The organism is Flavobacterium sp. MDT1-60 (assembly GCF_014844035.1).
Lineage (GTDB): Bacteria > Bacteroidota > Bacteroidia > Flavobacteriales > Flavobacteriaceae > Flavobacterium.
In genome coordinates this window covers 1,787,453-1,845,123 of sequence record NZ_CP062159.1, presented here as the reverse complement: position 1 = coordinate 1,845,123, position 57,671 = coordinate 1,787,453, and the positions used below count along the sequence as shown (strand labels likewise).

55 protein-coding genes (1 of these 55 cut by a window edge) are annotated in these 57,671 nt (G+C 32.3%); 28 read left to right on the top strand and 27 right to left on the bottom strand.

All coding sequences use genetic code 11. From position 1 onward, the window contains the following. The 14 genes from IHE43_RS07975 to IHE43_RS07910 form a co-directional block, all read right to left on the bottom strand. Positions 1-360: the 5' portion of an undecaprenyl-phosphate glucose phosphotransferase gene (locus IHE43_RS07975; protein ID WP_192187434.1), read on the bottom strand. 1,059 nt of this gene lie to the left of the window's left edge; the window shows 360 of its 1,419 coding nt (coding positions 1-360); its start codon is at positions 358-360; its stop codon lies beyond the left edge, outside the window. 1 nt (position 361) lies between these two features. Continuing rightward, positions 362-1,468 carry a DUF1972 domain-containing protein gene (locus IHE43_RS07970; protein WP_192187433.1) on the bottom strand — a complete coding sequence of 369 codons (1,107 nt, stop codon included), beginning with the start codon at positions 1,466-1,468 and terminating at the stop codon, positions 362-364. Further along, on the bottom strand, positions 1,465-2,160 hold the full coding sequence (locus IHE43_RS07965; protein WP_192187432.1) for a DapH/DapD/GlmU-related protein: 696 nt from the start codon (positions 2,158-2,160) through the stop codon (positions 1,465-1,467). Before IHE43_RS07965 ends, IHE43_RS07970 begins: the two co-directional genes overlap by 4 nt. Positions 2,161-2,162: 2 nt before the next feature. Further along, complete coding sequence (locus tag IHE43_RS07960; protein ID WP_192187431.1) at positions 2,163-3,269, bottom strand: glycosyltransferase family 1 protein; 1,107 nt, start codon at positions 3,267-3,269, stop codon at positions 2,163-2,165. Positions 3,270-3,376: 107 nt separating this feature from the next. Beyond that, positions 3,377-4,441, bottom strand: coding sequence for an acyltransferase (locus IHE43_RS07955; protein WP_192187430.1), 1,065 nt, complete (start codon positions 4,439-4,441; stop codon positions 3,377-3,379). Between the two features lie 10 nt (positions 4,442-4,451). Next, positions 4,452-5,321 (bottom strand): glycosyltransferase family A protein, encoded by an 870-nt coding sequence (locus IHE43_RS07950; RefSeq protein WP_225585440.1) that lies wholly within the window; start codon positions 5,319-5,321, stop codon positions 4,452-4,454. Then, a complete protein-coding gene (locus IHE43_RS07945; protein WP_192187428.1) occupies positions 5,314-6,465 on the bottom strand; it encodes an EpsG family protein in 1,152 nt (383 codons plus the stop codon). Before IHE43_RS07945 ends, IHE43_RS07950 begins: the two co-directional genes overlap by 8 nt. Positions 6,466-6,470: 5 nt before the next feature. Then, positions 6,471-7,340, bottom strand: a complete 870-nt coding sequence (locus IHE43_RS07940; protein WP_192187427.1) for a 6-hydroxymethylpterin diphosphokinase MptE-like protein — start codon at positions 7,338-7,340, stop codon at positions 6,471-6,473. Positions 7,341-7,346: 6 nt separating this feature from the next. After that, positions 7,347-8,780 (bottom strand): lipopolysaccharide biosynthesis protein, encoded by a 1,434-nt coding sequence (locus tag IHE43_RS07935; protein ID WP_192187426.1) that lies wholly within the window; start codon positions 8,778-8,780, stop codon positions 7,347-7,349. A 51-nt stretch (positions 8,781-8,831) separates the two neighbouring features. After that, complete coding sequence (locus IHE43_RS07930) at positions 8,832-9,221, bottom strand: sialidase family protein (protein WP_192188182.1); 390 nt, start codon at positions 9,219-9,221, stop codon at positions 8,832-8,834. After that, positions 9,182-10,087, bottom strand: a complete 906-nt coding sequence (locus IHE43_RS07925; protein WP_192187425.1) for a sialidase family protein — start codon at positions 10,085-10,087, stop codon at positions 9,182-9,184. The genes IHE43_RS07930 and IHE43_RS07925 overlap by 40 nt, the downstream gene beginning before the upstream one ends. Positions 10,088-10,129: 42 nt before the next feature. Continuing rightward, positions 10,130-10,753 carry an HAD family hydrolase gene (locus IHE43_RS07920; RefSeq protein WP_192187424.1) on the bottom strand — a complete coding sequence of 208 codons (624 nt, stop codon included), beginning with the start codon at positions 10,751-10,753 and terminating at the stop codon, positions 10,130-10,132. Then, the gene (locus IHE43_RS07915) at positions 10,746-11,471 is read right to left on the bottom strand and encodes a 3-deoxy-manno-octulosonate cytidylyltransferase (RefSeq protein WP_192187423.1); all 726 of its coding nucleotides are present in this window, start codon (positions 11,469-11,471) and stop codon (positions 10,746-10,748) included. Before IHE43_RS07915 ends, IHE43_RS07920 begins: the two co-directional genes overlap by 8 nt. Before the next feature lie 5 nt (positions 11,472-11,476). Beyond that, a complete protein-coding gene (locus IHE43_RS07910; RefSeq protein ID WP_192187422.1) occupies positions 11,477-13,012 on the bottom strand; it encodes an aldolase catalytic domain-containing protein in 1,536 nt (511 codons plus the stop codon). A gap of 617 nt (positions 13,013-13,629) precedes the next feature. On the opposite strand from IHE43_RS07910, the gene IHE43_RS07905 reads away from it, so the two are divergent. The 4 genes from IHE43_RS07905 to IHE43_RS07890 all read left to right on the top strand — a co-directional run bounded on the left by IHE43_RS07905 (position 13,630) and on the right by IHE43_RS07890 (position 17,937). Continuing rightward, positions 13,630-14,595, top strand: coding sequence for a T9SS C-terminal target domain-containing protein (locus tag IHE43_RS07905; protein ID WP_192187421.1), 966 nt, complete (start codon positions 13,630-13,632; stop codon positions 14,593-14,595). A 93-nt stretch (positions 14,596-14,688) separates the two neighbouring features. Continuing rightward, positions 14,689-16,551, top strand: a complete 1,863-nt coding sequence (locus IHE43_RS07900; protein ID WP_192187420.1) for an ABC-F family ATP-binding cassette domain-containing protein — start codon at positions 14,689-14,691, stop codon at positions 16,549-16,551. 145 nt (positions 16,552-16,696) lie between these two features. Continuing rightward, the gene (locus IHE43_RS07895; protein WP_192187419.1) at positions 16,697-17,161 is read left to right on the top strand and encodes an FKBP-type peptidyl-prolyl cis-trans isomerase; all 465 of its coding nucleotides are present in this window, start codon (positions 16,697-16,699) and stop codon (positions 17,159-17,161) included. 233 nt (positions 17,162-17,394) lie between these two features. Then, positions 17,395-17,937 (top strand): hypothetical protein, encoded by a 543-nt coding sequence (locus IHE43_RS07890; RefSeq protein ID WP_192187418.1) that lies wholly within the window; start codon positions 17,395-17,397, stop codon positions 17,935-17,937. 186 nt (positions 17,938-18,123) lie between these two features. Here IHE43_RS07890 and IHE43_RS07885 read toward each other — a convergent pair whose 3' ends face one another. Beyond that, entirely contained in the window at positions 18,124-19,677 is a 1,554-nt protein-coding gene (locus IHE43_RS07885) for an SDR family oxidoreductase (RefSeq protein WP_192188181.1), read from the bottom strand. Between the two features lie 146 nt (positions 19,678-19,823). On the opposite strand from IHE43_RS07885, the gene IHE43_RS07880 reads away from it, so the two are divergent. Further along, on the top strand, positions 19,824-20,603 hold the full coding sequence (locus IHE43_RS07880; protein WP_192187417.1) for an O-methyltransferase: 780 nt from the start codon (positions 19,824-19,826) through the stop codon (positions 20,601-20,603). Between the two features lie 52 nt (positions 20,604-20,655). Here IHE43_RS07880 and IHE43_RS07875 read toward each other — a convergent pair whose 3' ends face one another. Next, positions 20,656-21,315, bottom strand: a complete 660-nt coding sequence (locus IHE43_RS07875) for a hypothetical protein (RefSeq protein ID WP_192187416.1) — start codon at positions 21,313-21,315, stop codon at positions 20,656-20,658. Between the two features lie 291 nt (positions 21,316-21,606). Here IHE43_RS07875 and IHE43_RS07870 point away from each other — a divergent pair, with 291 nt between their 5' ends. The 7 genes from IHE43_RS07870 (at position 21,607) to IHE43_RS07840 (ending at position 31,430) form a co-directional block, all read left to right on the top strand. Beyond that, positions 21,607-22,293: an ABC transporter ATP-binding protein gene (locus IHE43_RS07870; protein ID WP_192187415.1), complete on the top strand. Its 687-nt coding sequence runs from the start codon at positions 21,607-21,609 to the stop codon at positions 22,291-22,293. 97 nt (positions 22,294-22,390) lie between these two features. Next, complete coding sequence (locus IHE43_RS07865; RefSeq protein ID WP_192187414.1) at positions 22,391-22,960, top strand: cob(I)yrinic acid a,c-diamide adenosyltransferase; 570 nt, start codon at positions 22,391-22,393, stop codon at positions 22,958-22,960. A 240-nt stretch (positions 22,961-23,200) separates the two neighbouring features. Beyond that, on the top strand, positions 23,201-23,422 hold the full coding sequence (locus IHE43_RS07860; protein ID WP_007138072.1) for a DUF2795 domain-containing protein: 222 nt from the start codon (positions 23,201-23,203) through the stop codon (positions 23,420-23,422). Positions 23,423-23,511: 89 nt separating this feature from the next. Continuing rightward, complete coding sequence (gene secA, locus IHE43_RS07855; protein ID WP_192187413.1) at positions 23,512-26,853, top strand: preprotein translocase subunit SecA; 3,342 nt, start codon at positions 23,512-23,514, stop codon at positions 26,851-26,853. Positions 26,854-27,056: 203 nt separating this feature from the next. Further along, positions 27,057-27,434, top strand: coding sequence for a hypothetical protein (locus IHE43_RS07850; protein WP_225585439.1), 378 nt, complete (start codon positions 27,057-27,059; stop codon positions 27,432-27,434). Between the two features lie 99 nt (positions 27,435-27,533). Then, positions 27,534-29,693 (top strand): TonB-dependent receptor, encoded by a 2,160-nt coding sequence (locus tag IHE43_RS07845; RefSeq protein ID WP_192187412.1) that lies wholly within the window; start codon positions 27,534-27,536, stop codon positions 29,691-29,693. A 141-nt stretch (positions 29,694-29,834) separates the two neighbouring features. Continuing rightward, positions 29,835-31,430, top strand: a complete 1,596-nt coding sequence (locus tag IHE43_RS07840; protein WP_192187411.1) for a PepSY-associated TM helix domain-containing protein — start codon at positions 29,835-29,837, stop codon at positions 31,428-31,430. 113 nt (positions 31,431-31,543) lie between these two features. Here IHE43_RS07840 and IHE43_RS07835 read toward each other — a convergent pair whose 3' ends face one another. The 4 genes from IHE43_RS07835 to cysC form a co-directional block, all read right to left on the bottom strand. Beyond that, a complete protein-coding gene (locus IHE43_RS07835) occupies positions 31,544-32,206 on the bottom strand; it encodes an RNA methyltransferase (RefSeq protein ID WP_192187410.1) in 663 nt (220 codons plus the stop codon). A gap of 64 nt (positions 32,207-32,270) precedes the next feature. Next, positions 32,271-33,239: a sulfotransferase family protein gene (locus IHE43_RS07830; RefSeq protein WP_192187409.1), complete on the bottom strand. Its 969-nt coding sequence runs from the start codon at positions 33,237-33,239 to the stop codon at positions 32,271-32,273. A gap of 9 nt (positions 33,240-33,248) precedes the next feature. Next, a complete protein-coding gene (locus IHE43_RS07825) occupies positions 33,249-33,932 on the bottom strand; it encodes an aspartyl/asparaginyl beta-hydroxylase domain-containing protein (RefSeq protein WP_192187408.1) in 684 nt (227 codons plus the stop codon). Between the two features lie 14 nt (positions 33,933-33,946). After that, entirely contained in the window at positions 33,947-34,471 is a 525-nt protein-coding gene (gene cysC, locus IHE43_RS07820) for an adenylyl-sulfate kinase (protein WP_192187407.1), read from the bottom strand. Positions 34,472-34,647: 176 nt separating this feature from the next. Between cysC and IHE43_RS07815 the strand changes: the two genes are divergently transcribed. From IHE43_RS07815 to IHE43_RS07805, 3 genes are all read left to right on the top strand, one after another. Next, complete coding sequence (locus IHE43_RS07815) at positions 34,648-35,340, top strand: NAD-dependent deacylase (protein WP_192187406.1); 693 nt, start codon at positions 34,648-34,650, stop codon at positions 35,338-35,340. Positions 35,341-35,520: 180 nt separating this feature from the next. Beyond that, positions 35,521-36,867 (top strand): adenylosuccinate lyase, encoded by a 1,347-nt coding sequence (purB, locus tag IHE43_RS07810; RefSeq protein ID WP_192187405.1) that lies wholly within the window; start codon positions 35,521-35,523, stop codon positions 36,865-36,867. 286 nt (positions 36,868-37,153) lie between these two features. Beyond that, the gene (locus IHE43_RS07805; protein ID WP_192187404.1) at positions 37,154-39,391 is read left to right on the top strand and encodes a cation:proton antiporter; all 2,238 of its coding nucleotides are present in this window, start codon (positions 37,154-37,156) and stop codon (positions 39,389-39,391) included. A 90-nt stretch (positions 39,392-39,481) separates the two neighbouring features. Here the strand turns inward: IHE43_RS07805 and IHE43_RS07800 are convergent, their stop codons facing one another. Further along, entirely contained in the window at positions 39,482-40,120 is a 639-nt protein-coding gene (locus IHE43_RS07800; RefSeq protein ID WP_192187403.1) for a peroxiredoxin, read from the bottom strand. A gap of 110 nt (positions 40,121-40,230) precedes the next feature. Next, a complete protein-coding gene (locus IHE43_RS07795; RefSeq protein ID WP_192187402.1) occupies positions 40,231-41,142 on the bottom strand; it encodes an AEC family transporter in 912 nt (303 codons plus the stop codon). Positions 41,143-41,383: 241 nt separating this feature from the next. Here IHE43_RS07795 and IHE43_RS07790 point away from each other — a divergent pair, with 241 nt between their 5' ends. The 3 genes from IHE43_RS07790 to meaB all read left to right on the top strand — a co-directional run bounded on the left by IHE43_RS07790 (position 41,384) and on the right by meaB (position 43,736). Beyond that, entirely contained in the window at positions 41,384-41,791 is a 408-nt protein-coding gene (locus tag IHE43_RS07790; protein WP_192187401.1) for an Rrf2 family transcriptional regulator, read from the top strand. Positions 41,792-41,846: 55 nt separating this feature from the next. Beyond that, positions 41,847-42,488 carry an NAD(P)-dependent oxidoreductase gene (locus IHE43_RS07785; RefSeq protein ID WP_192187400.1) on the top strand — a complete coding sequence of 214 codons (642 nt, stop codon included), beginning with the start codon at positions 41,847-41,849 and terminating at the stop codon, positions 42,486-42,488. Between the two features lie 150 nt (positions 42,489-42,638). Continuing rightward, positions 42,639-43,736: a methylmalonyl Co-A mutase-associated GTPase MeaB gene (gene meaB, locus IHE43_RS07780; protein ID WP_192187399.1), complete on the top strand. Its 1,098-nt coding sequence runs from the start codon at positions 42,639-42,641 to the stop codon at positions 43,734-43,736. Positions 43,737-43,794: 58 nt separating this feature from the next. Here the strand turns inward: meaB and IHE43_RS07775 are convergent, their stop codons facing one another. The 3 genes from IHE43_RS07775 to IHE43_RS07765 are packed head-to-tail and all read right to left on the bottom strand — an operon-like array spanning position 43,795 to position 47,432. Next, the gene (locus IHE43_RS07775) at positions 43,795-45,732 is read right to left on the bottom strand and encodes an LTA synthase family protein (protein ID WP_192187398.1); all 1,938 of its coding nucleotides are present in this window, start codon (positions 45,730-45,732) and stop codon (positions 43,795-43,797) included. Positions 45,733-45,791: 59 nt separating this feature from the next. Beyond that, entirely contained in the window at positions 45,792-46,019 is a 228-nt protein-coding gene (locus IHE43_RS07770; protein ID WP_056196313.1) for a hypothetical protein, read from the bottom strand. Positions 46,020-46,046: 27 nt separating this feature from the next. Next, positions 46,047-47,432, bottom strand: coding sequence for an MATE family efflux transporter (locus tag IHE43_RS07765; RefSeq protein ID WP_192187397.1), 1,386 nt, complete (start codon positions 47,430-47,432; stop codon positions 46,047-46,049). 239 nt (positions 47,433-47,671) lie between these two features. On the opposite strand from IHE43_RS07765, the gene IHE43_RS07760 reads away from it, so the two are divergent. After that, positions 47,672-48,217, top strand: coding sequence for a hypothetical protein (locus IHE43_RS07760; RefSeq protein ID WP_192187396.1), 546 nt, complete (start codon positions 47,672-47,674; stop codon positions 48,215-48,217). Positions 48,218-48,406: 189 nt separating this feature from the next. On the opposite strand, the gene IHE43_RS07755 is transcribed toward IHE43_RS07760, so the two are convergent. Next, on the bottom strand, positions 48,407-49,282 hold the full coding sequence (locus IHE43_RS07755; RefSeq protein ID WP_192187395.1) for a PPK2 family polyphosphate kinase: 876 nt from the start codon (positions 49,280-49,282) through the stop codon (positions 48,407-48,409). Between the two features lie 206 nt (positions 49,283-49,488). Here IHE43_RS07755 and IHE43_RS07750 point away from each other — a divergent pair, with 206 nt between their 5' ends. The 9 genes from IHE43_RS07750 (at position 49,489) to IHE43_RS07710 (ending at position 55,855) form a co-directional block, all read left to right on the top strand. Then, on the top strand, positions 49,489-50,325 hold the full coding sequence (locus IHE43_RS07750) for a hypothetical protein (protein WP_192187394.1): 837 nt from the start codon (positions 49,489-49,491) through the stop codon (positions 50,323-50,325). A 10-nt stretch (positions 50,326-50,335) separates the two neighbouring features. Then, positions 50,336-50,851 (top strand): hypothetical protein, encoded by a 516-nt coding sequence (locus IHE43_RS07745; RefSeq protein ID WP_192187393.1) that lies wholly within the window; start codon positions 50,336-50,338, stop codon positions 50,849-50,851. Between the two features lie 337 nt (positions 50,852-51,188). Further along, complete coding sequence (locus tag IHE43_RS07740; RefSeq protein WP_192187392.1) at positions 51,189-51,689, top strand: RNA polymerase sigma factor; 501 nt, start codon at positions 51,189-51,191, stop codon at positions 51,687-51,689. A 2-nt stretch (positions 51,690-51,691) separates the two neighbouring features. Then, positions 51,692-52,621 carry a hypothetical protein gene (locus tag IHE43_RS07735; protein ID WP_225585438.1) on the top strand — a complete coding sequence of 310 codons (930 nt, stop codon included), beginning with the start codon at positions 51,692-51,694 and terminating at the stop codon, positions 52,619-52,621. Between the two features lie 112 nt (positions 52,622-52,733). Beyond that, positions 52,734-53,075 carry a TonB-dependent receptor plug domain-containing protein gene (locus IHE43_RS07730; RefSeq protein ID WP_192187391.1) on the top strand — a complete coding sequence of 114 codons (342 nt, stop codon included), beginning with the start codon at positions 52,734-52,736 and terminating at the stop codon, positions 53,073-53,075. Between the two features lie 118 nt (positions 53,076-53,193). Continuing rightward, entirely contained in the window at positions 53,194-53,781 is a 588-nt protein-coding gene (locus tag IHE43_RS07725) for a phospholipid scramblase-related protein (protein WP_192187390.1), read from the top strand. 111 nt (positions 53,782-53,892) lie between these two features. Beyond that, a complete protein-coding gene (locus IHE43_RS07720; protein WP_192187389.1) occupies positions 53,893-54,609 on the top strand; it encodes a 3-ketoacyl-ACP reductase in 717 nt (238 codons plus the stop codon). Between the two features lie 116 nt (positions 54,610-54,725). After that, on the top strand, positions 54,726-55,235 hold the full coding sequence (locus tag IHE43_RS07715) for a hypothetical protein (protein ID WP_192188179.1): 510 nt from the start codon (positions 54,726-54,728) through the stop codon (positions 55,233-55,235). A gap of 2 nt (positions 55,236-55,237) precedes the next feature. Then, positions 55,238-55,855, top strand: coding sequence for a hypothetical protein (locus tag IHE43_RS07710; RefSeq protein WP_192187388.1), 618 nt, complete (start codon positions 55,238-55,240; stop codon positions 55,853-55,855). Positions 55,856-55,950: 95 nt separating this feature from the next. Here IHE43_RS07710 and mtaB read toward each other — a convergent pair whose 3' ends face one another. Further along, the gene (mtaB, locus tag IHE43_RS07705; protein WP_192187387.1) at positions 55,951-57,285 is read right to left on the bottom strand and encodes a tRNA (N(6)-L-threonylcarbamoyladenosine(37)-C(2))-methylthiotransferase MtaB; all 1,335 of its coding nucleotides are present in this window, start codon (positions 57,283-57,285) and stop codon (positions 55,951-55,953) included. Positions 57,286-57,671 lie beyond the last annotated feature (386 nt).

Here is a 57,671-nt window from a genome sequence, read left to right as displayed (position 1 = left end):
AAAATAAAAATAAACTAATCGAAGTCGAGAAATGTCCGAATATTTTAAGAACACAACAAAAATAGCTGTTATTGCTGCATGAATAAGTACTTTTTTTATAGTTCTGGCTACTATAGATTCAATTGGCTCTATCCTTATAATCCTATAGGAATCTCTATAAAGAAGCAAAGCAATCCAGACTAAATTACCAAGTAAAGAAATAGTTTGCACTTCTTTTAAAAATAGCTTATCCAAAGCCCCAAATCTTAAAAAAGCTGAAAAGATAATAGAGATATTAAGCAATATAATATCCCATATTACAAACAGCAGTTTAAAATAACGGGAGAAATGAAATCGAGATAATTCTTTTAAAATTTTCATATTAATTGATATTCATTTTAAAGATATCTTTAAAATGCTTCGAATATTGCTCTACAATAATTTCCCAATCGTATATGTTTTCTATTTTTCTTTTGTTTTCAATTAACATTGATTGGAAACTATCATCAGTACATTTTGCATGTAACAAATGATTTACGACATCATTTGCGTCTTTAAAATAAATCGCATCATTACCTAAAATGTATTGATTGAAGTCATTACCATTTGCACAGATTAAACTGTTTGATGCCATTGCTTCTAACAAAGAAGGATTAGTTCCTCCAACGGTATGACCGTGAAAATAGATATTAGAATAATAGCGTAAATTATTTAATACTTCAATATTATAAATTCCGCCTATAAACTGAATTTGGGAAGAGACAGAAAATTTATTTTTCAAATAATTACCATATGCCGTTTCGTGATTACCAACTACCAAAAAAGGACGAGAAAGATTTGCTTTGGCAACGCCATCCAAAATAATTTCTATACTGTTTTCAGGTTCTAATCTGGCAATCAACATGTCGAAATTATATGCTTCTAAATTATAATTAACAAGAACCTCTGCATTATTCTTTTCAAAAAGAGTTGCACCGTAAGCGATGTACGTAGAGTCTGCTTTATAAGTTTCCTGTAAATAATTTTGAATGCCGATAGAATCTGAAATTAAATGATCACTGTATTTTACCCCTAATGATTCCGCATATCTCAAAAACTTTTTTACTTTTTCAGAATACTTCGTTCTTTTCCATTCCAAGCCATCCATATTCGTAGTTACTACAGCTTTTTTAGGCATTAACCAACCCCAGATAGAACTACTGGTATATCCTAATTGCAATACAATATCGCAATTACGTTTCCTAACATCTAAAATACAATTCAAATCATAAATAAACTGACCTGCAGTTCCTAATTTATGTTCCGGATCATAACAATGTACTATTTGCACGCCATTCCACACCTTTTCCTGATAAGGATGGTTATGTGAATTATAAACAATAACTTCAAATCCTCTTTTTACTAATCCGAAAGCGAGATACTCGGCACATTGTTCAAAACCACCATAATGATTCGGAATTCCCCTTGTTCCTATTATTGCTATTTTCATGAACTTTCTCTAAATTTAATGAGCTTTGCCGGAACACCACCGATTACCGAAAATGCTTCAAATGATTTTGTCACTACAGAACCTGCTGCAACAACAGAACCATGGCCAAGATTTACTCCATCAAGAATAATTGAACCCGATCCAATCCAGCAATCATTTCCAATTTTTACACCTATTCTTGTTTCTCCTTGGTCTTTAATTATACTATCTGTTTTTTTGAAATTATGATTTTCACTAAATATCTTTACATCTGGTCCAATTATCACATCCTCTCCAATTTCAATTCCTCCTTGACCACCAAGATAAACTCGTGCATTCAAACCAACATTGCTTCCAATTTTAATACCTATTCCCATATTTCTAATAACTCCTGTACAAATTAGAATAGAATCTCTTTGTATTGTCACATTTGATCCCAACTCAATTCCTGACTTTGATAGTGCATTAATATACACGTTATCTTCAATGATTAGATTTTTGCCACAAGAGACCTTATTTAAGTGTTGCATTTTAACATTTTTACCTTTAAAAATAAGCCCATCGCTTTTTTTAAAAAAAGGTTTAACAAATAAACCACGAAAAACCTGAAATATTCTCTGTTTTAAAATCAGTGATAAGTCCATAATTGTAAGATTTTCATCTACAGAATAATTATCTGATTTTTTTAACTTCTTAATTATACTATTTATCATTTTCACTTAACATATCTTTTTTCTAAAATATCAATCAAATTTTGAGTTGTATTTGTCCACGAAAATGCCTTCGCACGTTCAACTGATAATTGCTTATATTTATTATAAAGGTCTGTATCAGACAATAATCTTGTAATCGCTTCTGCAATTTCATTTGGCTCACTAGCATTTACGTAAATAGCCGCATCACCACAAACTTCAGGCAGGGATGAAGAATTAGATACTACGACAGGAATTCCTGACGCCATAGCTTCAAGTGGAGGAAGCCCAAATGCTTCTTCAAATGATGGAAAACAAAAAATATAAGCATTAGAGTATATTATTGATAATTCTTCATTTGAAACAGATCCTGTTAATATTACCCTATCAGAAATTGAAGGATCATCTAATAATGAATTTAAATCATCCGTTTTCCATTCACGTTTACCAACAAGAATTAATTTAATTTGTTTATCTTCTAAACTTTGAAATGCCTTAAGCAAATTAGGAATATTTTTACGTGTATTTATCCTTCCGACATACAGTATATACTTTTCATTTAATTGTAATCTGGACTTTATTTCAGAGTTATCCTCATCATCACGCCCATCAATTACCTTAAAAAGAGAATCATAACCATGATGCAATACCTTAATATCTTTATTGGTAAACGCCAAATTCTGAAATCTATTTTTTTCAGAATTAGAAACAGTGATGACAAAATCAGAAAATTTAGTTAAAAACTTTAATGGTTTTAAATAAATTCTTTCTAAAAAAGTATAATATTGAGGGTGCGATATATAAATTAAATCATGAATGTAAGCAATCTTTTTATGCTTACCGAAAAGAGATACTGATGTTTGGTAAAGCACAATATCTAAGTCATATTTTTTTGCAACAAACGGAACAAAAAACACATTTGATAATAAATTATTTCCATTCCAAACATACACTTTTTTTACTTTCGTATTTTCAGAATCTAATTGCAAATTTTCACATTTCTTATCCAATATTATGTAGAAATTTAATTTACTATTTGCTTTACAAATTTCATTTACTAAATTACGAATAACCATTTTCCCACTTGCTGGCCCCTCAAAATACCATTTTGCATCAATTCCTATTTTCACATTCATATATTTTTATACTATTAATATTTTTTAATACCAGTAAAGAGCGACACTTCAACTTCAATATACATTTGCTTTAAAAAAATGTATCTAGTCTCATAAAATAATTAGCGATTTCCTGTTAGTAAAGAATACAACTTTGACAGATGTTTTTTTAAAAAAAAACCTATAATTAAAGAACTACTTATAGTTAAAATAGGTGCTACTACATAAATTACAAATGATACCATTTCATTCTGACCAAGGATTACATATAAAACTTTCTTGTAGATAGTAAGCATAGGCTCATGTGCTACATATATAAAAAAAGAATATTGAAATATGGGGGCAATTTTAACTTCTGACATTTCTCTTTTCTTAAAATAAACATCATAACCCGACCAAACTGCTATAATTCCAAAAAGAATACTTATTTTATTTAAAAAGTATAGAAAATAGTCAGATCTTAAAGCGGTATTATTTAGAATTGTTTTGAACAAAACTAACGATAGCCATATAAGAAAGTAAAAAAAAAATGATTTATTAATTTTTTCTTCAAGTTTTGTTGATTTAATACTTATAAAAGCTCCAATTATAAAAAAGAAAAAAGCTTCATTAGAGAAAAGAAAATAATCAATACGAGCTAACCATAAAATTGAAAGTAATAGAAGAATAAAATAGTTTGATAATTTTACCAACCGATATATGAGTGGAGAAAAAAGAATTAAAATAATTAAATCTCTTATAAACCATAATTGATATGGAATAGGTTTTAAAAAAAGCACATTTAATAATTCTATGATAGAATAATTAGAAATAAGTTGTTTTGTAAAAAAAGGTTTTGAAATAGGAACTGATTGTAAAGTAAAGTAAAACAAAATGCCAAACATCGACCATAATAAATATGGAACCAAAAGTGTCGAAATTCTTTTTTTATACTTTAATAAAAATTCATTCCAATATCCATCTACATTTAAAAAAAATAAATATCCAGATATGACAAAAAAAAAGGGAACGGCAATATTTGTTACTCCCTTAGAAACAAATTCTTGAATAAAGGAATTATACCCCTTATTAATAGTCCTAGAATTTTCACCTATATTTATTAGTAAATTATAAGAATGAAGATATACAACCAAAATCATAGAAAAAAAAGAAACAATTTTAATTTTATCACTTAAACATTTATTCATTGTTAGAGTATTATAATTTAATTAGATATCCCTCAGAATATTTTTTAATAATCTTTAAATAGTTTTTTTTCTTTTCCTCCCTTATTAATCTAATAAACAAATTAAATAACATCTCTGCAGAATAACACTTTAATATCTTTAATAAGACCCTACATCCAGAACCTGCTTCATCTATAATTCTTTCTGATTTACCAAGTTCTTTCGAATAATTTAGAACATAATTTTCGTTCAATTTTTCATTTATTTTATGCAGTATGTTTTGATTTGGATGATAGTACATTTTATATCCCATCGCAGTTGCTCTATTTTGGTAATCAATTTCTTCTCCTCCTGCAAGTATCTTCCCATTTCGCCCTAACTCAACATTATAAAGACCAATTTCCAAGGCTATTTCACTTCTTATCGCAAAATTACCCCCCATAAGATATTTAACAAACTTAGGATGATCACCTAAGTCATAAACACTTACCAAAAAATAATACTTTTCAGGAAGCCACTTTGGTATATCTACCTTATATGGTATTACTTTACCACCTGATATTAAAATAGATTCATCAGAAAATATTTGATCACAAACTTCAAAATAATCTTCAACTAATTCAATATCGTCATCTAAATATACTAAAATTTCACCTTTTGCCTCCTTTAGTCCTCTATTTCTTGCATGTGACAATCCCTGTTGTAACTCTAGAAAATATTTAATTTTTTTATTATGACCATATTTTTGCTTAAGAGTTGGAGTACAGTCTGTAGAATTATTATCTATTATGAGTAACTCAAAGTAATCTTTATCTTTGAGAACATTTATTATCGAAATAACTGTCTCTTCCAATAATTGAAATCTATTATAAGAACAAATAATAATGCTATATTTAATCATGATTGAAAATAAATTGAAATGGTGCTATATCACCTGCATTATTATAAATAGCCTTATAATAAAATAACAGCATTACAAAACATGTTAATATAGCAATTGCTTTAATAATTTTATTTTTTTGGATTTTTGAACTATTAAAAATGTAAAACATTAAAAATGATAAAATTATAATTCTGAAACTAATAAAATAATCAGCAATTCGAGATAAAATAAAATTTTCTGCAAAAATTCTAGATAACATTAATCCAATAAAATATAGATTGTAGAACTTTACAAAGTAAAGTTCTTGAAAAGCTGTTTTTAATTTCTCATAAAATAAGATAATAAACAGGTCAACAAAAAAGAATAAAAAAATAGCCAAACCTTCACCTCTCTTGTTTTCATCCGTAATTTCTTTCATATAGTCTAAATTTTCTATATAATAATTATAGCCGAGAAGATTTATAAATGGAGTTGCAAAATCGAGAAGAATTGTAAAAAAAGCAGGCAGAACAAAAACAGATAAAAAAAGTAAAACAAGCTGACTTTTAACACTCTTAAACCATTCGACCCTCAAAAAAGGAAGCAAAATAAAAGGAACTATAACAGTTTTATGAATAGAAAATGCTAAAATTGCTATAAAAAGAGTGTGATAATACTTTTTGTCATAGAAAAGCTGAAGACAATATGCAAATATTAAAAATGCAAGAGTTTGTCTCATAGCGTTCATACTAATAAAAAAAAGCAAACTAGTAAAAAAGAAATAAAAATACCATGCTCGAAGAAAAGGAATTCTTTTAAGAAACAAGAGAAGAAATAGAATTTGTAAAAATGCTAAAACAATAAACAATGCATAACTTTCAAAATCAAAATGTACCAGAAATTCGTTAAGCCAGATAAAACCAAAATCATTATCAACAGGGAAACGACCAGTATGTCTAAGTTCTTTAAACCATTCTGTATAACCATAATAATCTCTTCCAACATTATATCTTAATCCAATAATCAGCGAATATATGAGCATTAAAACATATAAACTTGGTCTCGCAAAATCAATTTCTAAAGATTTGTTTACAAAATTCTTTTTTAGAACTATTTTTTGTGATAAGAATAAACACAATAGTAAAAAAAATGTGTAAAATATATAAGTATTAATATCGTCCACCTTATTTATTTAAAAATTTCATTAAAGTCTTTTCGCTTAAAAACCTCCAAATGCCCTCCATAAGTTGCATTAAATACTTGTCTGTTATTTTTTAGAAAAAACTCATTAGCTACTGAAAAACCTTTTTCCATTCTTTCTACATTTGGATCATGCCATCTTTCCCCTTTTGTGTAATAGTTTGGCACAAAGTGATTTTCATCATTCTCTTTAGTGACTATGATTCCAGCTTCATGCTTATCCACTTTAGCATAATTATGATCAAAACCGATCATATAAACTTCTTCAAAACCCATATAATAAGCCAATTGCAAACACATAAAGGTTACACTACCACCTACTCCTATTCTTCTTAAACAATTGTTCGAAAAATTAGGGTTAAAAATTTTATCTGAGTAATTTAAATATCCATTAAAATTTACTGTGTTGTCATCTTTCGTAAGACAATAATCCAAATAAGTTGGAACAAATTTTGCCTCAACTTTCAAAGCATTTATTTCAGAACGGCGATCTTCTGCAATTAAATAATCTTCTATAACATAATAAGTAGGGAGAAATCCCATTTTTTCTTTATTTAAATAAATCCCATTAACACCAAATGTTATTTCATTTTTAACCAATATCAAATCAAGTTTATTTAAAGAAGGGCCATTGCCTATAATAAAGCACCTTTCACCTTTGTGTTTGTCTTTAAAAGATTGTATTTTTTTTTCATTTTCAGTAAAAACAAAACCTAATCCTGCAAGCCTAAACCGAATTGTATACCAAATATGATCTAAGTAATTGCGATTTTTTCTAACATCTAATATCGATTTATTGTCTATAAAAATGTTAACAATAAAAAAGAAAATTGGTTTTAGTTGTTTTTTTATTGACATATTATTCTATTTAAACTCATTATTATTTTTTAATTTTAATTTAATCATCTGTAATCCTAGAACTACATCCTTTTTCATCAATAAACCAAGTAAAATAAAACCGGTAAACATCGTAATAATTATTATAAAATTATTTTGAATAAAGCTTGAAACCAAAACGACTGCAAGACAAATTACCAGCATCAATAAATAAAGATGAATCTTTTCAATTTTTACAATTTTCCATGAATATATAATTCTTGAAAGCGCCATAATTAAATGAGAAAATACAATTGCAGTAACTGCTCCATATAAACCCCAAATTGGAATTAATATTAAATTAAATACAACAGCTATTACTGCTCCCCAAACACTAGAATAAAAATAATATCTACTTTCCCTTGTGGCAGAGAAATTACACCCAACAAAGCCTGAAATTGATGAAAATAACACAGATAATGAAAGTATAGGTATGTATTTCCACGATTCGATAAATTTGGCATCGGCAACTAAACCAGTCAATGTCTTACTTAATACACTTATCATCATAACACACAAAAGTAAAAAGGCAAAAACCAACTTAAAAATGTGATTATAAAATTCTTTATAATTTTCTTTTTTATACTCTTCAATTACTGAAATTTGCCAGGAAACCATGAAAACCGAAAAAAGAACATTTATCAGAGAAGGGAATTTATTAGAAACTGCAAATAGACCAATTGCATGCATCCCTAAATATTCTTCCATTAGAGGCCTATTTAAAGAACCTACTAACCACCACATAATTGCATTTGGAATCAATGGAATGGAATATTTTGCCATTTCTCCATATTTTTCAAAGTTTAATTCTTTCAGAGAAAAATACTGATAAGATTTTGAGTGAACTAAAGTATAAGCCGCTGAAATCAAAAAAGAAAGTATTTGTGCTATAAAAAACCCATCAAGCTTATATTCAGGAATAAGTATAAGAGATAGAATTGTCGTTAGTAGTGTCAATACAACTCCTGAAATTGCATAGACTTTGATACTGTTTATACTGCGAGAAAACTGCTGTAAAAAGGTCTGAAAAAATAAGGATACTACCAGTAAATAAATATAACCCATATTATCCGTGATGCTTTTAAGAAGATTTCCTTTAAGTAAAAGCCCTCTTACCCCATATAATACAAATCCTGTTATGATAAGCAATAATCCCGAATAAACTAATCCTGAAGTAAAAAATCTTTTTTGTACTTTAAAGTCCTGGTCTTTAGGAAAAATAAAAATTGATTCTGAAATACTAAGTGTTACAATTCCAATTAAAAGACTAACGTAAATTAAAGCATTATCCGAGGTACCGTAATCTTCAACACTTAACCATTTTGTATAAAAGGGTAGCATTAAAAAAGCAATCATCTTACTTCCAATATTACCAATAAAAACCAGAGCTGTATTCTTACCTAACTGTTTATATTTACTCATGTTTTTAATGCTGCTTCTTTTTCTTCAAAATTAAAGGTATGTAATGAAATATTATTGAAGTGAACTTATTTTTGTTCTAAAAACTTCAGTTTTACTATTCACAATAATATCACTTTCTTTTATTGTTACAAAGTTAATGGTTCCTGCAGTTGCTCTTGCATAATCGTATACGATATTTAATATCCCTGGATCACTTTCGATCATATCTGGGTAAGAAACATCATTATCTGTATCAATAACCATTTTATATGGCCAAGTGGCCCCATCATCATTTGAAAGGAAAATTGTCATATTAGTTCTAGTGGAAGCATTATTAAAAATAAGAATCAAGCGACCAGATTTTAATTTTGCCAAATGGAATCGTGAAGAATTGGTTTCACCAAGATCAGTGAATTTTTTTCCTACATCCCAAGTTTTTCCATCTTTGCTTTTGAATAATATATACCATCAATTGCTCTCGTCATTCCTAAATAGGTTGAGTCTTTTAATTCTACAAACATATGTTCATATATCATATGTTGTTTTGTCACATTCATTGTAATTCCCCCAACTTTATTAAAATTGACCAAATTATCTGTACCATAATCGCCTTTATACATAAAAGGCTGCTGCAAAATAGGATTACCTGCATACCAAACAGCTATAGGGAAAATCATCTGATCAGTAATTGTAGAAGTAAAAGGTTTGTTTATCATGATACCAGAAGCCATTTTTCTTGGGGAACTATATTCTATAGTGCCTGTTTCTGACAATTTTAACTTAGAATACCAAGCATCAGCCCATTGTTTATTTACAACCTTTTTTCTTTCTATGTGCTTTGCCCAAGCTATATATAAATTACCAAATTTATCATTAAACAAACTAGGGTCCATCACTCTTGTTGAATCTTCCGGATTAACATAAATAACTAATTTATCATGTTTCCAAGTTTTACCTTTGTCCTTACTTAAAGAAACTGTTATATAATTATCATTGCCTTCCCATTTTCCTCCACTTATCCATGTAGCATATAAAGTTCCCCATCGATCCTTACCAATAGATGGTATACCCTGCCAGGTTCTTTTGGTTTGATTATACTTTGGATTAGAGTTTTGATCTTGAAGAATCCCTCCTTCAATATTTAGGTCGGAATTCGAGACATTATCTTGGGGCAGCAATGTAAAATCCTGTCCAAAATAATTGGTTGGTTTACTAGTCAAGTCAAGATCAATTGGTGTCTTCTCTGTAAAAGCATCTTTATCAGAACTACAAAATGTAAAAACAAAAACAAATAGAATAGATAAAATTGGAAAGTATTTCTTTTTCATGTGTAATTATTTTTAGTTAATTATCAATTAGTTATAAGGCGATTAAATATTTGAAAAAGTCTGAATGTATCTTTTAGACTTAGCTAGCAACAACTCATTATTATATCCATAAAAAACAATATCATTAACTGTGGCTGCTTCTAAATCATTAAATGAATCGCCTATTAAGCATGTTTGCTCATTTTTATATTTATTCTCAATTAACAAATTCATTACTAGTTGATTCTTAGGAGTTGGAGAACCGTTAATAGAAATAAAGTATTTAGATAAACCTAAGGTTTCACAAATATATCTCAATTCAACTCCATCTGAACCGGACACAATATGCATATTATATTTTAAATAATTCTCTTTAATAAAGTTTAATGAATCTTGAATCAATAAACTGGAATCTAAAAGATTTTCAAGCATTACGACTGAAAATTCTTCCGCCAATAATTTGATGTCCGAATCGTTAACTGATTCTTTCCTTATCTCTTCAAAAAAATATCTAAATTTATTATATCTGGAGAGTCCGCCATTACTTCTATGATATTCCATTAAAAGTGATACTTGATCCTTCGGATAATTTTTCAAAACAATTTCAAAACCTTTATCGCGTACAGGCATGGAATCCATTATTACTCCATCAAAATCCCAAAGAATAATTTTATAATTATTAAACATTATTTAATCTTTTAAGAACTTTATCAACATCTTCAGGATTGTCTATTGGAATAGATTCTTTAGACATTTTTACCATTTTCACTTCATAACCCATTTCTAAAAAACGTAAAATTTCAATATCTTCTTCCAATTCCATTGGTGTTTTTTCTGTTGTCTTACTAAATACATCCAATGCCTCTTTTGGAAATGCATAAATGCATACTTGTCGAAAGCCTTTCTGGAAAATATTATTTTTATTACCCGGTATTGGTGCTCTTGACATATAAAGTAATCTATTGTCCTGCCTCATAACTACTTTTGGAACTGAGACGCTCAAATAATCATCTGCATTATCAATTTCGCAAAAGCCATTTAAAATTTCACCATTTGATTTAGATAATAATTCTACAATTTTAGTTATATCATTTGGATTTATTACTGGCTCATCACCTTGAACATTAATATAATAATCTGCATTTATTTTCTTGGCAGCTTCAGCAACACGATCTGTACCAGTTAAACAATTATCAGATGTCATAATACATTGCATTCCATTTTCAAGACAATGTTCTAGGATTTTTTCATTTTCAGTAGCTATAAAAATTAAATTAGGATCAAAAGCTTTACTACATTGTTCCCAAACTCTTTGAATCATCGTTTTACCATTTAAAACAATAAGTGGTTTACCTGGAAATCTAGACGATTTATATCTCGCTGGTATGATAAGTACAGTTTTCATGAGAACTAAATTTTTGAATAGATTGAATCTATTGTTAGGTTTTTATATCTTGTTGGTGTTAATGATATTAAATCAATTCCGTTTTCTTGTGAATGAGCAAATAAAGCTTCATTCTCTAAGAAAAGTTCTTGCTCCTTATTCCCAACGTTTGCATTTGAGTAACCATCATATCCAACTATAAAACACTCCTTCACATTTAGGTTAATTGCAATTTGTAAAGCAATTGCAGTATGCGAATCATTTAATAAATTTGTAAAATTTACCTCAGATAATTCTGTCGTCTCACTAATCAATTTTTCAGGTACAAACGTTCCCATTTTTCTGGGTGATGGAGGTAAAACGCAAATACCTTTAAATTCCTCAATCTTTTTAAAAACCGAAGTTAATCTATTTCCTTCATTACCTACTAAACAATAAAAATTTTGACAATTAACATTTTTATATGCTATAGAGTTTTTTGAACTTGCATGTATAACCACAATATCATTACCAAATTTATTAATAAACTCAATTATTGCATCTGATTTCTGAACAGCTGTAGGCCCTCCTCCTATTATCAATGCATACTTGTATTGTTTATGTTTATTAGTGTTAAAAAAAGGAAACTTGTTTACTTCTTTATTTTTTTGCTGATGCAGTGCTCTTACAATACTATTTATGGAATAATATCTTTTAGAAACCCATTCCATAACATCCTTTTGAGGAAGTGAATTTGCTCCTGATACCATATAAGGTAAATTTGTACCCCATTCATATTCTTTTTGTAATTGAAAAAAAGCATCTGTAACTGCAGACAAAGCATTGAAATCAACTTCTATATTATTTCTCTGATTTAAGGCTGTCAACAAAAGTTCTGTTTTTAAATTTCCGGCACCTCTTCCCATTCCTGTAATAGTTGCATCAACCATATCTGCACCACATTCAATTGCAGTCAAAGTATTTACAAGGGCAAGTTCTAAATTATTATGACCATGAAAACCAATCTTAGTTTTCATTTGAGAACGAACCAGAGAAAAAATTTCTTTTACATCCTCAGGATAAACACCTCCATATGAATCTACCATATAAAAATAATCTGCTACTCCATCTACATGTTTTAAATTAGATAAAAATTCAGGTAGACTTTTCCATTTTGACATGTACATAACATTGAATCCAACTTCGAATCCCATTGATTTAACTTTTTTAGCCAAATCAATTGCCCTCAACAATTGTTCAGGATCAATGGCAATTCTAACCATCGTTATTACACCTAAACATGGCTTTAATAGCTCTTCTACGGTCTCTAGTTTTATATTTTTTTCATCTAATATGATTACTAATTTCTTATTTGATAAAAGAGATAACTTTTTTAAAACAAAATCAGGGCAGTAAAAATACTCGCCATAATACCCATTTAATTTTGGGCTTCTATAACCTACCTCTAAATACTCTACAGGTAAATCATTCATTGCTGTTAAATAAGTATCAACTAAATTTTTATCAAAATCCCAATTTGTATAATACCCTCCATCTCGTAATGTACAGTCTAATATTTTCATATGTATATTTTACTTTTAAATTCAACAGTTGATTAAAAACACTTTTCAACTTCTTATTGATTAGCTGTTAGCTATTCTCTTAAACAATTTATATAAAAACTTTAAATCTTATTTTTCTATTTAATATAAGCTTTTTTGTTAACTCAACAACAAAAATAATTCTATTAATAGCACTTCAACTAATAGTACCGTAAATTTAATATTTAACAACAAAACACAGCTTCGCTCTTCCAACTCCCATTTATTAGAAATCAGAAAAATTCATATTGGCTGCAAATATATCGACAATTTTTAGACTTTTAAGACAAAAAAATGCACTAATTGTTTCAAAATTAACAACATACAGTATAAAACTCAATATCAAACAGATACGTTTTTTCTTTGAAAGAATTCATTTATATTTTTGCAAAAATAATGCTTAGGAATATGTAGAAAAACACATAAACCCAGAAATACCTTATTATAATACTTTAAAAACTTATGACTTTATTAAGCAGAAATAACCTGAGGAATTATAAAACATTTTAAAAACTTAACGTATCTTTAATCTCTTAATTGTTTAACAACAACAAAAATATTTTAAACAATTAAGATTCAGCAGCATCTATAAAATAATTATGAAACAAGTATTGTTTTTTTTCTTTATCACCTTCTGCCAAACTAACGCACAAACTTATAATTGTACAGATCCAATGGCGAAAAACTACAATTCGAAAGCAACTATAAATGATGGAAGCTGTTTCTACGACGTTAAGAAAGTTAAGCCAAAATATTCAAAAAGATTAAGCGATTCTATCAAAGAAACCTCAGGACTGCTATCATTTGATAATTTACTATGGACACACAATGACGATCATGATAGAACGATTTACGGATTAGATACTTTAGGGAAAATTCAGAAAAAAATTATTCTCGATAAAGTAATAAATCGTGACTGGGAAGAAATTACACAAGACAGTTCTTACCTATATATTGGAGATTTCGGAAATAATTTTGCTGGCAACCGAACCGACTTACAAATTTTAAAAATCGAGAAAAAATCATTCTTAGAAGGAAATCCTATTATTGAAACTATTTCTTTTACCTATGCTGATCAAATTGATTTTTCTCCCCAAAAACCAAACAGTACCGATTTTGATTGTGAAGCTTTTATCGTTTCAAAAGACAGTATTTATCTGTTTACCAAACAATGGAAATCATCTCAAACCAATATTTATGCTTTACCAAATCAAAGCGGGAATCATATTGCTAAGTTTAAGGAATCACTTGATACAAAAGGCCTGGTTACTGGTGCGACTTATTTAGAAGAAAAAAAACTTATTGTACTCTGCGGATATTCTAAACACGGAAAACCTTTTTTATATTTATTGTATGATTTTAAAGATCATGATTTCCTGTCCGGAAATAAACGAAGAATTGATCTTCAGCTTTCTTTTCATCAAATAGAAGGCATTGCTACGAATGATGGTTTGCATTATTATCTCACAAATGAAGCTTTGGTTCGAAAACCTGTTTTGAATGTTCATCAGCAAATTCATTATTTTGATTTAAGTCCGATTCTGAATTCCTATCTCCATAAATAATTCGCAAATCGTAATATAATAGTTTACTTTTGCAAAAAAGTTGTGTTTTGTAAAACCTTCATAACTTATAATTTATAACTCATATTTCATAAAGTGAATTACTTATCTGTAGAAAATATATCGAAGTCTTTTGGCGAAAGAACGCTTTTTGACAACATCTCATTCGGAATCAATAAAGACCAAAAAATCGCTTTTATCGCTAAAAACGGGTCTGGAAAAACCACCATTATGAGTATTATTAATGGTTTAGATGAGCCTGACACAGGACAAGTAGTTTTGAGAAAAGGAATCCGTATGGCTTTTCTTTCTCAGGACAATAATCTACAGGAAGAGTTAACTATTGAAGAAAGCATTTTTGCTTCTGATAATGAAACTCTTAAAGTAATTGAAGCCTACGAAAAAGCACTTGAGAATCCGGACGACGAAGAAGCTTATCAAAAAGCTTTTGACGGAATGGATCAGCATAACGCCTGGGATTTTGAAACACAATACAAACAGATTTTATTTAAATTAAAACTGGAAGATTTTAAACTTAAAGTAAAAAATCTTTCAGGTGGACAAAAAAAACGTCTTTCATTGGCTATTATCTTAATCAATCGTCCGGATTTATTGATTTTGGATGAGCCAACCAATCACTTAGATCTTGAAATGATCGAATGGTTAGAAAGTTATTTTGCCAAAGAAAATATTACGTTGTTTATGGTGACGCACGATCGTTTCTTCTTAGAGCGTGTTTGTAATGAAATCATCGAATTGGACAACGGAAAATTATACCAATACAAAGGAAATTATTCTTATTATTTAGAGAAAAAAGAAGAACGAATTACCTCTGAAAATGCCAGCGTTGACAAAGCAAAAAACTTATTTGTAAAAGAATTGGAATGGATGCGCCGTCAGCCAAAAGCGAGAACTACCAAATCGAAATCGCGTCAGGATGATTTTTACGTAATTAAAGAAAAAGCACAAAGTCGTCGTCTTGAAAACAAGGTAGAACTTGAAATTAATATGGAACGTATGGGAAGCAAGATTATTGAGCTTCACAAAATTTCAAAAAAATTCAAAGATCATGTTATTCTGGACAACTTTAGTTTTGATTTTCAGCGTGGAGAACGTATCGGAATTATTGGTAAAAACGGAACCGGTAAATCTACTTTTTTAAATCTTCTTACCGGAACAATTCCACTTGATAGCGGACGTGTGGTAAAAGGTGATACTATTAAAATAGGATATTATACGCAAAGCGGAATCAATCCGAAACCAAATCAGCGTGTAATTGATATTATTAAAGAATACGGAGAGTTTATTCCATTGGCAAAAGGCAGAATGATTTCAGCTTCACAACTGTTAGAGCGTTTTCTTTTTGATGCTAAGAAACAATATGATTTTGTCGAAAAATTAAGCGGTGGAGAATTGAAACGTTTGTATTTATGTACCGTTTTGATTCAGAATCCTAACTTTTTGATTCTTGATGAGCCAACAAATGATTTGGATATTGTAACGCTAAATGTTTTGGAGAGCTTCCTTTTAGATTATCCCGGATGTCTTTTAGTCGTTTCTCACGACCGTTATTTCATGGATAAAATTGTCGATCACCTATTTATCTTTAGAGGAAAAGGTGAAATAGAAAGCTTCCCAGGAAATTATTCTGACTTCAGAGCCTACGAAGATAGTGCCGATGTTGCTCAAAAAGAGGAAAACAAAGCAGAAAAGAAAGATTGGAAACAAAATAATCCGACTGGAAACTTAACTTTCAATGAGCAAAAAGAATATCAAAAACTAGAAAGAGAAATTAAAGATCTGGAAATTGATAAAACTAAAATCGAACAATTATTTTCTGATGGAAAAGTTGCCGATGCTGATATCGAGAAAAAAGCAAATGAATTACAAAATATTATTAATAAAATAGATCAGAAAGAAGAACGTTGGTTTGAGCTTTCGGCTAAAATTGAAGGATAGAGTTATTACACAGAGATTCACAAAGAAAACGCAGAGTTACACTAAGTTTTTTTTGTGAATCTTTGTTTTTTCTTTGTGAATCTCTGTGAAACAAAAAATACATTTTATTATATTAACCCCATTAAAAATATATTTTTAAAATATCATGAAATACATCTTAACTTCATTATTAGCATTAACACTTTTTATCTCTTGTAATCCTAGTGATACTCAACCTACAAAAACAGATTATACTGTTGAAAACGAAAAAGAGATAGTTGATTATATTGCCAAAAATAAACTGACAGCTCAAAAAACTGATTCTGGTTTGTATTATGTAATCAATGAAGCCGGAGACGGAGCTCAACCAACTGCAAGTTCTAATGTTACTGTAGCTTATAAAGGTTATTATTCTAATGGAAGTATTTTTGACCAGAGCAAAGCTGCAGGGATTTCCTTTGGGTTAAATCAGGTAATTAAAGGCTGGACAGAAGGTATTCCTTATTTTAAAGTTGGAGGAAGTGGAATATTGTTAGTTCCTTCACATTTAGGTTATGGACCTTTCGATTATAGTGGTATTCCTGGAGGTTCAGTACTTATCTTTGATGTGAAATTAATTTCAGTAAATTAGTCACACCAAATTATCCTTAATATGAAAGACCACAATAAAATCTATTTTATTGTGGTCTTATCATATCAAATAAATACAGTAATAATTAAAGTAATAACATAAAAGCACCATCTATTTTATAAAAGTCTGAATTTCATTATGTAATGATTAATAAAAATTGTGTAAATAATAATAAATCTGTTTTCCGAGCTTTGTTTAAGTGAAAATGAATTCACAATATAAACATATATAAAATGGAAAATTTACATAATCCGGATGGAACAAAACGTGAGGTTTTAACAGGAATGTTTTCAGATCGCGACAGCATAGAAAGAGCGTACGATACTTTAAGCGACAGAGGTTATACAAAAGATGAAATTAACCTTATCATGTCAGACGAAACCAGAAAAAAACATTATTCAGACAAAGACGATCATTCTGAACTTGGAACAAAAGCTGCTGAAGGTGCCGGAACAGGTTCTGCAATTGGAGGAACAATTGGTGCTATTGCTGGTGTTATCGCAGCTTTAGGAACAAGTCTTGTTATCCCCGGATTAGGATTAATTATTGCTGGTCCGCTTGCCGCAGGATTAGCTGGTGCTGGTGCTGGAGGAATTACAGGAGGTTTAATTGGAGCCTTAGTAGGATCAGGGATTCCTGAGGACAGAGCAAAAGTTTATGAAGATGGAATTAAGGACGGTCATGTTGTTTTAGGAGTTCATCCTCGCAATAGCGAAGATGCTGAATATTTTGAACAACAATGGAGAGCAAATAACGGTGTAAATATCTACAGATAAATTCTTTATTTTTCTATAAAAAAACCGCAACAGAATTAAATTTTGTTGTGGTTTTTTTATTTTTAAAAACACTGATTTTACGAATTTTTACAAATCTGATGGTTAAGTTTGTTTGTGAAATTAATGTTTAAATCTGTATCCAATCAGTTATAGACTGAGAAGAGACTGTAAAGTGAAAACTAAATCCTACCACGGGATCGGATTGTAATCTTTCAGAAATTTTCCGCACCAATGTTTTCCAGTATTGATTCCGTCAAACAAAGGATCCATAACTCTCGCCGCACCATCCACTATATCCAATGGTGGTTGAAAATCTTCTAACTCCTGCTTTTTCTTTGCCAATTCAGCAGGATCTTCATCTGTTACCCAACCTGTGTCTACTGCATTCATAAATATACCATATTTCGCCAGCGTTCCTGAAGAAGTATGGGTTAACATATTTAAAGCTGCTTTTGCCATATTGGTATGTGGATGACGATCTTCTTTAAAAAAACGATGAAATTTCCCCTCCATCGCCGAAACATTGATGATGTGTTTTTGTCCCGTATTATCTTTCTTCATTACTTCTGAAAGTCGGTTACACAATACAAAAGGTGCAACTGAATTTACCAATTGTACTTCAATCATTTCAGTGGTTTCTATCTGGCCCAGTCGCAAACGCCAACTGTTTGTTTTTCGCAAATCGACTTGCTGTAAATCGGCATCGAGTTCTCCTTCCGGAAAAACTTCATTGGCGACTAACGCATTATCGAAAGAATATGGAATTTGAGATAATTGAGCCGAAGCACGTAAACCAATTCCAGGTTCGGGTCCGTGCCAGGTAACTGGCATATTTTCGTTTGAAGAAGCTCCAGTTGTCAGCATTTTTAATTCATCCAGACAATTGATATGATCCAATAATAATTCTTGCGCCTTTTGAGGAAGTGCACTTATTGGCAACTCTTCATTCTCCATCAAATGCGAATAGAATCCTGCAGGTCGTCTAACTGTTTGTGCCGCGTTATTAATTAAAACATCAAGACGTTCATATTTTTGCTCAATGAAATTACAGAAAATCTCTACGCTCGGAATATGTCTTAAGTCTAAACCGTGAATTTTCAACCGATGCCCCCAATCCATAAAATCCTCTTCTTTAGCAAAACGTAAAGCTGAATCAACAGGAAAGCGAGTGGTAGCAATTACAGTTGCTCCTCCACGCAAAAGCATCAAAGTAATATGATAGCCAATTTTTAAACGAGAACCCGTAATAATAGCAATTTGCCCTTTTACATCTGCCGTTTGAAAGCGTTTTGCGTAATTAAAATCGCCACAGTCCGTACACATTGTGTCATAAAAGTGATGCATTTTAGTAAATTCTGATTTACAAACGTAACAGTTTCTGGGCGTTTCAAGTTCTAATTGTTCTTTGTGAGCCAGATCATTAAAAGCTAATAATTTAGGAGCAACAAATATGCTTGCTTCACGTGCATGCCTAATTCCGGTTTCCTTACGTGCCGTTTTGTCCTTCTTTTCCTTTTTTCGTTTAGCTGCCTGTAATCCATCTTTAATTCTTCTGGAAAACTCACCTCTATCCGGTCTGGAAAACATTCCTGCCTCTTTAATTAAAGCTATCCGTTGTTCTTTTGGGATATCAAATATTTGATCTGTATTGGTATTCAATTGTGCCAAAATAGCAATGCATCGATTAATCTCTTCAGAAGATATTATGCTGTTATCTTCTCTTTCTTCCTTCAATATCATGAAAAATGTATTACTATTAGCTTTATTTAAAGTCAGCAAATATAGTCTTTTTGAAATCGGAATAATTCTAAGTCAAATTGACTGCTCCTTCCCTTTTGACAATTATATTATCTTACTATCTTCGTACCCTGATATAATTATTTTATATGCTATTTCAAATAAAAGCTTATTTAAAGTTCCTGTGGAATTCAAAAAACGAACACGGAGTACATTCCCCGTTTGTTTTTAGTTTACTAACAAAATGTTTTTACGATAAAAAGTCCAAACCGGAATATGCAATTCTGAAAAATTACCGAAGATCATTACTTCAGAATAAAAACTTTATAGAAGTAACTGATTTTGGTGCAGGCTCAAAAGTTTTTAAATCAAACAGAAGACAAATTTCGAAGATTGCATCAACAGCCGGAATTTCTCCAAAACGTGCTGAATTATTATTTCGGGTAACCCATTATTTTCAGCCAAAAAACATTCTTGAAATAGGAACTTCATTGGGATTAGCTACTTCTGCCCTCGCATTAGGTAATCTAAATGCAAATGTAATCACATTAGAAGGTTGTCCTGAAACAGCAAATATTGCTAAAAATCAATTAAATCAATTTGATTGCAATAATGTGGATTCGATTATAACTGAATTCGAAGCTTTCTTAAAATCGAATAATCTACAATCTACAATCTACAATTTAATATATTTTGACGGCAATCATTCAAAAAAAGCCACATTAGCCTATTTTGATCTTTTATTACCAACTATCGACAATGACTCCGTTTGGATTTTTGATGACATTCACTGGTCTTCAGAAATGGAAGAAGCATGGGAAATTATTAAAAACCATCCAAAAGTTACTGTTACAATCGATACTTTTCAATGGGGATTTGTATTTTTTAGATACGAACAGAAAAAAGAGCATTTTACAATTCGAACATAAAAAAAATGACAACCATTTCTGATTGTCATTTTTTTTAGTAATTCAATTACTTTTATTTTTTAGCTTCTTTATTTTCATCAGATTTAGCTCCCATTCTGTTTAAAGTATACATTGGACCAAATTTCACTTTTAAACCTGCAATTTTTCTATTATCTTCAGAAGACAAACCTTCTTTTTCAACAGTGTTTTTACGGCTATCTAATGCTTCATACATCAATTTGATTTCATCCCAGTCTTCACGAGAATAACTGTCTTTATTATCTTCTACTGTATGTACAAATTGTTGATATACGTTATGAATATTTTGGGCATTTACCCAGGCAAAACTCATATCGTCTCCAATTTTTCCTTCACCAAACAAAGCATTACGCAATTGTTGTTTCGGACTTGGAGCAGGTGGGGCAAGAACTGTGGTCATTTCTTTTTTAAATTCTTCGTATTTAACTTTACTTGCATTTATTTTTTCACTCTCAGCAGTATTGTCTTTAATATCTGCCAAAGCTAACTGAGCATTTTCGGCTCTTCTATCGTACTCAGCTTCAACAGTTGCCCAATCCGCTTTCAAATCATCAGCTTTGACATTTTTTACTGAGTCAACGTAGGTTACATAAGCGTCAATTGTTTTTTGAGCTTTTTCTTGTTTTTCGTCTTTACACGATGTAAGACTCAATGCAATTAATGCAATTCCCGATAATAGTTGTATGTTCTTCATAATAATGATTGTTTAATTAATACATTAACAAATGTACCTACTAATTCATTATCTAAAATTACATTATTACCATGTTTTTAAGAGTAATAAGGTATTAAATCTATAAAGAATGCAAAACAATGATAATTATATAAGGCAAAATAAAAAAGATATAACTATTTTAAAAAATATATTATTTAGTATTTGATATAACTGCAAACTAAAGATGTTTTTGTAACAAAAACCAATTATTGGCTACTTATCGTTTATTGAAAAGTGTTTCGTACTTTTAAATCCAAAATTGTAAATCGAATGGCAAATCCATTAATTAAAATAACTAACATTAAACGAGATTTTGTACTTGGTAATGAAATCGTTTATGTCTTAAAAGGAATAGATTTAAAAATCAATAAAGGAGAATACGTAGCTTTAATGGGCCCATCAGGATCCGGAAAATCGACTTTAATGAATTTATTAGGTTGTTTGGATACGCCAACTTCCGGACACTACATATTAAATGGAAAAGATGTCAGCCAAATGAAAGATGATGAATTGGCAGGAATTCGAAATAAGGAAATTGGTTTTGTATTTCAGACTTTTAATCTTTTGCCAAGAACAACCGCTTTAGACAACGTTGCTTTACCAATGATTTATGCAGGATATTCTAAATCGGACCGAAATACACGTGCCAAAGAAGTTTTAACACAAGTAAATCTTGCTGATAGAATGGATCACCAGCCGAATCAGCTTTCCGGAGGACAACGTCAGCGTGTTGCTATTGCCCGAGCTTTGGTTAATAAACCTTCCATTATTTTAGCCGATGAACCAACAGGAAACCTGGACAGTAAAACTTCTGTGGAAATTATGAAGCTTTTCGGCGACATTCATGCATTGGGAAACACCGTAATTCTGGTAACTCACGAAGAAGATATCGCAGCTTATGCGCATCGTGTAATTCGTTTAAGAGACGGATTGATTGAAAGTGACACGACTAAATAATTTTAGATTTCTGATTTTAGATTATTTTCTAAATCTTAAATTTTAGATTACAACATTTCAATCTAAAATCAGAAATCTAAAATCTAAAATCACAAAAATGAAAGTATATACAAAAACCGGAGATAAAGGAACAACCGCTCTTTTTGGAGGCACACGTGTTCCTAAAGATCATATTCGCATAGACAGTTACGGAACTGTTGACGAATTGAACTCTTATATAGGACTGATTCGTGACCAGGAAATGGATTCGCACTACAAAACTATTTTAATTGAAATTCAGGATCGCCTTTTTACTGTTGGAGCAATTTTGGCAACGCCACAAGAAAAAGAAATTTTAAAAAACGGCGAGCTTCGATTGAAAAATTTGGGCATCATTGATACTGATATTGAATTACTAGAGAATGAAATTGATAAGATGGAGGAAAGCCTTCCGCCAATGACTCATTTTGTTTTACCAGGAGGCCATCAAACTGTGTCATATTGTCATATTGCACGCTGTGTATGCCGTCGTGCCGAGCGTTTGGCAGTACATTTAAGTCATAATGAACATGTTCCTGAAATCGCAATCATGTACTTAAACCGACTTTCTGACTACCTTTTTGTCTTGGCACGGAAGTTGTCCTCAGACTTAAAAGCGGAGGAAGTGAAATGGATACCCAGAAAATAAATTTTCTATAAATTCCAAATTTTTGAAATCCCAAATTCCAGGAAAATATTAAAAATTCTGCGAATTTAAATAACATACAAAATTTCCTGTATTTACAGGTTTTATGTTCCTTTTTTGGAATTTAAAATTTAAAAATTGGAATTTAACAAGAGACGTTCTTAAATTTTATTAAAATAAATCAAAATTTACTTGTCTTTTTCAGTAAAAAATTTATTTTTGCACAAACTAAACAGATAACAGATGTATTGGACATTAGAATTAGCATCTTATTTAAGTGATGCGCCATGGCCTGCTAACAAAGACGAACTTATTGACTACGCTATTAGAGCTGGTGCTCCGTTAGAAGTAGTAGAAAACCTTCAGTCAATCGAAGACGAAGGCGAGATATATGAATCAATGGAAGAAATTTGGCCTGATTATCCAACAGACGAAGATTATCTTTGGAATGAGGATGAATATTAAAAAATAAACCAAAGGAAAAAGTCTCATCACAGAGGCTTTTTTTTTGGTTCAAAATACAACATTTACATATAATAGAAATACAATAAATCATGAGTTTTATAAACAGTATTATTAAAGTCTTTGTAGGTGATAAATCACAGAAAGATGTCAAAGCTTTACAACCTTATTTAAACAAAATTAAAACATTCGAAACTAGCTTAATGAGTTTGTCTCACGACGAATTGAGAGCCAGAACCGTATATTTTAAAGAAAAAATAAAAGAAGCCAGAGCTGATAAAGATGCTAAAATTGCTTCGCTTAAAGCGGAAGTAGAAAACATCGAAGACATTGACAAAAGAGAAGATCTTTATGATGCTATTGATGCTCTTGAAAAAGAAGCTTACGAAATTTCAGAGAAAACTTTATTGGAAATTCTTCCGGAAGCATTTTCTGTAGTTAAAGAAACAGCGCGTCGTTTTAAAGACAATTCTTTTATTGAAGTTACTGCAACTCCAAAAGACCGCGAATTTTCAGCAACAAAAACATACGTTACTATTGAAGGTGACAAAGCTACATGGGCTAATAAATGGAATGCCGCAGGTAAGGAAATTACCTGGGACATGATTCATTATGATGTTCAGTTAATTGGTGGTATGGTTTTGCACGAAGGTAAAGTTGCCGAAATGCAAACAGGTGAAGGTAAAACTTTAGTTGCTACACTTCCACTTTACTTGAATGCATTGACTGGAAATGGAGTTCACTTAGTAACGGTGAATGATTATTTGGCGAAACGTGATAGTACATGGAAAGCACCTTTATTTGAATTCCACGGTTTAACTGTTGATTGTATTGATAATCACCAGCCAAGTACAGAACAAAGAAAAAAAGCATACGACGCTGATATCACTTACGGAACCAACAACGAATTTGGTTTTGACTACTTAAGAGATAATATGGCACATTCTCCAGGCGATTTAGTACAAAGAAAACACAATTACGCTATTGTCGATGAGGTAGATTCTGTATTGATTGATGATGCAAGAACACCACTTATTATTTCAGGACCAGTTCCACAAGGAGATCGTCATGAATTTAATGAGTTAAAACCGAAAATTGAAAACTTAGTTTCTCAACAACGTCAATTGGCAAATGGTTTCTTAGCAGAAGCTAAAAAATTAATCAAAGAAGGAAACACTAAAGAAGGCGGATTCTTATTATTAAGAGCGTACAGAAGTTTACCTAAAAACAAAGCATTAATTAAATTTTTGAGTGAAGAAGGAATTAAACAATTGCTTCAAAAAACTGAAAATCAATACATGCAGGATAACAATCGCGAAATGCATAAAGTGGATGAAGCTTTGTATTTTGTTATTGAAGAGAAAAACAATCAGGTTGAATTGACTGATAATGGTATCCAATACCTTTCAGGTGATACTGATGCTGACTTTTTCGTACTTCCGGACATTGGAACTGAAATTGCAGCTATCGAAAAACAAAAATTAGATAAAGATGCTGAAGCAGAAGCTAAAGAAAGATTATTCCAGGATTTTGGAGTAAAAAGTGAACGTATTCACACCCTTACTCAGCTTTTAAAAGCGTATGCACTTTTTGAAAAAGATGTAGAATATGTGATCATGGACAACAAAATTATGATTGTCGATGAGCAAACAGGCCGTATCATGGATGGTCGTCGTTATTCTGACGGATTACACCAGGCGATTGAAGCCAAAGAAAATGTAAAAATCGAAGCTGCTACTCAAACTTTTGCAACTGTTACATTACAGAATTATTTCAGAATGTATAGCAAATTAGGTGGTATGACGGGTACAGCGGTTACTGAAGCTGGAGAGTTATGGCAGATTTATAAATTGGATGTTGTTGAAATTCCAACCAACCGTCCAATGTCAAGACAAGACAAAGAAGATTATATCTACAAAACTACACGTGAGAAATTCAACGCTGTAATTGAAGATGTAACACAGCTGTCAAATGCAGGAAGACCAGTATTGATTGGAACAACTTCCGTAGAGATTTCAGAATTATTAAGCCGAATGTTGAAAATGAGAGGCGTTACACATAACGTTTTGAATGCTAAAATGCACAAACAAGAGGCGCAAATTGTAGAAGAAGCAGGTAAAGCCGGAGTTGTAACTATTGCAACAAATATGGCTGGTCGTGGTACCGATATTAAATTATCTCCAGAAGTAAAAGCTGCCGGAGGTTTAGCAATCGTGGGTACAGAACGTCATGATTCTCGTCGTGTTGACAGACAGTTACGTGGTCGTGCAGGACGTCAGGGAGATCCGGGAAGTTCTCAATTTTATGTTTCTCTTGAAGATAACTTAATGCGTTTATTTGGTTCTGAAAGAGTTGCCAAAGTAATGGACAGAATGGGACTTCAGGAAGGTGAAGTTATTCAGCATTCTATGATGACTAAATCTATTGAGCGTGCTCAGAAAAAAGTAGAAGAAAACAACTTTGGTGTTCGTAAACGTTTATTAGAATATGATGACGTTATGAACTCGCAACGTGAAGTTGTTTACAAACGTCGTCGTCACGCCTTGTTTGGTGAGCGTTTGAAACTGGATATCGCTAATATGCTTTATGATACTTGCGAATTAATCGTAAGTCAAACTAAACCAATTAACGATTTCAAAAATTTCGAATTCGATTTAATTCGTTATTTCTCTATCACTTCACCAATTTCTGAAGCTGACTTCCTGAAATTAACTGATATCGAAATCACAGGAAAAATATATAAGGAAACTTTAGCTTTCTATACGGAGAAAACAGAAAGAAGTGCAAGAGAAGCTTTTCCAATCATTAAAGGAGTTTACGAAGAGCCAAACAATCATTTTGAGCGTATTGTAGTTCCATTTACTGACGGAATCAAAACTTTGAATGTGGTAACTGACCTTAAAAAAGCTTACGATAGCGAAGGAGCTCAGTTAATTGCTGATTTCGAGAAAAACATCACGCTTTCTATTGTTGATGAAGCCTGGAAAAAACATTTACGTAAAATGGACGAATTGAAACAATCTGTTCAATTGGCCGTTCACGAACAAAAAGATCCATTGCTTATCTACAAATTAGAAGCTTTCAACTTGTTTAGAGGAATGTTGGACAACGTTAACAAAGAAGTTATTTCATTCTTATTCAAAGGTGATTTACCAGCTCAAAATGTTCCGGAAATTCACGAAGCAAGAGAAGTTCGTCAGAAAGAAAACTTCAAATTGAGCAAAGATGAAATTCCAAACAGCGAAGATATCAATCGTGAAGCCGGAGAAACTCAGCAACGTCAGGTTACTGAAACGATTGTGAGAGATATGCCAAAAATCAACCGTAATGATACTGTTACAGTTCAGGAAGTTGCAACAGGTAAAACGGAAACGATGAAATTTAAAAAAGCAGAATCTTTAATTGCCAATGGCGAATGGGTTCTTGTTAAATAAGTCACAGTTTTTAGTCTCAGTTTACAGACTGACACTCTAAATTATATACATCAAACCCGACAGGTTATAAAAACCTGTCGGGTTTTGTCTTTTAAAACAGTTTACAGTCTGTGACTGAAAACTTTTTTTCGGAAAACTTAAAAATAAATTCCTTCTAAATCGAATAAACTGTACTTTTGCAATCGTAAACAACAAATAAAGCTTTGAAGCGAATTTTAATCACACTTCTTTCCTGCATGCTTTTAGTGCCATCATTTGGCAGTTTCTTTGTTTATACTTCTTTCAAATTAAATCAGGAAGAAATTTCAAAAACCATCTGTGTGCAACGAAAAATGGTTTTTAATTCTTGTAATGGTCGATGTGAACTTCAAAAAAGTTTGAAGAAATATGCCGACAACGAAAAAAAGATGCAAAACAATCTGAAAGAAAAAGCAGAGGTAGTTTACATTCAAAACACAGCAACCGCTAATTTTAAATTAGTAACTCCTATCGAATCTGCAGCAAAACTTTTTGCTTCTTTTGATGAGAAACCAATTTCGGTTTCAAACAGTACTTTCCACCCTCCATCCTATTTTATATAAATTTTAGCTGCACTTTTCGATTCAAAATTGAAAAGATTTTTTTCTGGCTTTAAGTCAGGGAAAAAGACATGTTACTTTTTAAAATTTATATAATTTAAAATGAAAAAAATATACTTTACCCTACTAATCATAGGGCAATGTGTCTTTGCTCAAAATGAAGTGAAGCAAGACACATCAAAATCTCATGAATTAGAAAACGTTTTTATAACTGCTAATCGTACTGCAACTTTACGAAAAGAAACCCCTGTTGCTATTAGTAAAATAACAGCAAAAACGATCAACGAAACCAAGGCAACCGCAGTCTACGAAATCATTAATAAAACGCCCGGCGTTTTAATGGTTAATTTAGGAAATGAACAGCATATGATGTCGATTCGTCAGCCAATGACAACCAATGCGTATTATTTGTATTTGGAAGATGGCTTACCAATTCGCCCAATGGGAATCTTTAATCACAATGCTTTATTAGAAATCAATCAATATAATTTACAAAGTATTGAGGTTGTAAAAGGCCCTGTTTCTTCTTTATATGGCCCGGAAGCTGTTGGCGGAACGATCAATTTAATTTCACTAAAACCGCCTGTTGATCCTGAATTTAAATTTGGCGTTCAGGCCGATAATTACGGTTACCGAAGATTTCAGGCTGCCGGTGGGGCAACTATCGGAAAGGTAGGTTTTCATATTGCCGGAATTTCAAGTTTGCAGGAAAATGGCTGGATGACGTATTCTGATTACAACAAAGATAACTTGAATGCAAGGATCGATTATAATATCTCTCCTTCTACCCGATTGATCAGTAATACCATGTATGGAAAATATTATTCTGACATGAGTGGAAGTGTAAACGAGGACGCTTTTAACAATAGAACTTATAAAAGCACTACCGATTTTACCTACAGAAAATCTGATGCTTTAAGAACCCGTTTAACATTAGAACACGATTGGAACGGTAATTCAAGTAGTTATATTACTGCTTATTTACGTGACAATAAATTAGGCCAAAATCCTTCTTACGGAATCAAATGGAGTTCGACTGTAAATCCGACAACGGCAAAAGGCGAAGTAAATTCGAACAATTTCAAAAGTTACGGCGCAATTGGTCAGCATACTCAAAAATTTGATTTCTTAAATACTAAAATTGTTGCCGGAGCATTATATGATTATTCTCCGGTTACGTATTGGTCTTATGTGATTGATTTGAAAGCAAATTTAAATCCGGGAGAAGCTGGGAAACAAACTGTAGATTCTTATGAAATTATTGCAGAACATCCGGATTCTAAATTAGCAGATTATACAGCTGATATTTTCAATACGGCTGGTTATGCACAAGTAAGTTTTAATCCGATAGAAAAACTAGTTGTTACTGTTGGCGGGCGTTATGACAACATGAAAATCAATTACGACAATGCATTGGACAAATCTACAGGGAGCAAAGTTTATGACAAAATGACTTTTAAAGCTGGTGCAAATTACAATCCGTTTGAATTTGCCGGTTTTTATGGCAATTATTCCCAGGGATTTGCGCCTCCGGGAATCACTTCTATTTTCAGAACAAAACCCGGAACTGGAGGAACAACTGGTGTTCCAGCTGATTTCTATTATAACTTAGAACCTGCTACTTTCAATAATTACGAAGTTGGCGGATGGTTTTCTTTCCTTCAAAATAAATTAAATTTTGATTATGCGTTCTATTATATGGAAGGAAAAAATGAGCTTTTAAATATCAAACTTGCAGATAATTCAACTGATTATCGTTCAGCTGGTGAAACGCGCCATAAAGGAATCGAATTTGGAGCTTCTTATCGTCCTTCAAAACAAATTAACTTTCGTCTTGGCGGAACTTATGCCCAACACACTTATATCGATTTTAAACTTTCGGATAAACCATCTGATCCGGTTCAAAACTTAAATGGAAAAGAAATGCCATCAGCACCAAAATGGTCTGGGAATTCGGAGTTGAGTTATTATCCAAACTGGCTTCCAAATCTAAGAACTTCTATCGAATGGCAGCTTGTCGGAAGTTATTACCAGGATCAGATTAATACCGTAAAATATGATGGTTATAATATTTTCAATGCCCGAATCGGTTACCAATGGAAAAGCATTGAAGTATATGGAAATGTGCTCAACTTAACAGACAAATTATACGCTTATAACGTTTCGAGAGCTAATACAACAAATGCTCAGCCAACCTATACGGCAGCAGCACCAAGAACTTTTGTTTTCGGAATTCAGTATAATTTTTCATTAAAAAAATAAAGTTAATGCCACAGATTAAATAGATTAAATAGATTATTAAAAACAAGGAAATTGAACTTAATTTTTAAGTGGTAAAAAATCTTTTTAATCTGTGAAATCTGTGGCAAAAAAACAATTAGGCAAATAAAAACAACTCAAATTATGAGCAAAGAAATAAAAGAGAAAAAGTCTAAAAAGAAAGATTCTAAGCTTGTCAAGAAAACCAAGCAACATATGTACAAATGGCATCGTGTTATTGGATTAATTACTATTATTCCAGTAATTTTTTGGACATTATCTGGTTTGATGCATCCGTTTATGGCACATTTTTTCAAACCGGAAATTGCACATGATAAACTGGAACAGCAAATTATTGATAAAAATCAATTAAAATTTTCGATACAGGAAGTTTTACAGAAAAATGAACTAACGCAATTCAAAAATTTCAGAATAGTTGCCTTCAATAATAAAACTTATTATCAGCTTAAAACTATAATTGGCGAATTATGGTATTATGATACTTCAACAGCTGAAAAACTAGAAAATGGAGATCAAAAATATGCGGAATGGCTTTCACGCTATTTTTTAGAGGATCAAAAAAGTGCTGTAAAAAAGAGCGAAGTGGTGACCGAATTCACCTCACAATACAAATATGTAAACCGTTATTTACCGGTTTACAAACTGAGTTTTGATCGTCCTGATACTATGGAAGTTTATGTTGAAACTTCATCCGATAAACTGGCGACTTATAATCCAGCTTCAAGACAATGGTTTATTTGGTTTTTCGATACTTTTCATAATTGGTCTTTTGTAGATGCTATCTCAAATAATAGTATCCGAATCATTACAATGATTTTCTTATTATCAATCATTGGATTTTCTGCCCTGAGCGGAATTATAATTTATGGTTTATTGTGGAAACAATTCAAAAAGACAGATAATTTACAACCAAAAAAAGGACTTCGAAAATATCACCGTCAAATTGGGATTTGGGTTTCACTTTTCACTTTAACATTTGCTTTTAGCGGCGCTTATCATGCCACTACAAAATGGACTCCGTACACTTTATCGCAAATGGTTTATGAACCAACATTTGAAACCAAAGAAATTCCTTTAGCCAATACTACTTTGATTTTAGACTGGAGTCGTTTTCAAAACGCAAGTATTATTACGTTAAACGACACGACCTATTTCCGTTGTCAACTATTAGAAAAAGAAAAATTCAAAAAACCAAAAACCGATTCTAATTCGAAATGGAATAAAAAAGACGATAAAAAATCGGAAGTGGTTTATATCAACGCTACAACTAATAAAATTGTTCCAAATATTGATCTTCAATATGCCGAGTTTCTGGCGTACTATTTTACAGATGGAGCGCCAAAAGCGGCTTGTTGCGAAATGGTGGAAAGTTCAGACGAACCGGAAGCTTCATTAGAAAATGCAAAACTTTTAGAATCTAAAGTTCTAACGGATTTTGAAAGCAGAGAATATGGCTTTGTAAATAAAAGATTGCCTGTTGTAAAATTGGCCTATGATACTCCAGAAAAAACAACTTATTTCATCGAGACCTCAACTTCCAGATTGGCAGCTAAAATTAAGAGCTCAGATAGGATTGAAGGTTATTCGTTTGCTATTCTCCACAAATTTTTATTTATGGATTGGGCAGGAAAAAATATTCGGGACCTGGCAATGGTTTTGGCAGCTTTGACCATTTTGATTGTTAGTGTTTTAGGATTTATTTTATTTTTGAAAAAATAGAAAAAATCACTTTTACAACCTGCAAGGTTTCCAAAACCTTGTAGGTTTAAATTATAGGCTTTCAAAAATACCTACAAGGTTTTGGAAACCTTGCAGGAAACTCATAAACAATATTATCTGGGATTTTCCTCGTAATAACGTGCCTCAATTCGTTTAATATCCTTGATTGAATTCTTGGCCCAAGCCAAACGTTTCTCCAGAATTTCTTCTTCTGATAATTGCCATTTGATATCTGAATTTCGCAATCTGTTGGTTAAATTTTGAATGATGATTGCAGCTGAAACCGAAATATTCAAACTCTCTGTAAAACCAACCATCGGGATTTTAAGAAAACCATCGGCTTTTTCCAGAATTTCTTCCGACAATCCGTCTCTTTCTGTTCCGAAGAATAAGGCACTTGGTTTTGTAATATCAAAATCTTCCAACAAACAATCATTTTCGTGCGGTGTTGTAGCAATAATTTGATAGCCCTGATTTTTTAAAGTAGAAACGCATTTTGTAATGGAATCAAACTGATTGATATCCACCCATTTTTGAGCGCCCATTGCAATTTCTTTGTCGATTTTTTTTCCGTAACGTTGTTCGATTACATTCAATTCCTGAATTCCGAAAACTTCGCAACTGCGCATTACGGCACTTGTATTGTGCATCTGAAAAACATCTTCGACCACAATTGTAAAATGCTTTGTGCGGTTTCCCAGTACATTCAAAAATCTTTCTTTGCGATTGTCTGTTAATATATTTTCAAGAAATGCCAGGTAATCTAAATCAATCATTTTATTTGAGTTTGGCGCAAAAATACATTATAAATAAAATAGAAAGAAAAATTCATTCGTATTTTCAACGTACAACATGTTCAACAAAAGTATTGTTCAATTTTTCATGTAACCTATTAACATTGGTAAAATCTATTTGTAATTTTTCTTCTTTATAAATATCGCCTTTAAAAATGGCACTTTCATCTTTAGAATGCCTTTTTAAACGTGAATACATTTTATCAAGTTCGCCCACAGGATAATTGGCATCAATAAAAGAAAGGAAATTTTCTATAACACTTTGCATTCCTTCATTGTAATTAAGCTTGATAACATTCTGATCTTTTTGATAAAAATCGAGAAAGCCCTGGAAATATTTTTCTAAAACCAAAGCTCCATATTGTTGAAAATTAATTTCATTAATTTCTTTAGCTTTAATTCCAAAAATAGCAGGTGGTAATACATTAGGAATCATATGCATTCCTGTCTTTTTTTGATGTGATCTTAAAACTTCATCCGGATTTCTGTAAAGCAATGCAAAAGGTATTTCAGGAAAAATTGATCTCAAAAAATTGGCATTAAAGATATGCCAGGCATCCAACTTTATAATTAAATTCTTTTGTTCCGGAAATCGTTTTTGTCCCAATAATGCAAGTACCGATTTTAAAAGAATACCTTTTTTACCTAAATCAAAACGATTACATCTCAGAATCTCATCTATAATGGGGGCCTCAGAAATCATAACATTATCCGAAGAAGTTGCCAAAGACTGACTCAACATGGTAGAACCGCAACGTGATACATGAAATATTAGTGACTTGAGCTCAACAGAAATTAATTGATTAGACCAATCAATAAGATTTTCTGCAGTTGTAATGACCTTAAATGGCTTTGAGTTATATGAATGTTTCCAGCATTTTGAAATTGTTTCTTCAAAAAAAGGGTCAGCATATTTTAGATCTCCCAGATAAATCCATTCAAAATAAACCTCGTTATCTTTTTCGATTAACTTATACGGAATCCAGTTTGAAAGAGGGTGATTTCTATTTTCCATTTTTTCTATTTATTCTGCTAATAAATCAGCAATAATTTTAGCGTTAACTTCTGATGGATTTCGAGAAAGTTCAGCAATAATTTGTTGTTTTACTTCATCTGAATATTGTGCTTTTTCATTAGAGTATTGTATGTCAAAACCCATTTCTGTAAATAATGTATCAGACCAGCCATTTCTAATACAATCAAGTGTAAGATGAATACGCGGTTCAGCGCTTTTGTTTTCTATGCTATGCGGAAGCTGAAAATTGGCGTACCAACACTCCCCCATTTGCATTGGAACCTGTTTTTTATCCACATAAAAGAAAACTTCTGCATTTGTTATAATGGGAATATGAATTCTAAAAAATCCATCTTCATAAGAAGTATCATTGTCAACATGTTCTTTTATTTCACTTTGTGGACCTAATCTAAGTAATCGCACTGCTTCTTTTTCACATTGAAACCAATCCATTATTTTCTTAAAATATGGACAACGATCAAGCAAATCTGTATTTATATAGGCTTTATTTGCAAAAGAGGTAATGTCATTTACCAAACCGGATTGCGATCTTAAAGAAACGCTTGTCCAATTGCCCTCATATCGATTGGTATTAAAATGAGGAGTCCATAAATCCGTTTCGCATTTAGCAAGTTCTTTTTGTAATTTATCTATTGAAAAGGAAATCGGAAGTTTGCTGAAAGAAGGATTCATATACTTTTTATAAGTTAAGATAAATTGGTAATAATAAATTTGTATAATTTATCAGTTGAAGAAGGCACTGTTTCAAAATCTGTTTTTAGCACCAAATCTGCTCGTGAGGGAGTCTCAAACACATCACTTATTCCTGTGAAATTATTTATTTTGTTGCTATCGTGATCTGGTAATAATGCTTTTTTATACAATCCTTTTGGATCTCTTTTTATCAAATTATTTATGGAACAATCCAGAAAAACCGTTCTGACAAATTCATAGGACCGCAATTCATTTCTCAGGTTTTCATAAGGATTTATTACTGACATCAAGACAATTGTATCCTTACTAATAAAATTTTGTCCTAAATTAAAAAGGCGTCTGACATTTTCGCATCTGTCCTCTTTAGAAAAACCTAAATCTTTACAAATGGTCTTTCTGTAAACATCACCATCAATTATTTCAACTTTATAACCTTTTTCAATTAACAAATGCCGAACATTTTCTGCTAATGTCGTTTTACCCGAACCTGATAATCCTGTAAATTGAATTAAAATCATCGAAAATTGGCTTTATTTTTATTCCCATTAAAGCTAAATAATTTATAAGACTGGCACAATAAGTAGAAATACGCTTTTATCAGCATCCCAAATACTAAAAGAAATTGTGTTATAAACTCCGTTTTTTCGAAGAATTGGATATGTAAATTACTATTTTTATCTTTTAATTAAATAAGATGAAAAAGAAATTAGTTGTTTTAACCGGAGCGGGAATCAGCGCAGAAAGTGGCATTAAAACCTTTCGTGACAGCGATGGTTTGTGGGAAGGACATGATGTAATGGAAGTAGCAACTCCTGAGGGTTGGCGCAAAAATCAGGAATTAGTTTTGGATTTTTATAATAAAAGACGTCAACAGCTTAAAGAAGTAGAACCGAATTTAGGTCACAAAATTTTAGTCGAATTAGAACAGGATTTTGACGTTCATATTATTACTCAAAATGTTGATGATTTGCACGAACGTGCCGGCAGCACAAAGGTTTTGCATTTACATGGCGAATTATTAAAAGTACGAAGTGTTCAAAACAGAAATCATATTCTCGATTGGACCGAAGATTTATATACTGGAGATTTAGACCAAAACGGACATCAGTTGCGACCCCATATTGTTTGGTTTGGCGAAGATGTTCCAGCGCTTGAAGAAGCAATCGAAATTACAGAAACAGCAGATTATTTTGCTGTCATCGGAACGTCATTGCAAGTTTATCCTGCGGCTGGACTGATATCCTATACTTATAGTATTACACCGGTTTTCTATATTGATCCAAAGCCAATTGCGATTCCGAATATTCAAAATAAAGTTGAAGTTATTGCAAAGGTTGCTTCGGAAGGAGTTGCCGAATTAAGAGAACGATTAAAAGGTGAACACTAATTTCACGGATTACACTAATTTTATTATTCACAAAATTGAATACTTTCATTGTCTTAATGTTGTTTACAGTGCCACAACAGCATTTTTTCGTGACAATTAGTGAAATTTGTGTTTGATCTTTTGTCTGTTTAATCCGCAAATTCTGTTTATATTTGCACCTTTCGAACAAACAACATAACAATGACTACTTTAAACGAATTGAATGCTATATCACCAATTGACGGAAGATATAGAAGCAAAACCCTTTCATTAGCGCCTTTTTTCTCTGAAGAAGCTTTAATCAAATATCGAGTATTGGTTGAAATCGAGTACTTTATTGCTTTATGCGAAGTGCCATTGCCACAACTTTCAGGTGTAAACCCAAATTTATTTGACAGTTTACGTGACATTTATAAAAAATTCTCAACTGAAGACGCGCTTTGGATTAAAGAAACGGAAAAAGTTACCAACCACGACGTAAAAGCGGTAGAATACTTTATCAAAGATGCTTTTGAAAAATTAGGTTTGTCTCAATACAAAGAGTTCATTCACTTCGGATTAACATCTCAGGACATTAACAACACTGCAATTCCGCTTTCTACAAAAGAAGCTTTTGAGCAGGTTTATATGCCATCTTTAATTACTTTAATTTCTAAATTAAAAGAATTAAGCGTGGAATGGAAGGATATTCCGATGTTGGCGCGTACGCACGGACAGCCGGCTTCTCCTACTCGTTTGGGTAAAGAAATACTTGTTTTTGTAGAGCGTTTAGAAGAGCAAATGCGTTTGTTATTCAACATTCCGTTTGCCGCTAAATTTGGTGGTGCAACAGGAAACTATAATGCACACCATGTTGCTTATCCACAGATTGACTGGAAACAATTCGGAAATAAATTTGTAGAAACAGATCTTGGTTTACACCACTCTTTTCCAACCACTCAAATTGAACATTACGATCATTTTGCAGCATTTTTTGATGCTTTAAAAAGAATCAACACTATCATTATCGATTTAGATCGTGATATCTGGACGTATGTTTCAATGGATTACTTTAAACAAAAAATCAAAGCAGGCGAAATTGGATCTTCTGCAATGCCACATAAAGTGAACCCAATTGATTTTGAAAATTCTGAAGGAAACTTAGGAATTGCAAATGCTATTTTTGAGCATTTAGCAGCTAAATTACCAGTTTCAAGATTACAGCGTGATTTGACTGACAGTACCGTTTTACGTAATATTGGTGTTCCGATAGGGCACACTATTATAGCTTTTGAAGCGTCATTGAAAGGTTTAAACAAATTGTTATTAAACGAGGCAAAATTTGCTGAAGATTTAGAGAAAAACTGGGCAGTTGTTGCTGAGGCAATTCAGACGATCTTACGTCGTGAAGCGTATCCAAACCCATACGAAGCTTTGAAAGGTTTGACAAGAACAAATGAAGCGATTGACAAAAAAGCAATTCATAATTTTATTGCGACTTTAGAAGTTTCTGATGCAATTAAAGCAGAATTGATGCAGATAACACCTGCAAATTTCACAGGAATTTAAAGAAACCCTAAAATATTTTACCAAAAAAAGCTATCTTTAACGATAGCTTTTTTTATTCCCTATAAATCCGATTGGGAACTAGCCCAGATTACTTCACTTAACTTTTATTTTCATAGGAGTTCAGTGAATTTCATTTGCAATGAAAAGCCTTTTGTGAAAAAAACTATATTTTTTTGTAGGTACAGAGCGACCAACGGAAGCTCCTGTAACTACTTTAAAATATGTTTTTTGAATAAAAGCTTGAAATGGAAAGCTGGATTAGCTCCTGAACAAAAAATACCACTTTATGATTGCCTTATACGCTGCTGCTGAAACTACACACCATTTGAAACCATTAATTAGTGATTTGGGATTAATCCTTATCACTGCCGGAATTGCTGTTTTAATTTTTAAAAAAATGAAGCAGCCTTTGGTTTTAGGGTATTTGATTGCTGGTTTTTTAGCAGGAAATCATTTTGATTTTTTCCCATCAATTACTGAAATGAAAAGTGTGGAAGTTTGGGCCGAGATTGGTGTGATCATTTTGTTGTTTAGTTTGGGACTCGAATTTAGCTTTAAAAAATTAATGAAGGTCGGCGGTACGGCTTCTATTACCGCTATTACCCAAATTATTACCATGGTCATTATTGGTTATCTCGTCGGACAATGGATGGGATGGGCCTCTATGGATAGTATTTTTCTTGGCGTTATTTTATCTATTTCATCAACAACAATTATTCTAAAAACCTTTGATGAATTGGGTGTTAAGGCACAAAAGTTTGCCGGAATTGTTATCGGATCGCTTATTGTTCAGGATATTGTGGCCATTTTAATGATGGTTTTACTTTCTACTATTGCAGTAAGTCAGCAATTTTCCGGAAGCGAACTGATGATGTCTGTATTAAAACTGGTTTTCTTTTTAACCGTTTGGTTTTTAGGCGGAATCTTTTTTATCCCGACATTGCTAAAAAAAACAAAGCACTTGTTAACGGATGAGATGTTGCTGATTATTTCGTTAGCCTTATGTTTAATGATGGTTAGTTTTGCTTCGAATGTTGGCTTTTCGCCGGCTTTAGGCGCTTTCATCATGGGATCTATTATTGCTGAAACCACACAAGCAGAACATATTGAGCATTTAATAAAACCTGTAAAAGATTTATTTGGGGCGATTTTCTTCGTATCGGTTGGAATGTTAATAGATCCTAAAATGTTATATACACATGCGCTTCCCGTTGCTATTTTAACACTTGTTACTATTGTTGGTCAATCTGTAAGTTCTACAATTGGAGCTTTACTTGCCGGACAGCCTCTGAAGCAATCCGTACAAACCGGAATGAGTTTGTCTCAAATTGGGGAATTCTCGTTTATCATTGCCACGTTAGGAATGACTTTAAATGTTACGAGTTCATTTTTATATCCGGTTGTGGTAGCAGTTTCTGCTATAACAACATTTACCACGCCTTTTATGGTAAAATATGCCGTTCCTTTTTCAAATTTTCTGGAGCACAAATTACCTCGAAAATGGGTAAAAAATATTAACCGTTATAGCGTCAATGCACAAGCCATAAAATCGGTTAGTATCTGGCAGAAAGTTCTAAATGCTTATATTATACAAATCGTTTTACATACAATTATAATTGCTGCTGTCATTTTATTATCATCAAAATTTGTAGCACCTTTAGTGGCTGACACCAGATTTGGAAATACATTAGCAGCACTGATAACATTGGTTATTATTGCTCCTTTTCTGTGGGCTCTTTCACTCCGACGCATAGCCGATGAAGAAGTAGAATTACTTTGGGAAGAGCGTAAATACCGTGGAGCACTGTTGATGATGATTTTGATCAGGATGAGTTTAGGATTGTTTTTTATTGGTTTCTTACTGAATATTTTCTTTTCACCATTGGTTGCTTTTGTTGCCCTGATAATCGCGATTGCGGTTTACCAAATATTCCCTAAAAAACTAAATGAACAATATCATAGAATTGAAAGTCATTTTTTAAAGAACCTAAACGATCGTGAAAACAAAAAAATAGACAGACGTTACGCCAACTTAATGCCCTGGGACGGTCACATGTCGTTTTTTGATATTGGAAAAGAATCTAATCTGGCTGGAAAAACATTGGAAGAACTGCGTATTCGTGAGCAAATGGGAATTAATATCGCGTATATAAAACGAGGTGATGTTATGATTTCTATCCCAACTAAAAATGAACGTTTATTCCCTGGTGATGAAGTATGTGTAATTGGTACGGATGCACAAGTAACTGAGTTTGCAAAATATTTAAATCACAACGAACTTGAAGCGCCGGCATCAGTTGAAGAATCTCAAATTGTATTGCGTCAGCTTGAAGTTTCTCAAGAGGAGTTTATTGATAAAAGCATCGGTCAGTTTAGAGGAAAAACGGGTGGAATGGTTGTTGGAATTGAAAGAAACGGAAATCGAATCTTAAACCCGGAATCGAATATCGTGTTAGGAAAAAATGATATTATCTGGGTAGTCGGAGACAAAAAAAGAATGAGTGAGTTGATGAAGAGAACTTAGTAAAAGTTCTAAGATTCTGAGATACTAAGGTCCTAAGGTTTTACCTCTTTAAGAAATCTTAGAATCTCAGAACCTTAGTATCTTAGAACCTTACTTGTTGGGTTGCGGTGTCATACGCAAATACGGTTTTATTGGCGTATGCCCTTTTGGGAATTTCGCCGGAATATCACTATCCGGAACCGCTGGTGTAATTACTACATCTTCACCATCTTTCCAATTTGCAGGAGTTGCTACGCTGTAATTTGCAGTTAATTGCAAACTATCAATAACGCGAAGCAATTCGTCAAAATTTCTTCCTGTTGATGCCGGGTACGTTAAAGTCAGTTTGATTTTTTTATCGGCACCAATTACAAAAACAGAACGCACTGTAAATTTATCACTTGCATTTGGATGCAGCATATCATATAATGTTGCTATTTTTTTATCTTCATCTGCAATTATCGGGAAATTTACGGTTGTATTTTGAGTTTCATTAATATCTTTAATCCATTCTTTGTGTGACTCTAAACCATCTACACTCAAAGCTATAACCTTTGTATTTCTCTTTGTAAATTCAGGAAGATAATTGGCTACTGTTCCCAGTTCTGTTGTACAAACGGGAGTGAAATCTGATGGATGCGAAAATAAAACACCCCATGAATCTCCTAACCATTCATGAAAATTGATTGGTCCTTCAGTGGTTTCTGCATAAAAATCCGGAGCTATATCGCCTAATCTTAATGTTGACATAATTATATTTTTTTAGTTCCTCTAAAATTACTAAAAAATATAATTAAAAAAACTAAACTCTACTTTTTCTATCAATTTTATTCTAACCCACTAAAACAGCTCAAAACATATTATATGAAGCCAACAATAAAGTACCAAATAGCAAGGGTAATAAAAGATATCGGGATTCCGAAACCAATCATCATACTGCTTAATTTTGGTTTTAAACCATAAGTTGAGGCTAAAATCGCACCGGTGATCATCGGTGCCATTGCTATTTCTATAATCGTTATTTTAATCGCTTCAGAATGCTGATTGAAAATAAAAACATATAAAACCATAATAATAAAAGGCGTGACGACAAGTCTGAAGAAAAGCCCTAATCGTAAAAATCGCCAATGCTGGCTTTTTCGATCAAAATTTAATTGCAATCCGACAGAAAATAAAGCCAATGGCGTAACCAAAGTACCCACTTTCAATAAAACAGATTGAACATTTAAGTCTAAATCATATTGAAAAACATTTAAAGAGCAGGCCACTACAAACGTAATAAAAGGCGGAAAGAAAAGTACTTTTTTAATAATACTCCACGCATCCGGACTTCCTTTAGAATAAAATGCGGCAACAAAAACACCCAAAGTTGAAACGACAACAAAAGTACCCGGTTGATCCACCAAAATAGCCGTTTCTAAGCCTTTTTTTCCAAATAAAGCTTCCACTATAGGGTAACCCAAAAAAGAGGAGTTACTTAATCCGGCTGTTAGAACCAGACAACCAATGAGTTTATTAGACCAACCTAATCGTCGCCCTAAAAAATGAAAGAAAATAAAAGCCAGGAAAAAACTAATCCAGCCTGCTCCTATTGGAAACAACAAATCATTGTTCCATTTTATTTTCGGAATGTGGTATAAAGTGATAGCGGGTAAGCATACGTAAATGACAATTTTATTAATGCTTTTATAAATATGGGTTGGAAACCGCTTTACATTTTGCAAAAGCAATCCTAAAAACAAAAAGAAGAATATCTGAATAAAGTTGTTCATAGCGTAGGTTCAGGACAAAAATAAGGATTTATAATTTAGTAATTAGTGCTTAGTCATTAGTAAATAGTCTTAGTTATTATGAATAAGTAATTGTCTGATTCTTTTGAAAACTTAATGAAATGATCTTTAAAGAAACTCACTAGGCTAAGTACTAAGAACTAATTACCAAGAACTAAAAAAAAGTTAAAATTATTTTTTGCATTATAAAACTCATTATATTTGTAACATATTTTATTACAGTATGCTTTCAGGTAAATTTGCCATAACGATTCACATTCTTACTTTACTCACTAAATATCCAAATGATTATTTATCATCTGAATATATTGCAGGAAGTATTAACCTGAACCCTGTTTTGGTGCGAAAAGAAATTGCCAATTTAAAAGCACATCATATTGTAGAAAGTAAAGAAGGTAAAAATGGCGGAACAAAATTAGCCGTAGATCCATCAAATCTTACTTTGAAAGAAATATTTGAAATGACTTTTGAAACTATTAATCTGGGATATGCCAAAAATCAGCCCAATCCGGATTGTCCTGTTGGAAAAAAAATCAATCAAAATTTAACCGCTTTATATGCGGATATGAATCAAAAAATTAGTTTGCAATTGAATGACATCTCCTTAGAAGATTTTTCGAATCAATTCTAAACTTTTTTTTACATAAAACTGTAACATTTTTTATTACTAATTAAAATTATATACTATGAAAATCGCACTTATTGGAGCAACAGGATTTGTTGGCTCAGCCATCTTAAATGAATTAACAAGCAGAAATCATGAAATTACAGCCATTGCAAGAACGCCAAAAGAAACAGCAAATGTGAATTGGGTAGCAGCTGATATTTTTAACTCAGATGAATTAGCCGCAATTCTAAAAGGAAATGATTTAGTGATCAGTGCGTATAATTCAGGGTGGTCCAACCCAAATATTTACGACGATTTTATCGCTGGTTCAAAATCTGTTCAGAGCGCCGTAAAAAAATCAGGTGTAAATCGTTTTATCGTTATTGGCGGAGGCGGAAGTTTATTTGTAGCTCCAGGTCTACAAGCTGTAGATACACCGGATTTCCCAAAAGAATATTATGTTGCTGCGACTGCTGCACGTGATTACCTTAACATCATAAAAGAAGAGAAAGATTTAGATTGGGCATTTTTCAGTCCAGCCTTCGAAATGCACCAGGGTATCACAACCGGAAGAACTGGAAAATACCGTTTAGGTTTAGAAAACCCTGTATTCAATGATGAACAAAGAAGCATTCTTTCTGTAGAAGATTTGGCTGTTGTAATTGCTGATGAAGCCGAAAACGCAAAACACCACCAAGTTCGTTTTACTGCAGCTTATTAAACACGAATTTCACTAATTAACACTAATTGTAAACTTCCAAAATATTTTAATTCGTGTAAATTAGTGTTCTATCCTAAAACAGTTTCAAAGAAAATCCTTTTTTGAAACTGTTTTTGTTTTCTGTACTTTTACAATACCAAAAAAAGTATTTTGTCAAGTCCAAATAAACAATCAAGCAGTTTACAAGAAAAAGCTGGAATTTCACCTCCTGAAATTATCAATGTATCGGCTATCAGTCAAATTCAGAAAAACAGGCGAAAACAACCTTCTTCAGAAGAATTAATAGCCGGAATTCTGAATGGAAACAGAACTGCTTTGAGCCGTGCCATTACTTTGGCCGAAAGTACCAATCCCGAACATGCTGAAAAAGCAAATGAAGTTATTAAAGGATGTTTGCCACATGCCAATAAATCAATCCGAATTGGAATTACTGGCGTTCCCGGCGTTGGAAAGAGTACTTTTATTGAAGCTTTTGGAACTTTTCTAACACAGCTTGGCAAAAAGGTGGCTGTATTGGCGGTTGATCCGAGTAGTTCACTTTCACATGGGAGTATTTTAGGCGACAAAACCCGTATGGAAGAACTGGTAAAAGACGAAAATGCTTTTATCAGACCAAGTGCTTCCGGAGATACTTTAGGCGGCGTAGCAAGAAAAACACGTGAATCGATTATTTTGTGTGAAGCGGCTGGTTATGACACCATCATTATTGAAACGGTAGGCGTCGGTCAAAGTGAAACCGCCGTTCATAGCATGGTAGATTTTTTCTTATTACTAAAAATTTCCGGTGCGGGAGATGAACTTCAGGGCATCAAACGCGGCATCATGGAAATGGCTGATGCCATCGTCATCAACAAAGCTGATGGTGACAATATCAAAAAAGCAAATCAGGCAAAACTGGAATTCAATAAAGCTTTGCATTTATTTCCTCCAAAAAAATCAAACTGGCAACCAAAAGTTACGACTTGCAGTGCTATCACCAAAGAAGGCATTTCAGAGATTTGGAACACTATTTCTGATTATGTTGAAATGACAAATCAAACTGGTTTCTTTTCTGAAAAGCGAAAAGAACAGAATCATTTTTGGATGATGGAAACCATCAACGAACAATTGAAACTCAACTTCTATAATGAGCCTGAAATTATTTCGCTATTAGAACAAAACAAAAAAGCAGTGCAAAATGATGAAATTTCACCTTTTGCAGCTGCTCAGCTTTTATTAAAACTTTATTTTAACAAAGGTTCAAAGTAGCAAGGTTCAAAGGGACAGAGTAAAACCTTTGTCGCTTTGAACCTTTGCTACTTTGGTCCTATTTAGTTCCTCTTAACTTGTATTTGTTTTCCTTGTACAAATTTCCAGCTGTAATTACATGTGCCAAAGCGTCTTTGGCTAATTCTTCATTTAATTTCACTGGAATTAAAGTTGTGTCATTTTTGATTTCAAACTGCAATGGTTTCAAATTAGGCTGCATAATTACAACCTGATTTTCTACTCTGAATGCATTGATATCATTAAACTGCATAATTGATCTTCCTTGCGTTTTGGCATCTAACTTATTTAAATTTCTACCAACCATTGGGGTTTCAAACGGAATTCCTAAATAACCTAATAAGGTTGGCGGAATATCTATCTGGCTTGCCAAATTACTGTAAACAGTACCTTTCTTCACTCCTGGCCCCATAATTAAAGCAGGAATATGGAATTTATTAATTGGTACTAAGTTTTTACCGTATGTTCTAGTGTTATGATCTGCGATAACAATGAAAATTGTGTTTTTAAAATACGCTTCTTTTTTAGCCATTTCGAAGAATTTCCCAATAGAAAAATCGGCGTATTTCATCGCATTATTTACAGTTGCAGGTGTCTTATCAAAAGGCTTGATTCTTCCTGCCGGATATTCAAAAGGTTCGTGATTTGAAGTCGAAAACATTAAAGAAAAGAAAGGTTTATCTCCCTTTGTCTTAAAATAATTATTTGCTTTGGTCACCAAATCTTCATCTGAATAACCCCAGGTTCCTTTGAAAGCGTATTTGTTTCCATCTGATTCAAAATCTTCCTGATCGACAATATCCTGAAAACCATTTCCGTTGAAAAATGAAGCCATGTTATCAAAATTGGCCATTCCGCCATAAATAAAGCTGGTGTCATACCCTTTTTGTCTCAAGGCATCAGCAAGTGTAAAAAATCCTTGTTGAGAATTTCCTAATTTCACTACACTTTCAGAAGGCGATGGTAAAAATCCGGTCACAACCGCTTCAATTCCACGTACGCTTCGTGTTCCGGTACAATATAAATTGGTAAACAATAAACCTTCTTTTGATAATTTATCAAATTCTGGCGTCAATGGTTTTCCACCTAAAATTCCAACATATTCTGCACCTAAACTTTCTTGTAGAAAAATAACCAAATTATAAGGCTTCTTATTAACAGAGTCTGGTTGTTGCACATGTAGAAACGGAATTTCCACATCTGTAAAATCATTTGGACCGGCAATCATGTATTTTTTTACACGCGCAATAGCTTCGGCTTCGTCCATTTTACCGTACATCTTGGTGTTTCCTTCATTTTTGATAGAATACGCTGCAAAAGCTACGGTATAAAACGAATTTAACCCTAAAGTATTTGTTAGTTGATCTGTAGAGAAAACAGCATTACTGGCATTAATTGGACGTTTTGAAGTAAGACTTGAACGCGCTCCAAAAAACAATAAAAAAGCGACTAACGGAAAAATCAGCAATTTGAATTTATAATCTGCAAGTGATGTATAAAAATATTTTTTTCCTTTTTTGAAGGCAAAATAGATAACAGCTCCCAAAATCAGGAAAGTAACAATAATCGAAGTCAGATAACTTTTTAAAAGCATTCCGACAACTTCCTTAGGATAAATAAGATAATCTAAGAAAATTTTATTCGGTCGCGTGTCGTATTGTTTCACAAAATCCGGAGAAGCCAATTCTACAAACAGAATCAGAAACAAGAATAAGAAACTATAAATTACGAGAAATTTATTGGTGAACTTCAGCCATTTATTCGGCAGAAAAGTAATTAAAACAGCCGGTAGAAAAGACAAATAACATAGTAAAATCAAATCCATTCGAAGACCGATTGGAAAAATGTACCAGAAATTTGGTGTTTCGACAACTCTATCTTTAAAAAGAAAAAATAAAAATATTCGACTTAAAGTAGTAATTAGCAATCCGATTGCTATAAAATTAAAAATGGGTTTTAAAAAACTTAATTTTTTCATTATAAAGATTTAGAACGTAAAAAAATAACTTCAAAATTAAGTAAAGACGCATCGGGTCTCTACTCTTCGTAACGATTTATTTCTCTGTCATAAAATTCATTTGCTTTTTCGATCAGGCCTTCCATTTCAGCATTTAATTCAGCTTCATCAAGATCTTCTGCTTCTTCTAAAAATTCAACCTCATCATCTTTTAAATTGATAATAAATCTTGGGTAATCAAGGTGAACGATGAAAATATCATCCGGAAAATCAGTATTGTCTCCAAGTAAAAATTTAGGTAATTCCATTTTATTATTGTTTTATATGCTTCAAATTTAACTATTTGAAACTGAATTATTGATTAATTTTTTGGTTAAGTAATGAAAACGAATGTACAGAAATATGGCTGCAGAAGTTAATCCTGCCAAAAGCCCAATCCATACTCCCTCTGCTTTCCACGAAGTATATTCTGCTAAATAATAAGAAATCGGAAAACCAATTACCCAATAAGCAACAAAAGTAATATACATTGGCACTTTTACATCCTGCAAACCGCGAAGTGCTCCTAAAACCACAACCTGTATTCCATCAGAAATTTGAAAAATAGCCGCTATCAAAAGTAATTTTGATGCAATACTGATTACTTCATTATTGTCCAGAAGCTGTCCTCCATTTTCCATATTCAAAAAGATATAGGGTAAGTAATTATGGAAGGCAACAAATAGTATAGCAAAAATGGTTTCGAGTATAATCGCCAATAAAAAAATTGAACGCGCAACAACCACCAATTTTTTAAAATCCTGCAAACCTCTTTGATTACTTACTCTAATCATTGAAGTTACACTTAATCCCATGGCAAACATAAAAGTCATCGATGCCAGACTCAGTGCAATTTGATTGGCTGCCTGACTGGTTTTTCCAATATTTCCACAAAGCCATATAGAGGCTGTAAACAACACTACTTCAAAAAGCATTTGCATTGCAGAAGGAAAACCAATGTTTATTATTTTTTTTATGGTTTCTTTTTTAATTTCCTGAAAACTAAAATCCTTAAAAAAGCGCTTTAAATCATTTCTTCTTGACAGCATTATGTGCATGAACATCACTAAAAATATCCTTGAAATTACAGTACCAAGAGCTGCTCCGATAATTCCCATTTTTGGAAAAATCCAAATACCATAAATCAGCATGTAATTGATACCGACATGCAGCACATTTGCCATAATCATGGCGTACATCGAATATTTTGTCATCGACATTCCGTCAGCAAATTGTTTGTATCCCTGATACATAATTAGCGGAATTAATGAAAAAGCAACCCAATCAAGATAAGGTTTTGCCAATGCAATTACATCAGCCGGTTGATGTAGTAATTCCATTATTGGCTTTGCCAAAACAATTACGCCAAAAAGCATTAACCCTAAAATGGTACATAAAAATAACCCATGATGAAAAGCAGAACGAACTTTAGTATCATTTTTCTCGGCATCACCTTCGGCCACAATTGGAGTAATAGCTGTAGAGAAACCAATTCCTAAAGACATTGCTATAAAAATCATACTGTTTCCTAGGGAAACCGCAGCAAGTTCAGTACTACCTAACTTCCCTACCATTATATTGTCAACTATACCTATTAAAGTATGCCCTACCATTCCTAAAATTACAGGATATGCTAGCTTTAAATTATATGAAAACTCCTTTGTATACTGTGCTAAGTTCAATTCTATTCTTTTTAAGTGGGCAAAGATAATCAGAAGCTTTTGGATTCTGTAGTATTATTAAAAAAGATAAGCCAATATTAAAAATTCCAATCCCAAAGCCTCGGGACAAATTCCAAATTCCAAAACAGAAAACAAAGCCAGTTTTGAAATTATATAACAATTTCAGAAAATTATATAACGATCCCAAAACACCCCGCTACTACTTTTACAACATTAATAATTCAAAAAAAATTGTCCTTATGATCTCAAGAAATCTGAAATTTATCTGCCTAGCTGCTATAGCTTTTTTATCTGCCAACACGACTTTCGCTCAAGACACTGCAACTGCAAATACGGAAAGTGAAATTAAAAATTACGATCAGGGTTTTAGATTGGGATTTGGTTTAAACGGAGGTTTACCAACTGACAATGCTTACGATTGGTCTCTTGGCGGAGATGTTCGTTTACAATACGATTTGTCTAAAAGAACATCGTTGACATTGACTACAGGTTTTACAAACCTATTTATGGGAAAAGACGACAATGGAGTTGATCAAAAAGATCTTGGATTTATTCCTGCAAAAGCAGGTTTTAAAGCCTTCATTTGGGAAGATCAATTTTATGTTTTAGGTGAAGTTGGTGCGGGTTTTGCCGTGACAAACGGATATGACGACACCACTTTTTTATGGGCGCCAGGAATTGGGTACGCCAACAAATATATTGATATCAGTGTCCGTTACGAGGACTATAATAAATTCAAAACCAATCAGGTGGCTTTACGTCTTGCCTACGGATTTAATTTATAAAAATACGTTCATTTATTCTTTTGTTTTTGGTATGAACCCGACAGATCCTCATAGTCTGTCGGGTTTTGTTATTTTAAACAAATCGAACTCTCACAAAATATTAAACCCGACAGGCTTCAAAACCTGTCGGGTTTAATATTGCAAAAAAATTATCTAATTTTCTAATTGACACATTTTCTAATTATCTAATTAACCACCCAATTCCTTTTTATACATTTCAATATTAGCTTTAATCTTATCATCCAACTCCGGTTCTTTAATATCAGTATGTTTTTGCATTTCTTCCCAGATAATTTTAGCTACAATATAACGCGCCATTTCCTTATCATCGGCAGGAATCACGTACCATGGCGCATAATCTGTTGAAGTTTTATTAATTGCTTCTTCATAATATTTTTGATATTCATCCCAATGCTCGCGTTCCTTTAGATCGCCAGGAGAAAATTTCCAATTGTGTTTTCCTTCTTCTAAACGGCGCAGTAAACGTTGTCTCTGCTCTTCTTTGCTCAAATGCAGAAAAAACTTCATTACGATTGTTCCGTTTTCAGCGATATGCTTTTCGAAATTATTAATTTGATCAATTCTTTTTTTCCAGAATTTTGGCGTAATATCTTTAACCGAATTTATTCCAGGCAAATTCTCTCCCAAAATATATTCCGGATGCACGCGTGTTACCAAAACATTCTCATAATGCGTCCGGTTAAAAATGGCAAACTTTCCTTTTTCGGGCAATGCAATATAATGTCTCCATAAATAATCATGTTCTAATTCCGTCGAATTGGGTGTTTTAAAACTGTGTACCACAACGCCACGCGGATTAAATTCCTTGAAAACTTCACGAATCAAACTATCTTTTCCTGAGGTATCCATTCCTTGCAGGCAAATCAAAACACCATATTTATTATGCGAATACATCACATCCTGCAAATCGCTTAGTTTCGCCTGAACTTTGTCGAGTTTTTTTTCCTTTGTCTCTTCATCCGCATCAATATCGAGCAAAGTCGAAATCTTGGCTAGCTTTATTTTATCTGTAACTTTAAAATCATTCGGATCAATTGACTTCATATTTTCATTTTTTATAATATAAATATACTAATTTTACGAAGCATATTCCTGCTATTCATTGCAATACTTTTTCAATAAATTGTTTTTTTACAAGCCACAACAAGAGCTTCCTCCGGTCGCTTTGTTCTGTCAGTAAAAAATACAATTTCTCCTCAAAGTATTTTCATTGCTATCAGGGCTAGACACTCTTTTTCAAAACAACATTCATGGAAAAATTTACATTAGAAATATTATTTCAAATTATCGGAATCGGATCAGCTTCAGGATTATTCTTCAATAACAATTCCCTTTATATCATAGGTGACAACAGCGGATTTTTATACGAATACAATATGCAAAATCAGCAATTAAGTCATCATCCTTTAATTGATAATCCGTCACAAAACATTCCCAAAAACATAAAACCCGATTTCGAATCGATCACGCATCACAACGATACTTTATATGTCTTTGGTTCCGGCTCTACCATCAACCGAAACAAAATGATTGCCTTCGATCTTAAGTCGAAAACCATTTTACAGAAAAATGATTTAGTCGATTTATATGCCTTAATGCAAAGTTTCGGCGAAATAAAACCGGAAGATTTCAATTTGGAAGGTGCCATTTTCGACGGCGAAAACTGGTACTTATTCAACCGCGGTAACGGAATATCCAACAAAAACACTATTTTCACCATTCATGCCAAAAGTCTGGGTGAAGAATTTGCTTTGGTGGCAACCAATTATAAACTACCAAAAATAAAAGGAGTTCGTTCCAGTTTCACCGATGCCATATTAGTCGAAGATAAAATCTATTTTTTATCAACTGCCGAAGACACCAAATCAACCTATGATGATGGTGACATCTTAGGAAGTTTCATTGGAAGAATCGATCTTAAAACCATGAAAATCGATTTCACACAAAAAATAACTTCAACCAATAAGTTTGAAGGTTTGACTTTTTACAAAAAAGAAAACAACAAAATTGAGTTTTTACTTTGCGAGGATAATGATACGGAGCTTTTGGAAACTAAGATTTTTAAGTTGAGTTTGCCGGTTAAGTAAAAAAACTTCTATGAAAAAAATAATTCTTTCATTAACAATAATTTTCATACTATTGACTGCTAGTTATCTATTTTATGATTTAAAAATAAACAACATAAATAAAAATAACTCTAAAACTATAAATACAGAAGATTTAAGTCCAAATACAACAAGATATTACAAACCTTTATCCCCAAAAGATCTAGATCCAAAATCATTTATCACACTTTTTACTGAGAAATATAACAAAGATTCAAAACTGAATTTTGTGACATTGAGTGGAGAATTTCCTGAAAATTGGGTCAAACCAAATGATATTCAATATTTAATTTCAATTATGTATTCTGGACAAAAATGTTGCGGATACATGAATACCTTCTCCTCAACTATTTCAAGTGAAAATGGCGAAGTTGGAGGTTTTGCCATAATTTTTTTAAATTCTTATATTTCTCAGACAAAAATAAATTTAGGATTAAATTGTAATCCCAAAACAGATCCAGCTTCAATTAAAAAAATTGAAGCATGGTATCAAAAACAAATGAAATAACTCATTTTATGTCATTCCGAGGAACGAGGAATCTCCACAAGTAGCTCGACAAAGATTGGCGATTTTGATTGAGGAGTTTCTCTCGGAGATTCCTCATTCCTCGGAATGACACGACGCTAAAAACATTTGTAATTCTACACCGTTGATAAAGTAGAGACGCCCAGCTGTACGCCTCTACAGAATACCTCTTTTCAGAAAAAAACGTATCTTTAAAAAAATAAACGCCCATTTCTAAACTTTTTTTCCTCGCCTTCCCAACCTTTTTATCTTTTAAGCTCTCTTTAGTATAAAGACAACAACTGTGATAAACGAAACCATTATTTCCAACTGCAAAAAAATGCAACGTGATGCCCAGCGTCAGGTGTATGAGCATATGGCTCCAAAATTGTATCGCGTTTGCAAACGATACTTAAAGAAGGAAGAAGAAATAGAAGAAGCTATGGCCGACGCTTTCTATACCATTTTCACAAAACTGGATCAGTTAAAAGAAATTTTGGCTTTTGAGGCGTGGGCGCGAAAAATAACCGTCAATAACTGTTTGGCAACCATCAAGAAGAACACCAATTTCAATATGTATCTTGATGATGTCAAATTGCTGTCACAACCTTTTACAGAAGAAATCAATTCTCTGGAAGAAGAAGATTTACTCAATTTACTAAACCATATTCCGGATGGCTGCAAAACTGTTTTTAACCTTTTTGTTATTGAAGGTTTTGGGCACAAAGAAATTGCAGCAATGCTGAACATTTCTGAAGGTACCTCAAAATCACAGTTGAACGCAGCCAAAACCAAGCTGAAGGAATTAGTAAACAAATTGTATTATCAAAAAGCAAAGTAGTCATGGACAATCAAGATAAAATATTCGATAAATTTAAAGAAGCCGCCCACAACTCGGAACAAAAAAACTTTCCGGGAATGGACAAAGTCTGGGCGCGCGTTGAAGATAAACTCGATAAAAAAGAAGACAAAAAAGCAATTTCATTATGGAAAAAAATCGCCATTGCAGCTTCTCTTTTATTGCTAATTTCTTTAGGGACACAATTTTTTAAATCAGATCAAAACACTACAATTCCAGCTTCAGAAGTGGTAGTAAATGAAACAGAAAAAGAAGTAATTCAGAATTCAGAAATTAAAAAGGATGGGGTTGCTGTCGAAGATTCAAAACTAGTTCCGAAATCAGAAGCGGTCAAAATTTTAGACAAACAAATAAAAGAACAGCATACTACAGTTGCCAGCAACGAAGCTATTATAATTACAGAAGCGGTTGGTACAGGAACTGTTTATGCACCAGTTTATGAAGAAGTAAGCGCACCAATTTCAGAATCTGTTAATTCGGGTTTCGTAAATGACGAAGAAGATTCAGTTGCAAAAGACAAAGTTGCTGATTTTGGCTATTCAAAAAAAGTAGAAAGAGAAGCTTTTGCAGCAAAAGCAGCCGGGCAACAAGCTGAACAAGCTAAAAAAACCATTCCTTTGGTTATCTTAAACGGAAAAGCAATGTCTCATAGCAACGATGCAAAAAGAGATGAAATGATGCAGTCCGAACTACCAAACTTACAACCCGAAAACGTAGAATCGTTAGTAGTTCTAGACGAGCCTTTATATATTATTGATGGCGTTTATTATTCGGAAAATGATTTATTCGGAGATAATCCTACGAGTCCATATGCGCCTTTAAACAAACAGGAAATCAAAACCATTACTATTCTGCAGGATATGGAAGCTGTTGCAAAATATGGCGAAAAAGGCAAAAAGGAGTTGTCATTATAACTACCAAAAACGGAAAACCTGCCGATAAAAAATAATCTTATTTAGAAATCTTTGTCAGAGTTCGAAACTTTGACAAAGATTTATTCCAACATCAATCTCAAAAATAACTTTCATGAAAAATGTAAAAATTCTTTCATTGGGCATCGCTATGCTTATTTGTTTGGCAACGAATGCACAAGAAAAAACAAGTTCTGACACAATTTCTAAAGAAACTAAATCTACCGGAATAATAATCTGTGCTCCGTCGAGATCTGTTATTAATGAACCTTTGTATATTTTGGATGGAGTTATAATAAATTCTAAACAGTTTTCTATAGTCAATCCAAATGACATTCAGGAGATAAAAGTTCTAAAAGATCCGCAAGCTACTTTGTCTTATGGAAATCAAGGCAGAAACGGAGTTATTATTATTACAACAAAAAAGAAGAACAATCAAAACAATACTGAAGAATAAAATTGATTTTAGAGCATAATTCATCTGTATTATTAACCAATATTTATTTACATTTGGATTCCTTTTGAAAAATCATTCAAAAGTCATTCTAGTACAAATCAATTTCAAACAAAATTTCATGAATCCTATTTTAAATCAGAATTTATTTCTTGTAAAAGAACACGTTGGAATGTTTAAAGCCGCTAACAATTATGATATTTATAATCCGGAAAGCAATCAAATTATAATGAATTGCCGCGAAAACAATCTGGGATTTTTCACCAAAATATTGCGTTTCAGCGATTACAAACGAATGACGCCTTTTGATGTTGAAATCACAACTGCATCTGGTGAAAAAATAATTGCTGTAAAGCGTGGTATCGCAATTTTCCGTTCTACTGTTGAAATTTTTGATGAGAAAGATCGCCTGGTTGGAACCTTCAAACAAAAATTCTTTTCTATTGGAGGAAAATTTGAGATTTTAGATAAAAATGAAAAACCAGTTGCTACTTTGCAAGGAAAATGGACAGGTTGGGATTTTAAATTCAGCCATGAAAATAAACAACTTGCTCAGGTAAGTAAAAAATGGGCAGGAATGGGCAAAGAGTTTTTTACAAGTGCGGATAATTATGTATTGCAAATTGAAGAAACTGTAGCGCAGGACAGTCCGCTTAGACAATTAATTTTGGCTGCTGTAATGTGTATCGATATGGTTCTGAAAGAATAAAAAAGTTGTTAAACTTAGATTAAGAAAACATTTAAAGCATTATTTTAGGAAGCAAAAACTGTATTTTTGTCTAACTAAAATAATGCTTTCTGCATTTTTAAAAATACTATCATGACAGACTTAAAAAATAAAAATGCCCTAATTACAGGAGCCGGAAAAGGAATTGGAAAAGCGATTGCAATTGCTTTAGCCAAAGAAGGCGTAAACGTGATTTTAGTTTCAAGAACTCAAACTGACATCGACCAATTGGCAGATGAAGCATCTAATTTAGGCGTAAAGGCTTTGGCCCTGGCTGCGGATGTTTCAGATATGAATTCTATCAATAATGCTGTAGAAAAAGCATTGGCTAAATTTAAAACAATAGATATTTTAATAAATAATGCCGGAATTGCTTCTTTTGGAAAATTCATGGAATTAGAACCGGCTGCCTGGGAAAAAATTATTCAGGTGAATTTAATGGGAACCTATTATACCACCCGCGCCGTTATTCCAAATATGATCGAAAGACAAACCGGAGATATCATCAATATTTCATCTACTGCCGGATTGAACGGAAATGCATTAACAAGTGCCTACAGCGCCTCAAAATTTGCAGTTTTAGGATTAACCGATTCTTTAATGCAGGAAATGAGAAAACACAATATTCGCGTTTCGGCATTGACACCGAGTACTGTAGCAACAGATTTGGCTATAGATCTAAATTTAACAGATGGTAATCCTGAAAAAGTAATGCAGTCTGAAGATGTTGCAGAATTATTGATTGCACAGCTTAAATTAAACCGAAGAGTCTTCATCAAAAACAGCAGCATTTGGTCTACTAATCCTTAAATTTAAATTCCAATCTTTAAAATCCCAAATTCCAAGTGTAGTTGAAATTGGAATTTGAACCCGAGCGCTAGCGAACAGGCGAAGCAATTTAATTTTTTGAATTTTAAAAAAAAATGATGGAACAATATTTAAGACAATTAATTGCAATAGAATTCACAGATAAAAAGGAAATTTTTACTGGATTTCTTATTGACTACTCTGATGACTGGATTTTACTCAGAAACAATCCCGTTGATTATATTCTGGATGGTTTTGTAATTCTGAAAAACAAAAACATCGAAGCAATTCACAGAGATCAGGACCTTGCCTTTACAGAAAAAGTGATCCGATTAAAAGGGTTGAAAACAAGCGCGGAAGATATTATCCCGATTAAAGATTTATCTACGATTGCAAATTTCTTAACCAATAAATATGGCATTTTTCAGATTTCTAAGAAATCAGCTAAATCAGCTTACTTAGGCAAATTGCTTGAGCTGAATGATGAAGAACTAACCATTGATTTCTTAGATACAAGAGGTCAGTTTGGAGGTGAATTAAGTTTCAATCCTGAAAAAATAAGAGTAATTGAATTTGACACGGATTATATTAATTCTTTGAAGTTGGTACTGGAGCAAGACATAAAATAAGGATGAATAAAATTATTTATTTTACTATCGTTTCTTTTTTAGTATTTTCCTGTGATACAAAAAACAAGAATAAAGTTGCAACATCTTCTAATGTAAAAATCAATGATTCTTCGAAAAGCGAAACAAAATCTACTCAACTCGAAAAAATGAACCGAATTTTAATTGGTCCTAAAATAGAAGGAGATTTTGATGGCGATAAAAAAAATGAATTTGCAATTATTACTCAGACAAAACAAGGGGAAGGGAATCCTGTTGAAGACGGAACTCCGGATGAATACACAATCTCATTTAGTAATAAAAAATTAAAGCCAATCATTATTGGATGTTGTGAAGCTCAATTAATAAATGAAGGCGATTTAAATCATGACGGAAAAGAAGATTTTTCCGTTTGTCAGGCTCCAATGAATGGTTCTGTATATGAAATGACAACCTATTCACTTCAAAATTCAAATTGGAAGCAAATCGTAGAAACCTATTTGATTCCAACGGCACATAAAGAATTAGATAATGAAGATCTGCAAAAGAGAGTCTTTCTTGAAAACGATATACTTTATATCCTCAAGGAAGATCCAAATGATGAAAATTATAGATTGATTAAGAAAAAAATTGAATTAAATTAAAAGCAGAAAAGCCCTTTTATAAAAGGGCTTTTCTGCTTTTTTGTCAACTTAAGAAATATAAAATATTTTACATTTCACATGTATCATTTATTATTTTAAGCTTCCGCCAGTTTGTTTAAAAACTCTAAACGAACACTTCCGTCTTCATCGATTTTTGTCAAATTAATTTCCTGCAAAGTATTAATTAATTCCGGATTCCATGGTGTTTTTACTTTAACGTAGTTTTCAGTAAAACCATGAATGTATCCCTCTTTGTTTTCACTTTCAAAAAGAACCGTTCTATTAGTTCCTAATTGGCTTTCGTAAAAAGCACGACGTTTTTTAACAGATAAACCTCGAAGCATTTTGCTTCGTTTTGCACGCACATTTGCAGGAATAACGCCTGTCATATTAGCTGCTTCTGTATTATCTCTTTCAGAATAAGTAAATACATGTAAATACGAAATATCCATTTCATTTAAGAAATGATACGTTTCTAAAAAGTGCTCATCTGTTTCTCCAGGAAAACCAACAATAACATCAACACCAATACAAGCGTGTGGCATTACTTCACGAATCTTGTTAACACGTTCTGTATAAACTTCACGTAAATAACGACGTTTCATTAGCTTTAAAATATCATTACTTCCGGATTGTAACGGAATATGAAAATGTGGTACAAAAGTGCGGCTTTTAGAAACGAACTCAATTGTTTCATTTTTCAATAAATTAGGTTCGATTGATGAAATTCGTAAACGTTCAATTCCCTCAACCTTGTCTAAAGCCTGAACCAAATCAAGAAAAGTATGCTCGTGTTTTTTATTTCCGAATTCCCCTTTTCCATAATCTCCAATATTTACTCCGGTCAAAACAATTTCTTTAATGTTTTGAGTCGAAATTTCTTTAGCATTTTGCAAGACATTTTCAAGAGCATCACTTCGTGAAATTCCTCTAGCTAATGGAATTGTACAATATGTACATTTATAATCACAACCGTCCTGAACTTTCAGGAAAGCACGTGTTCTGTCTCCAATAGAATAACTTCCAACATAAAAATCGGCTTCAGCAATTTCGCAGGAGTGTACTTCACCCATATCGTTTTTGCTTAAGTCATGAATATAATCGGTAATTTTAAATTTCTCTGTAGCACCCAGAACCAAATCAACACCATCAACTGCTGCTAATTCTTCTGGTTTCAATTGTGCATAGCATCCCACAGCAGCAACAAAAGCCTTTTCATTCAATTTCATTGCTTTTTTCACAACCTGCTTAAATTGCTTATCAGCATTCTCTGTAACCGAACAGGTATTGATAACATAAATGTCTGCAACTTCTTCAAAATCGACACGATCAAAACCTTCATCATTGAAGTTTCTGGCGATTGTAGAAGTCTCTGAAAAATTCAGTTTGCAACCAAGCGTATAAAAAGCAACTTTTTTTCTATTTTCCATAGGAATAAACTACGTTTTAAGTAGTAAGATATTATATTTACATAACTCTTTTGAAGAGTTTGCAAATTTACGTACAATATTCTTTAAAATAAAATCAATAATATACTATATATCAATATTTTGCACGAAACATGTATTTTGATTTAGCCTAAAAAACAGTAATCCAAACGAAGTATATTTAAGAAATAAGATAATTTTAGAAATACAAATAATATTTTCAATAAGAATAAAATGACAAAATATCGATTAAATGCAAATATTGTCGATTAAATACATTTTTTTAAGATTAAAATTCAAATTTTCTTACATTTAACTTTGCTTATAAAATTTTTAGAAGTATTTTCACTTCACCAAATGCAACGAAATTATTTTATAAACAAATTACA

What these genes read in the sequence shown, in the direction of transcription:
- IHE43_RS07970 (WP_192187433.1), bottom strand. Translation starts at nt 1,468, where the DNA reads ATGAAAATAGCAATAATAGGAACAAGGGGAATTCCGAATCATTATGGT.
- IHE43_RS07965 (WP_192187432.1), bottom strand. Translation starts at nt 2,160, where the DNA reads ATGATAAATAGTATAATTAAGAAGTTAAAAAAATCAGATAATTATTCT.
- IHE43_RS07955 (WP_192187430.1), bottom strand. Translation starts at nt 4,441, where the DNA reads ATGAATAAATGTTTAAGTGATAAAATTAAAATTGTTTCTTTTTTTTCT.
- IHE43_RS07950 (WP_225585440.1), bottom strand. Translation starts at nt 5,321, where the DNA reads ATGATTAAATATAGCATTATTATTTGTTCTTATAATAGATTTCAATTA.
- IHE43_RS07940 (WP_192187427.1), bottom strand. Translation starts at nt 7,340, where the DNA reads ATGTCAATAAAAAAACAACTAAAACCAATTTTCTTTTTTATTGTTAAC.
- IHE43_RS07935 (WP_192187426.1), bottom strand. Translation starts at nt 8,780, where the DNA reads ATGAGTAAATATAAACAGTTAGGTAAGAATACAGCTCTGGTTTTTATT.
- IHE43_RS07925 (WP_192187425.1), bottom strand. Translation starts at nt 10,087, where the DNA reads ATGAAAAAGAAATACTTTCCAATTTTATCTATTCTATTTGTTTTTGTT.
- IHE43_RS07920 (WP_192187424.1), bottom strand. Translation starts at nt 10,753, where the DNA reads ATGTTTAATAATTATAAAATTATTCTTTGGGATTTTGATGGAGTAATA.
- IHE43_RS07915 (WP_192187423.1), bottom strand. Translation starts at nt 11,471, where the DNA reads ATGAAAACTGTACTTATCATACCAGCGAGATATAAATCGTCTAGATTT.
- IHE43_RS07910 (WP_192187422.1), bottom strand. Translation starts at nt 13,012, where the DNA reads ATGAAAATATTAGACTGTACATTACGAGATGGAGGGTATTATACAAAT.
- IHE43_RS07905 (WP_192187421.1), top strand. Translation starts at nt 13,630, where the DNA reads ATGAAACAAGTATTGTTTTTTTTCTTTATCACCTTCTGCCAAACTAAC.
- IHE43_RS07895 (WP_192187419.1), top strand. Translation starts at nt 16,697, where the DNA reads ATGAAATACATCTTAACTTCATTATTAGCATTAACACTTTTTATCTCT.
- IHE43_RS07890 (WP_192187418.1), top strand. Translation starts at nt 17,395, where the DNA reads ATGGAAAATTTACATAATCCGGATGGAACAAAACGTGAGGTTTTAACA.
- IHE43_RS07885 (WP_192188181.1), bottom strand. Translation starts at nt 19,677, where the DNA reads ATGATATTGAAGGAAGAAAGAGAAGATAACAGCATAATATCTTCTGAA.
- IHE43_RS07880 (WP_192187417.1), top strand. Translation starts at nt 19,824, where the DNA reads ATGCTATTTCAAATAAAAGCTTATTTAAAGTTCCTGTGGAATTCAAAA.
- IHE43_RS07875 (WP_192187416.1), bottom strand. Translation starts at nt 21,315, where the DNA reads ATGAAGAACATACAACTATTATCGGGAATTGCATTAATTGCATTGAGT.
- IHE43_RS07870 (WP_192187415.1), top strand. Translation starts at nt 21,607, where the DNA reads ATGGCAAATCCATTAATTAAAATAACTAACATTAAACGAGATTTTGTA.
- IHE43_RS07865 (WP_192187414.1), top strand. Translation starts at nt 22,391, where the DNA reads ATGAAAGTATATACAAAAACCGGAGATAAAGGAACAACCGCTCTTTTT.
- IHE43_RS07860 (WP_007138072.1), top strand. Translation starts at nt 23,201, where the DNA reads ATGTATTGGACATTAGAATTAGCATCTTATTTAAGTGATGCGCCATGG.
- secA (WP_192187413.1), top strand. Translation starts at nt 23,512, where the DNA reads ATGAGTTTTATAAACAGTATTATTAAAGTCTTTGTAGGTGATAAATCA.
- IHE43_RS07845 (WP_192187412.1), top strand. Translation starts at nt 27,534, where the DNA reads ATGAAAAAAATATACTTTACCCTACTAATCATAGGGCAATGTGTCTTT.
- IHE43_RS07840 (WP_192187411.1), top strand. Translation starts at nt 29,835, where the DNA reads ATGAGCAAAGAAATAAAAGAGAAAAAGTCTAAAAAGAAAGATTCTAAG.
- IHE43_RS07835 (WP_192187410.1), bottom strand. Translation starts at nt 32,206, where the DNA reads ATGATTGATTTAGATTACCTGGCATTTCTTGAAAATATATTAACAGAC.
- IHE43_RS07830 (WP_192187409.1), bottom strand. Translation starts at nt 33,239, where the DNA reads ATGGAAAATAGAAATCACCCTCTTTCAAACTGGATTCCGTATAAGTTA.
- IHE43_RS07825 (WP_192187408.1), bottom strand. Translation starts at nt 33,932, where the DNA reads ATGAATCCTTCTTTCAGCAAACTTCCGATTTCCTTTTCAATAGATAAA.
- cysC (WP_192187407.1), bottom strand. Translation starts at nt 34,471, where the DNA reads ATGATTTTAATTCAATTTACAGGATTATCAGGTTCGGGTAAAACGACA.
- IHE43_RS07815 (WP_192187406.1), top strand. Translation starts at nt 34,648, where the DNA reads ATGAAAAAGAAATTAGTTGTTTTAACCGGAGCGGGAATCAGCGCAGAA.
- purB (WP_192187405.1), top strand. Translation starts at nt 35,521, where the DNA reads ATGACTACTTTAAACGAATTGAATGCTATATCACCAATTGACGGAAGA.
- IHE43_RS07805 (WP_192187404.1), top strand. Translation starts at nt 37,154, where the DNA reads ATGATTGCCTTATACGCTGCTGCTGAAACTACACACCATTTGAAACCA.
- IHE43_RS07800 (WP_192187403.1), bottom strand. Translation starts at nt 40,120, where the DNA reads ATGTCAACATTAAGATTAGGCGATATAGCTCCGGATTTTTATGCAGAA.
- IHE43_RS07795 (WP_192187402.1), bottom strand. Translation starts at nt 41,142, where the DNA reads ATGAACAACTTTATTCAGATATTCTTCTTTTTGTTTTTAGGATTGCTT.
- IHE43_RS07790 (WP_192187401.1), top strand. Translation starts at nt 41,384, where the DNA reads ATGCTTTCAGGTAAATTTGCCATAACGATTCACATTCTTACTTTACTC.
- IHE43_RS07785 (WP_192187400.1), top strand. Translation starts at nt 41,847, where the DNA reads ATGAAAATCGCACTTATTGGAGCAACAGGATTTGTTGGCTCAGCCATC.
- IHE43_RS07775 (WP_192187398.1), bottom strand. Translation starts at nt 45,732, where the DNA reads ATGAAAAAATTAAGTTTTTTAAAACCCATTTTTAATTTTATAGCAATC.
- IHE43_RS07770 (WP_056196313.1), bottom strand. Translation starts at nt 46,019, where the DNA reads ATGGAATTACCTAAATTTTTACTTGGAGACAATACTGATTTTCCGGAT.
- IHE43_RS07760 (WP_192187396.1), top strand. Translation starts at nt 47,672, where the DNA reads ATGATCTCAAGAAATCTGAAATTTATCTGCCTAGCTGCTATAGCTTTT.
- IHE43_RS07755 (WP_192187395.1), bottom strand. Translation starts at nt 49,282, where the DNA reads ATGAAGTCAATTGATCCGAATGATTTTAAAGTTACAGATAAAATAAAG.
- IHE43_RS07750 (WP_192187394.1), top strand. Translation starts at nt 49,489, where the DNA reads ATGGAAAAATTTACATTAGAAATATTATTTCAAATTATCGGAATCGGA.
- IHE43_RS07745 (WP_192187393.1), top strand. Translation starts at nt 50,336, where the DNA reads ATGAAAAAAATAATTCTTTCATTAACAATAATTTTCATACTATTGACT.
- IHE43_RS07740 (WP_192187392.1), top strand. Translation starts at nt 51,189, where the DNA reads ATGCAACGTGATGCCCAGCGTCAGGTGTATGAGCATATGGCTCCAAAA.
- IHE43_RS07735 (WP_225585438.1), top strand. Translation starts at nt 51,692, where the DNA reads ATGGACAATCAAGATAAAATATTCGATAAATTTAAAGAAGCCGCCCAC.
- IHE43_RS07730 (WP_192187391.1), top strand. Translation starts at nt 52,734, where the DNA reads ATGAAAAATGTAAAAATTCTTTCATTGGGCATCGCTATGCTTATTTGT.
- IHE43_RS07725 (WP_192187390.1), top strand. Translation starts at nt 53,194, where the DNA reads ATGAATCCTATTTTAAATCAGAATTTATTTCTTGTAAAAGAACACGTT.
- IHE43_RS07720 (WP_192187389.1), top strand. Translation starts at nt 53,893, where the DNA reads ATGACAGACTTAAAAAATAAAAATGCCCTAATTACAGGAGCCGGAAAA.
- IHE43_RS07715 (WP_192188179.1), top strand. Translation starts at nt 54,726, where the DNA reads ATGGAACAATATTTAAGACAATTAATTGCAATAGAATTCACAGATAAA.
- IHE43_RS07710 (WP_192187388.1), top strand. Translation starts at nt 55,238, where the DNA reads ATGAATAAAATTATTTATTTTACTATCGTTTCTTTTTTAGTATTTTCC.
- mtaB (WP_192187387.1), bottom strand. Translation starts at nt 57,285, where the DNA reads ATGGAAAATAGAAAAAAAGTTGCTTTTTATACGCTTGGTTGCAAACTG.